Origin of the sequence: Streptomyces albicerus, from assembly GCF_008905045.1 — a bacterium.
Taxonomy (GTDB): Bacteria; Actinomycetota; Actinomycetes; order Streptomycetales; family Streptomycetaceae; genus Streptomyces; species Streptomyces albicerus.
Map to the genome: position 1 here is coordinate 1 of NZ_VWMY01000073.1, position 47618 is coordinate 47618.

Annotated in this window: 45 protein-coding genes, 1 pseudogene and 2 riboswitches; of the genes and pseudogenes, 11 read left to right on the forward strand and 35 right to left on the reverse strand. The window is 69.8% G+C overall.

Annotated elements, in window-relative coordinates; translation table 11 throughout:
- Window positions 1-132: 132 nt before the first annotated feature.
- The 10 genes from gatB to GAS53_RS44310 all read right to left on the reverse strand — a co-directional run bounded on the left by gatB (window position 133) and on the right by GAS53_RS44310 (window position 11987).
- Window positions 133-1644 (reverse strand): Asp-tRNA(Asn)/Glu-tRNA(Gln) amidotransferase subunit GatB, encoded by a 1512-nt coding sequence (gatB, locus tag GAS53_RS44265; RefSeq protein ID WP_151483445.1) that lies wholly within the window; start codon window positions 1642-1644, stop codon window positions 133-135.
- A gap of 16 nt (window positions 1645-1660) precedes the next feature.
- Window positions 1661-1903 (reverse strand): hypothetical protein, encoded by a 243-nt coding sequence (locus tag GAS53_RS44270; protein WP_151483446.1) that lies wholly within the window; start codon window positions 1901-1903, stop codon window positions 1661-1663.
- Complete coding sequence (gatA, locus tag GAS53_RS44275) at window positions 1900-3408, reverse strand: Asp-tRNA(Asn)/Glu-tRNA(Gln) amidotransferase subunit GatA (protein WP_151483447.1); 1509 nt, start codon at window positions 3406-3408, stop codon at window positions 1900-1902. The genes GAS53_RS44270 and gatA overlap by 4 nt, the downstream gene beginning before the upstream one ends.
- 5 nt (window positions 3409-3413) lie before the next feature.
- Window positions 3414-3710 (reverse strand): Asp-tRNA(Asn)/Glu-tRNA(Gln) amidotransferase subunit GatC, encoded by a 297-nt coding sequence (gene gatC / locus GAS53_RS44280; protein ID WP_037622623.1) that lies wholly within the window; start codon window positions 3708-3710, stop codon window positions 3414-3416.
- A gap of 275 nt (window positions 3711-3985) precedes the next feature.
- Window positions 3986-6283 (reverse strand): putative bifunctional diguanylate cyclase/phosphodiesterase, encoded by a 2298-nt coding sequence (locus GAS53_RS44285; protein WP_151483448.1) that lies wholly within the window; start codon window positions 6281-6283, stop codon window positions 3986-3988.
- Between the two features lie 259 nt (window positions 6284-6542).
- Complete coding sequence (gene ligA, locus GAS53_RS44290; RefSeq protein ID WP_151483449.1) at window positions 6543-8753, reverse strand: NAD-dependent DNA ligase LigA; 2211 nt, start codon at window positions 8751-8753, stop codon at window positions 6543-6545.
- 15 nt (window positions 8754-8768) lie between these two features.
- Complete coding sequence (locus GAS53_RS44295; protein WP_151483485.1) at window positions 8769-9737, reverse strand: methionine synthase; 969 nt, start codon at window positions 9735-9737, stop codon at window positions 8769-8771.
- 102 nt (window positions 9738-9839) lie between these two features.
- A complete protein-coding gene (locus GAS53_RS44300) occupies window positions 9840-10529 on the reverse strand; it encodes an SDR family oxidoreductase (RefSeq protein ID WP_151483450.1) in 690 nt (229 codons plus the stop codon).
- Window positions 10530-10606: 77 nt separating this feature from the next.
- A complete protein-coding gene (locus tag GAS53_RS44305) occupies window positions 10607-11146 on the reverse strand; it encodes an LOG family protein (RefSeq protein WP_151483451.1) in 540 nt (179 codons plus the stop codon).
- 28 nt (window positions 11147-11174) lie between these two features.
- Window positions 11175-11987, reverse strand: coding sequence for a class I SAM-dependent DNA methyltransferase (locus GAS53_RS44310; protein WP_192583554.1), 813 nt, complete (start codon window positions 11985-11987; stop codon window positions 11175-11177).
- A 129-nt stretch (window positions 11988-12116) separates the two neighbouring features.
- Here GAS53_RS44310 and GAS53_RS44315 point away from each other — a divergent pair, with 129 nt between their 5' ends.
- Both GAS53_RS44315 and GAS53_RS44320 read left to right on the forward strand, forming a co-directional pair.
- The gene (locus GAS53_RS44315; RefSeq protein WP_151483452.1) at window positions 12117-12440 is read left to right on the forward strand and encodes a DUF427 domain-containing protein; all 324 of its coding nucleotides are present in this window, start codon (window positions 12117-12119) and stop codon (window positions 12438-12440) included.
- A 108-nt stretch (window positions 12441-12548) separates the two neighbouring features.
- Window positions 12549-13331 (forward strand): alpha/beta fold hydrolase, encoded by a 783-nt coding sequence (locus GAS53_RS44320; protein ID WP_151483453.1) that lies wholly within the window; start codon window positions 12549-12551, stop codon window positions 13329-13331.
- Between the two features lie 111 nt (window positions 13332-13442).
- On the opposite strand, the gene mnmA is transcribed toward GAS53_RS44320, so the two are convergent.
- Window positions 13443-14567, reverse strand: coding sequence for a tRNA 2-thiouridine(34) synthase MnmA (gene mnmA / locus GAS53_RS44325; protein WP_151483454.1), 1125 nt, complete (start codon window positions 14565-14567; stop codon window positions 13443-13445).
- A gap of 60 nt (window positions 14568-14627) precedes the next feature.
- Here mnmA and GAS53_RS44330 point away from each other — a divergent pair, with 60 nt between their 5' ends.
- Entirely contained in the window at window positions 14628-15332 is a 705-nt protein-coding gene (locus GAS53_RS44330; RefSeq protein WP_151483455.1) for an N-acetylmuramoyl-L-alanine amidase, read from the forward strand.
- A 210-nt stretch (window positions 15333-15542) separates the two neighbouring features.
- On the opposite strand, the gene GAS53_RS44335 is transcribed toward GAS53_RS44330, so the two are convergent.
- From GAS53_RS44335 to GAS53_RS44350, 4 genes are all read right to left on the reverse strand, one after another.
- Complete coding sequence (locus GAS53_RS44335; protein WP_192583556.1) at window positions 15543-16844, reverse strand: DUF6777 domain-containing protein; 1302 nt, start codon at window positions 16842-16844, stop codon at window positions 15543-15545.
- A gap of 340 nt (window positions 16845-17184) precedes the next feature.
- Complete coding sequence (locus tag GAS53_RS44340) at window positions 17185-18354, reverse strand: cysteine desulfurase family protein (RefSeq protein WP_151483457.1); 1170 nt, start codon at window positions 18352-18354, stop codon at window positions 17185-17187.
- A gap of 111 nt (window positions 18355-18465) precedes the next feature.
- Complete coding sequence (locus GAS53_RS44345) at window positions 18466-18741, reverse strand: DUF4190 domain-containing protein (protein WP_151483458.1); 276 nt, start codon at window positions 18739-18741, stop codon at window positions 18466-18468.
- Between the two features lie 148 nt (window positions 18742-18889).
- Window positions 18890-19054, reverse strand: a complete 165-nt coding sequence (locus tag GAS53_RS44350) for a hypothetical protein (RefSeq protein WP_151483459.1) — start codon at window positions 19052-19054, stop codon at window positions 18890-18892.
- Window positions 19055-19217: 163 nt separating this feature from the next.
- Between GAS53_RS44350 and GAS53_RS44355 the strand changes: the two genes are divergently transcribed.
- Entirely contained in the window at window positions 19218-19835 is a 618-nt protein-coding gene (locus GAS53_RS44355) for a TetR family transcriptional regulator (protein ID WP_151483460.1), read from the forward strand.
- A 131-nt stretch (window positions 19836-19966) separates the two neighbouring features.
- Here GAS53_RS44355 and GAS53_RS44360 read toward each other — a convergent pair whose 3' ends face one another.
- The 11 genes from GAS53_RS44360 to GAS53_RS44415 form a co-directional block, all read right to left on the reverse strand.
- The gene (locus GAS53_RS44360) at window positions 19967-20944 is read right to left on the reverse strand and encodes a helix-turn-helix transcriptional regulator (RefSeq protein WP_151483461.1); all 978 of its coding nucleotides are present in this window, start codon (window positions 20942-20944) and stop codon (window positions 19967-19969) included.
- 134 nt (window positions 20945-21078) lie between these two features.
- On the reverse strand, window positions 21079-21939 hold the full coding sequence (locus GAS53_RS44370) for a thioesterase family protein (RefSeq protein WP_151483463.1): 861 nt from the start codon (window positions 21937-21939) through the stop codon (window positions 21079-21081).
- A gap of 99 nt (window positions 21940-22038) precedes the next feature.
- Window positions 22039-22701 (reverse strand): trimeric intracellular cation channel family protein, encoded by a 663-nt coding sequence (locus tag GAS53_RS44375; RefSeq protein WP_151483464.1) that lies wholly within the window; start codon window positions 22699-22701, stop codon window positions 22039-22041.
- Between the two features lie 91 nt (window positions 22702-22792).
- On the reverse strand, window positions 22793-24121 hold the full coding sequence (locus tag GAS53_RS44380) for an ABC transporter ATP-binding protein (RefSeq protein WP_151483465.1): 1329 nt from the start codon (window positions 24119-24121) through the stop codon (window positions 22793-22795).
- Window positions 24118-25218: an ABC transporter ATP-binding protein gene (locus GAS53_RS44385; protein ID WP_151483466.1), complete on the reverse strand. Its 1101-nt coding sequence runs from the start codon at window positions 25216-25218 to the stop codon at window positions 24118-24120. Before GAS53_RS44385 ends, GAS53_RS44380 begins: the two co-directional genes overlap by 4 nt.
- Window positions 25215-26213 (reverse strand): ABC transporter permease, encoded by a 999-nt coding sequence (locus GAS53_RS44390; protein ID WP_151483487.1) that lies wholly within the window; start codon window positions 26211-26213, stop codon window positions 25215-25217. Before GAS53_RS44390 ends, GAS53_RS44385 begins: the two co-directional genes overlap by 4 nt.
- Before the next feature lie 117 nt (window positions 26214-26330).
- Entirely contained in the window at window positions 26331-28118 is a 1788-nt protein-coding gene (locus GAS53_RS44395) for an ABC transporter substrate-binding protein (RefSeq protein WP_151483467.1), read from the reverse strand.
- Window positions 28119-28179: 61 nt separating this feature from the next.
- Entirely contained in the window at window positions 28180-29193 is a 1014-nt protein-coding gene (locus GAS53_RS44400) for an ABC transporter permease (RefSeq protein WP_151483468.1), read from the reverse strand.
- A 414-nt stretch (window positions 29194-29607) separates the two neighbouring features.
- On the reverse strand, window positions 29608-30399 hold the full coding sequence (locus GAS53_RS44405; protein ID WP_151483469.1) for an enhanced serine sensitivity protein SseB C-terminal domain-containing protein: 792 nt from the start codon (window positions 30397-30399) through the stop codon (window positions 29608-29610).
- Window positions 30400-30655: 256 nt separating this feature from the next.
- Window positions 30656-31447 (reverse strand): enhanced serine sensitivity protein SseB, encoded by a 792-nt coding sequence (locus tag GAS53_RS44410; RefSeq protein ID WP_151483470.1) that lies wholly within the window; start codon window positions 31445-31447, stop codon window positions 30656-30658.
- 102 nt (window positions 31448-31549) lie between these two features.
- Window positions 31550-32218: an AAA family ATPase gene (locus GAS53_RS44415; protein WP_225859476.1), complete on the reverse strand. Its 669-nt coding sequence runs from the start codon at window positions 32216-32218 to the stop codon at window positions 31550-31552.
- A gap of 237 nt (window positions 32219-32455) precedes the next feature.
- A riboswitch (glycine riboswitch) is annotated at window positions 32456-32570 on the forward strand.
- A riboswitch (glycine riboswitch) is annotated at window positions 32571-32687 on the forward strand.
- Window positions 32688-32721: 34 nt separating this feature from the next.
- Here GAS53_RS44415 and gcvT point away from each other — a divergent pair.
- The 5 genes from gcvT to GAS53_RS44440 all read left to right on the forward strand — a co-directional run bounded on the left by gcvT (window position 32722) and on the right by GAS53_RS44440 (window position 37788).
- A complete protein-coding gene (gene gcvT, locus GAS53_RS44420; RefSeq protein ID WP_151483471.1) occupies window positions 32722-33864 on the forward strand; it encodes a glycine cleavage system aminomethyltransferase GcvT in 1143 nt (380 codons plus the stop codon).
- Window positions 33865-34018: 154 nt separating this feature from the next.
- A complete protein-coding gene (gene gcvH, locus GAS53_RS44425; protein ID WP_151483472.1) occupies window positions 34019-34396 on the forward strand; it encodes a glycine cleavage system protein GcvH in 378 nt (125 codons plus the stop codon).
- Between the two features lie 13 nt (window positions 34397-34409).
- Window positions 34410-35687, forward strand: coding sequence for a serine hydroxymethyltransferase (glyA, locus tag GAS53_RS44430; protein WP_151483473.1), 1278 nt, complete (start codon window positions 34410-34412; stop codon window positions 35685-35687).
- Between the two features lie 81 nt (window positions 35688-35768).
- The gene (locus GAS53_RS44435) at window positions 35769-37136 is read left to right on the forward strand and encodes an L-serine ammonia-lyase (RefSeq protein ID WP_151483474.1); all 1368 of its coding nucleotides are present in this window, start codon (window positions 35769-35771) and stop codon (window positions 37134-37136) included.
- A 94-nt stretch (window positions 37137-37230) separates the two neighbouring features.
- Window positions 37231-37788 carry a glycoside hydrolase family 25 protein gene (locus GAS53_RS44440; protein ID WP_151483475.1) on the forward strand — a complete coding sequence of 186 codons (558 nt, stop codon included), beginning with the start codon at window positions 37231-37233 and terminating at the stop codon, window positions 37786-37788.
- 5 nt (window positions 37789-37793) lie between these two features.
- Here the strand turns inward: GAS53_RS44440 and GAS53_RS58605 are convergent, their stop codons facing one another.
- The 4 genes from GAS53_RS58605 to GAS53_RS44460 all read right to left on the reverse strand — a co-directional run bounded on the left by GAS53_RS58605 (window position 37794) and on the right by GAS53_RS44460 (window position 41661).
- Window positions 37794-38570, reverse strand: a complete 777-nt coding sequence (locus GAS53_RS58605; RefSeq protein ID WP_151483476.1) for an endonuclease domain-containing protein — start codon at window positions 38568-38570, stop codon at window positions 37794-37796.
- 67 nt (window positions 38571-38637) lie between these two features.
- Window positions 38638-39549 carry a MerR family transcriptional regulator gene (locus GAS53_RS44450; RefSeq protein ID WP_151483477.1) on the reverse strand — a complete coding sequence of 304 codons (912 nt, stop codon included), beginning with the start codon at window positions 39547-39549 and terminating at the stop codon, window positions 38638-38640.
- Window positions 39550-39728: 179 nt separating this feature from the next.
- A protein-coding gene (locus GAS53_RS44455) for an IS5 family transposase (RefSeq protein ID WP_151483489.1) occupies window positions 39729-40605 on the reverse strand; the annotation gives its coding sequence in 2 pieces (ribosomal slippage) (window positions 39729-40010 and window positions 40012-40605; 876 coding nt in all).
- Between the two features lie 54 nt (window positions 40606-40659).
- The gene (locus GAS53_RS44460; protein WP_151483478.1) at window positions 40660-41661 is read right to left on the reverse strand and encodes a zinc-dependent alcohol dehydrogenase family protein; all 1002 of its coding nucleotides are present in this window, start codon (window positions 41659-41661) and stop codon (window positions 40660-40662) included.
- 102 nt (window positions 41662-41763) lie between these two features.
- On the opposite strand from GAS53_RS44460, the gene GAS53_RS44465 reads away from it, so the two are divergent.
- Window positions 41764-42690 carry an AraC family transcriptional regulator gene (locus GAS53_RS44465; RefSeq protein WP_151483479.1) on the forward strand — a complete coding sequence of 309 codons (927 nt, stop codon included), beginning with the start codon at window positions 41764-41766 and terminating at the stop codon, window positions 42688-42690.
- 63 nt (window positions 42691-42753) lie between these two features.
- Here the strand turns inward: GAS53_RS44465 and GAS53_RS44470 are convergent, their stop codons facing one another.
- Both GAS53_RS44470 and GAS53_RS44475 read right to left on the reverse strand, forming a co-directional pair.
- Complete coding sequence (locus tag GAS53_RS44470; RefSeq protein WP_151483480.1) at window positions 42754-42966, reverse strand: EF-hand domain-containing protein; 213 nt, start codon at window positions 42964-42966, stop codon at window positions 42754-42756.
- 42 nt (window positions 42967-43008) lie between these two features.
- Window positions 43009-43952, reverse strand: a pseudogene (locus tag GAS53_RS44475) (helix-turn-helix domain-containing protein).
- A 65-nt stretch (window positions 43953-44017) separates the two neighbouring features.
- Here GAS53_RS44475 and GAS53_RS44480 point away from each other — a divergent pair.
- Window positions 44018-44656: a GNAT family N-acetyltransferase gene (locus GAS53_RS44480; protein ID WP_151483481.1), complete on the forward strand. Its 639-nt coding sequence runs from the start codon at window positions 44018-44020 to the stop codon at window positions 44654-44656.
- Between the two features lie 18 nt (window positions 44657-44674).
- Here the strand turns inward: GAS53_RS44480 and GAS53_RS44485 are convergent, their stop codons facing one another.
- The 3 genes from GAS53_RS44485 to GAS53_RS44495 all read right to left on the reverse strand — a co-directional run bounded on the left by GAS53_RS44485 (window position 44675) and on the right by GAS53_RS44495 (window position 47372).
- Complete coding sequence (locus GAS53_RS44485; RefSeq protein WP_151483482.1) at window positions 44675-45301, reverse strand: ADP-ribosyltransferase; 627 nt, start codon at window positions 45299-45301, stop codon at window positions 44675-44677.
- Between the two features lie 116 nt (window positions 45302-45417).
- On the reverse strand, window positions 45418-46623 hold the full coding sequence (locus GAS53_RS44490) for a YncE family protein (protein ID WP_151483483.1): 1206 nt from the start codon (window positions 46621-46623) through the stop codon (window positions 45418-45420).
- A complete protein-coding gene (locus GAS53_RS44495) occupies window positions 46623-47372 on the reverse strand; it encodes a polysaccharide deacetylase family protein (RefSeq protein ID WP_151483484.1) in 750 nt (249 codons plus the stop codon). The genes GAS53_RS44490 and GAS53_RS44495 overlap by 1 nt, the downstream gene beginning before the upstream one ends.
- Window positions 47373-47618: the final 246 nt, after the last annotated feature.

Sequence of the window (47618 nt, forward strand, 5' to 3'; positions counted from 1 at the left end):
TCCGGCGTTTGAGGACGAGGCCGAAGGCCGAAGCGGGGGTCTGGGGGCAGCGCCCCCAGGGGCAGCACGGCCGAGGGGGTGCACCTGGCAACCCAGGTGCACCCCCTCGCCGCCTCAAGCGGAGCGTGAGCGCTAGCCCTCGACGCCGAGCTTCTCCAGGATCAGCTCCTTGACGCGCGCCGCGTCGGCCTGGCCCCGCGTGGCCTTCATGACCGCGCCCACCAGAGCGCCCGCCGCCGCGACCTTGCCGCCGCGGATCTTGTCCGCGATGGCCGGGTTGCCGGCGATGGCCTCCTCGACGGCGGTCGTCAGGGCGCCCTCGTCGGAGACGACCTTCAGGCCGCGCTTCTCGACGACCTCGTCCGGGGTGCCCTCGCCCTTGAGGACGCCCTCGATGACCTGGCGGGCCAGCTTGTCGTTGAGGGAGCCCTCGCTGACCAGGGCGGTCACCCGGGCGACCTGCTCGGGTGTGATGGCCAGCGCGTCCAGGGACACACCCGACTCGTTGGCCGTACGCGCCAGTTCACCCATCCACCACTTGCGGGCGGAGGCCGCGTCGGCGCCCGCCTCGATGGTGGCGACGATCGGGTCGATGGCACCGGCGTTGAGCATCGACTGCATGTCGTGGGCGGTGACGCCCCACTCCTCGCGCAGCCGGTTGCGCCGGGCCAGCGGCTGCTCGGGCAGGCCCGCACGCAGTTCCTCGACCCACTCACGGGTCGGGGCGACCGGGACGAGGTCGGGCTCCGGGAAGTACCGGTAGTCCTCGGCCTCCTCCTTCACGCGGCCCGAGGTCGTGGACCCGGTGTCCTCGTGGAAGTGGCGGGTCTCCTGGATGATCGTGCCACCGCTGCTCAGGACCGCGGCGTGCCGCTGGATCTCGAAGCGGGCCGCGCGCTCGACGGAGCGAAGGGAGTTGACGTTCTTGGTCTCACTCCGCGTGCCGAACTTCTCCCGGCCGTGCGGGCGCAGCGACAGGTTCACGTCGCAGCGCATCTGGCCCATCTCCATGCGGGCTTCGGACACACCGAGCGCCTTGATGAGCTCGCGCAGCTCGGCGACGTACGCCTTGGCGACCTCGGGAGCGCGCTCGCCCGCACCCTCGATCGGCTTGGTGACGATCTCGATGAGGGGGATGCCGGCGCGGTTGTAGTCCAGGAGGGAGTGCGAGGCGCCGTGGATACGGCCCGTGGCGCCGCCCACGTGCGTGGACTTGCCGGTGTCCTCCTCCATGTGGGCGCGCTCGATCTCCACGCGGAAGACCTCGCCGTCCTCCAGCTGGACGTCCAGATAGCCGTTGAAGGCGATCGGCTCGTCGTACTGAGAGGTCTGGAAGTTCTTCGGCATGTCCGGATAGAAGTAGTTCTTCCGGGCGAAACGGCACCACTCGGCGATCTCGCAGTGCAGCGCGAGACCGATCTTGATCGCGGACTCGACGCCGGTCGCGTTGACGACCGGGAGCGAGCCCGGCATGCCGAGGCAGGTCGGGCAGGTCTGCGAGTTGGGCGCGGCGCCCAGCTCGGTGGAACACCCGCAGAACATCTTCGTCTTGGTGCCGAGTTCGACATGGACCTCGAGGCCCATGACGGGGTCGTACGACGCCAGCGCGTCCTCGTACGACACCAGGTCAGTCGTGACAGTCACGGTGAAACTTTCCCTCTCAGCCCAGCAGGACGTCGTCGTCGCCCAGGCGCTTGAGCTCCCGGTAGAGGATGGCGAGGCCGGTGACGATGGCGGCGGCGGACACCGCCGCGTCGATCAGCCGGAGCGTGTCGTTCTCGGAGCGGGCCTTCTTGGCCTGCTTCACGACGCTGACGGCACCGAACGCGGTGGTGGCGATGGACAGGTACGTACCGGACTTCGACTTCTTGAAGCCCTTGGCCTTGGACAGTGCCTTGCTCACAGCGACGGAGCCTCCTCGATCAGCGGGTGCCCCCAGCGTTCCACGAACGCGGCCTCGACGGCGGCTCCCACCTTGTAAAGGCGGTCGTCCTTCAGCGCGGGGGCGATGATCTGCAGGCCGACGGGCAGGTTGTCCTCCGGCGCGAGGCCGCAGGGCAGCGACATTGCGGCGTTGCCCGCGAGGTTCGTCGGGATGGTGCACAGGTCCGCGAGGTACATCGCCATCGGGTCGTCGGCACGCTCGCCGATCGCGAAGGCGGTGGTCGGGGTCGTCGGGGAGACGATCACGTCGACCTGCTCGAACGCCTTCTCGAAGTCGCGCGTGATGAGCGTACGGACCTTCTGGGCGCTGCCGTAGTACGCGTCGTAGTAGCCCGAGCTGAGGGCGTACGTGCCGAGCATGATGCGGCGCTTGACCTCGTCGCCGAAGCCCGCCTCACGGGTGAGGGCGGTGACCTCCTCGGCGGAGTGCGTGCCGTCGTCGCCGGTGCGCAGGCCGTAGCGCAGGCCGTCGAAACGGGCGAGGTTCGACGAGCACTCGGACGGCGCGATCAGGTAGTACGCCGACAGGGCCAGGTCGAAGGACGGGCAGTCCAGCTCGACGATCTCGGCACCCAGCTCCTTGAGGAGCGCGACCGACTCGTCGAAGCGCTGTACGACGCCGGCCTGGTAGCCCTCGCCGCGGAACTGCTTGACGACACCGACGCGCATGCCCGCCACGCTGCCGTTGCGGGCGGCCTCGACGACGGGCGGTACGGGCGCGTCGATGGAGGTGGAGTCGAGGGGGTCGTGTCCGGCGATGGCCTCGTGGAGGAGGGCCGCGTCCAGAACCGTACGGGCGCAGGGCCCGCCCTGATCGAGGGAGGACGAGAACGCCACCATGCCGTATCGCGAGACGCCGCCGTACGTCGGCTTCACGCCGACCGTGCCGGTGACGGCGGCGGGCTGGCGGATGGAGCCGCCGGTGTCCGTGCCGATGGCGAGGGGCGCCTGGAAGGAGGCGAGCGCGGCGGACGAACCGCCACCGGAGCCGCCGGGGATCTTGGTCAGGTCCCAGGGGTTGCCGGTGGGCCCGTACGCGCTGTTCTCGGTGCTGGACCCCATGGCGAACTCGTCCATGTTGGTCTTGCCGAGAATGACGACGTCAGCGGCCTTGAGCCGCTTGGTGACGGTCGCGTCGTACGGCGGAATCCAGCCTTCGAGGATCTTGGACCCGACGGTGGTCGGGATGCCCTCGGTGGTGAAGATGTCCTTGAGCGCGAGGGGCACACCGGCGAGCGGCCCGAGCTTCTCGCCCCGCTCCCGCTTCTCGTCGACGGCGCGGGCCTGGGCGAGCGCCCCCTCCCGGTCGACGTGGAGGAAGGCGTGCACCTTCTCGTCGACGGCCTCGATACGCGCGAGGTGGGCCTCGGTGACCTCGACGGCGGTGAGCTCGCCGGAGGCGATCCTCCCGGCGATCTCGGACGCGGTGAGCCTGATGATGTTGACGTTGCTGTTGTCCGTCATGGTTCTTAGTCCTCCCCCAGGATCTGCGGCACCTTGAAACGCTGCTGCTCCTGGGCCGGGGCGCCGGAGAGCGCCTGCTCGGGGGTGAGCGACGGACGGACCTCGTCCACGCGCATGACGTTCGTCAGCGGCAGCGGGTGGGAGGTCGGCGGTACGTCTTGGTCGGCGACCTCGCTGACGCGGGCGACCGCGCCGATGATGTCGTCGAGCTGGCCGGCGAAGTGGTCGAGCTCTTCGCCCTTCAGCTCCAGACGCGCCAGCCGGGCGAGGTGGGCGACCTCCTCGCGCGTGATGCCAGGCATGCAGCGATCCTCAGGGGTGAGTGTGTGTGGTTTGGCCCAATCCTATGGGTCGCGACGGGATCCCCGTACATCGGTTTCCCGGGCGCCGGTCGGCAGAGGGGATGCACGACGGACGGGCGGCCGCCGACGGCGAGGCCCGCCCACGGGAGGACCCGCACCCGACGGACGCGCGTCACGGGTGGTGCTGGCGGGAAACACAAGCCCGGCCGGAGGCCGGGTGCACCCCCGCCGAACCGCACACGGACGACTGGAGAACCAACCGGACGCCAGGACGCCTACTCGTCGGCGGCCGCCGCGGGCAACGCCGCCCTCGGCCGCTGCCACCCCCGGGACCCCCGGGCAAGCAGCCACGCGGTGGCCTCCTCCGCGGGCATGGCCGCAGCGACGAGCCACCCCTGCACGGCGTCACAGCCGAGATCCCGAAGCCGCTCCCACGTCTCGTCGTCCTCAACGCCCTCGGCGACGACGAGAAGCCCCAGCGAATGGGCAAGATCGACAGTGCACCGAACGATCTCGGCATCCTCGTTGTCCACAGCGAGCCGAGCCACAAAGGACCGGTCGATCTTCAACTCGCTCACCGGCAGCCGCCGCAGATGCACCAGCGACGAGTACCCGGTCCCGAAGTCGTCGAGCGACATCTTCACGCCGTGCCCGGTGAGTCCCGCCAAGGTGTCGGCCGCCCGCTGCGGATCCTCCAGCAGCACATGCTCCGTTATCTCCAGCTGCAGCGCCCCTGCAGGGACCCCGTGCCGGGCGAGCCGCGCGGCCACCGCCCCCGCGAACCCGGGCGTGTGCACATCACGCGGCGACACATTGACGGCGACCGGGACCCGCAGCCCCTGGGCCCGCCACCGTGCCACCTGCCCGAGCGCCGTCTCCAGCACGTACTCGGTCAGATGCGGCATCAGCCCGGACGACTCGGCGATCGCTATGAACTCGTCCGGCGGCACCTTCCCGCGCTCGGGATGCACCCACCGTACGAGCGCCTCGAGACCGGCCACCTGTCCGTCGAAGCGGACCTTCGGCTGGTAGTGCAGCTCCACGTCCCCGGCGTCGAGGGCCCGCCGCAGGTCCCCCAACAGGCCGAGTCGGTCAGGAGTGTTGGAGTCCCGCTTGGACTCGTACACCTCCACCCCCGTACGGTCCCGCTTCGCCTGGTACATCGCGACGTCCGCCCGCCGCAGCAGCCCCTCCGCGTCGAGCGCGTGGTCGGGGAAGACGGCGAGCCCGGCACTGGCCTCGAGCACGAGCGTCAGCCCGTCGAGGTCGAGCGGCGACCCGAGCGCGGCAACGAGATTGCGGGCGACCCGCGTCGCGGACGTCGTCGAGTCGGCGACGGGCAGCAGTACGGCGAACTCGTCCCCGCCGAGCCGCGCGGCCTCCGCCCCGCGCGGCAGTGCCACCCGCAGCCGGTCCGCTATCTGCAACAGCAGCCGGTCTCCCGCGAGGTGTCCCAGCGTGTCATTCACGGACCTGAAGCGATCGAGATCGATCAACATCAGGGCGGAACGTGCACCGATTCGCTCGGCATCGTCCAGTGCCCGCCAGGTCCGTTCGAGAAGCCACTGCCGGTTGGGCAGTCCGGTGAGCGGATCCCGCAGTTGCTCCTCGGCCCGGGCTCGGGCTATCCAGAGCGTGGAGTCGAGAGCGATGAGGGGGACGGCGAAGAGCGGCAGGAGTACGGGGAGGGCGATCGCGACGACGCAGATCAGCGGGGCGATGCCGAGCAGCGCGACGGCGACGAGCCCCTGTCTGACCAGGGCAGTACGGGCCACGGTGGGCAGTCCGGCCGTGCGCGGCGCATGGAGGTACCAGAGCAGCGCGCGGGTCACCGCGAGATACGCCCCGGCCACCAACACCACCGAGGGCGCGGTGTAAACGGTCCAAGTCTCCGGTTTCCAGGGCGTCTCGACGGACGGCACCCGGCCGAACACGGCGAGCACCAGCGCCCCGGCGCCGATGCCGAGGATGTCCACCGCGCCGTGCAGCACGCCCTGCCGCCAGCGGTGGCGACGGGCTATGCCGACGAGTACGACGACGGTGAGGCTGACCATCCCTGCGGGCACCCAGCCGTACAGCAGCAGGACGGCGAGGGTGAGGGCCGCGCCGGAGCCCGTGCCGCCCCACCAGCGGGAACGGCCGAGCGCGACCAGGTGGCCGACGATGATGCCGACCAGGACGGCCAGCGCCCAGCCGACGGAACCGGACGGAAAGAGCGCGTGATTGCCGGTGAACGCCCGGTAGAAGCCGGCGCCCAGTACGAACGCGGCCGCCGCGACGACCGCCGCGGGCAGCGCGGGCCAGGACATCTGCCGCTCGGACTCCTGGCCCGGCATCTGGGAGTGGGATCCGGGAACGGCACTGAGGCGGCCCGGACCGCGCTCGTCCGTCGCGGTGTACTGTCCGGCGGCGCGCGGTGCCCGCTCGCCCGGTCGCTCCGCCGGCCGCGCGGCCCGGAGGCCCGCACCGAGCTCCCGGCTTCGCTCCAGCAAGGGGTGCCTCCAGCGCCACACGCCGGTCACCCAGCGCGGGCGCAGCCGTGAGTCCGGGGCGGCGCTCTCGGTCGGTTCCATTCCCGTCCCTCTCACAGCCGGCGGTGCCCACGCCACGCGGCCCGATGCCCGACTAACCTTCAACGGCACCGCGTCTTAAAACCTTTCCCCAGACTCCTGAAGAGCAGGGGATGCCCCAACCGCAGCTGGGCACGGCAGGCGCACACCTCAACAGTAGGCCGCAGAAGGCTTCCACGGGCAGCGGTCGTAGACGGTTGCCCGAATGCGACCCGGCCACCCGTATGCATCTGGTATGCGCCGAACGGGTGGTCTTCAACCGCTACTCCTCGGTCGGAAGCGCGACTTCGGCCGCCGCCTCCGGTCCTTGTTCGAGCAGGACGGCGAAGCCCTCCTCGTTCAGAACCGGCACTTTAAGTTGCATTGCCTTGTCATACTTCGAACCGGGATTGTCACCCACGACAACGAAAGATGTCTTCTTCGAAACAGAACCGGTCACTTTCGCTCCCCGGCTCTGCAGTGCCTCTTTCGCTCCGTCGCGTGTGTGATGTTCCAGGGTGCCGGTGACGACGAGGGTGAGCCCTTCGAGCGGACGGGGTCCCTCGTCCTCGCCGGAGCTCTCCTCCTCCATGCGGACGCCGGCCGCCTTCCATTTGCGGAGGATCTCCTGGTGCCAGTCCACCGTGAACCACTGCTTCAGCGAGGCGGCGATGGTGGGTCCGACGCCCTCGACGGCAGCCAGCTCCTCCTCCGTGGCCTGCTGGATGCGATCGATCGAACGGAACTCACGGGCCAGGGCCTCGGCCGCGACCGGGCCCACGTGCCGGATCGACAGGCCGGTGATGATCCGGGCCAGCGGGCGCTCCTTGGCGGCCGAGATGTTCTCCAGCATCGCGAGCGCGTTCTTCTTGGGCGCGCCCTCCTGGTTGGCGAATACCGTGGCGATCTTCTCCTCGCCCGTCTTCGGGTCCCGCTTGGGCAGTCCGCTGTCCTGGTCGAGGACGTACGCCTTGATGGGCAGCAACTGCTCGATGGTGAGGTCGAAGAGGTCGCCCTCGTCCCCGAGGGGCGGCTCGGCGGGCTCCAGCGGTTTGGTGAGGGCCGCGGCGGCGACGTATCCGAAGTTCTCGATGTCCAGGGACTTGCGCCCGCCGAGGTAGAAGAGGCGCTCGCGCAACTGGGCCGGGCAGGTGCGGCCGTTGGGGCAGCGCAGGTCGATGTCGCCCTCCTTGGCGGGCGCCAGCGCCGTGCCGCACTCGGGGCACTCGGCGGGCATCACGAACTCCCGCTCGCTGCCGTCACGCAGATCGACGACCGGGCCGAGGATCTCCGGGATGACGTCACCGGCCTTGCGCAGCACCACCGTGTCGCCGATGAGAACGCCCTTGGCCTTGACCACGTCCTGGTTGTGCAGTGTCGCGAACTCGACCTCGGAGCCGGCCACGGTGACGGGCTCCACCTGCGCGTACGGCGTGACACGGCCCGTACGGCCCACGCCCACGCGGATGTTGACCAGCTTGGTGTTGACCTCCTCCGGCGCGTACTTCCACGCGATCGCCCAGCGAGGGGCGCGGGAGGTCGAGCCGAGGCGGCCCTGGAGGAGGATCTCGTCGAGCTTGACGACCACGCCGTCGATCTCGTGCTGCACGGAGTGGCGGTTTTCTCCGTAGTAGGCGATGAACTCCCGTACGCCTTCGAGGTCGTCGACCACCTTGCTGTACGGGGTCGTCGGCAGGCCCCATCCGTGCAGGAGGTCGTAGGCCTGCGAGAGGCGGCTCATGCCGTCGAAGCCCTCGAGGGCGCCGATGCCGTGAACCACCATGTGCAGCGGTCGGGTCGCGGTGATGCGCGGGTCCTTCTGGCGGAGTGAACCCGCCGCCGCGTTGCGCGGGTTGGCGAAGGGCTTGTCGCCGGCCTCCACCAGGCGGGCGTTGAGCTCTTCGAACTTCTCCATCGGGAAGTAGACCTCGCCGCGGATCTCCACGAGGTCCGGAATGCGTTCGCGGCTCTGGAGGCGGTCGGGGATCTCCGCGATCGTACGCACGTTCGGCGTGATGTCCTCGCCCGTTCGGCCGTCGCCGCGGGTCGCCGCGCGCGTGAGGCGGCCGCGCTCGTACGTGAGGTTGACCGCGAGGCCGTCGACCTTCAGCTCGCACAGGAAATGGTGGTCGGAGGTGCCGACCTCCTTGGCGACGCGGTCGGCCCAGGAGTCCAGCTCCTCGTCGTCGAAGGCGTTGTCGAGGGAGAGCATGCGCTCCCGGTGCTGGACGGCCGTGAACTCCGTCTCGTACGCACCCGAGACCTTCTGGGTCGGCGAGTCCGGCGTGCGCAGTTCGGGATACTCGTCCTCCAACGCCTCCAGGGCACGCAGGAGTTTGTCGAAGTCCGCGTCGCTGACGACCGGCGCGTCCTTCACGTAGTACCGGAAGCGGTGCTCCTCGATCTGCTCAGCGAGCTGCGCGTGCTTCTCCCGTGCCTCGGCGGGCACGGGTTGTGCAGCCGAGGCAGTCTGTGCGTCCTTGTCGCCGGCCACCGTGTTGTCCTCCCGTTACTCTGGGTTGTCCGCGAGTGATCTCGCCGCCCGGACGCAGTGGGCGAGCGCCCTGCGCGCGTACTCCGGGGAAGCGCCCGCGAGTCCACACGCGGGGGTGAGCGTGACCGCGTCCGTGAGAAGCCCCGGATTCAGCCCCAGCCTGCGCCACAGCGTCCTGACACCCATGACGCTACCGGCAGGGTCTGACAATGGGCCGTCCGTGCCCGGCACGACACCGGCGAAGAGCCTGGTGCCTCCTTCCACCGCTTCCCCGATCGCGTCGTCGTCACGCTCGGTGAGCAGCGCGAAGTCGAAGGAGACGGCGGCCGCTCCTGCCCTGCGCAGCAGCGCGAACGGGACGTCGGGGGCGCACGAGTGCACGACGACCGGGCCGCCCTCCTGTACGCCGATGACGTCGCGCAGCGTGGCCTCGATGACCTGCCGGTCCACGGCCCGGTGGGTGCGGTAGCCGCTCGCGGACTTCACCTGGCCGCGCAAGACGGCGACGAGGGACGGCTCGTCGAGCTGGAGCACGATCTCGGCGCCGGGGACGCGACGCCGTACATCGGCGAGGTGCTCGCGCAGTCCCTCGGCGAGCGAGCCGGCGAGGTCGCGGCAGGCACCGGCGTCCGAGAGCGCCACCTCGCCGTTGCGCAGCTCCAGTGCGGCCGCGAGCGTCCAGGGCCCCACCGCCTGCACCTTCAGCGGCCCCTCGTACCCCTGGGTGAACTCCTCCAGGGCGTCGAGGTCTTCGCCCAGCCAGGACCTGGCCCGCTTGGTGTCCCGCCCCGGCCGGTCCCCGATCCGCCAGCCGCTGGGCTCCACGCGCGCGTACAGCTCGACCAGCATCCCGGCGGTCCGCCCGATCATGTCCGCGCCGGGGCCACGGGCGGGCAGTTCCACAAGGAACGGCATGCCCGTCTCCGGGCCCTCGAAGGTCCCGGCCACGGTCTTGGCGGCCTCCCGGGCGTCCCCGCCCGGCATCGACCCGATGCCGGACGCGGGGCCGGGCCTGAACTCGCTGTCTTCGCTCACATCGGCAGCCTACGGAATGCCTGCGGAATGGGGATCCGGGCGTCGGGCCGGTCAGCGGCCCGGGCGTACCGTCACGTCGTTGATCTCCGCGTCCCGGGGCAGGTCGAGGGCCATGAGGATGGTCGTCGCGACGGACTCGGGGTCGATCCACTTCGAGGCGTCGTACTCCTTGCCCTCCTGCTGGTGGACCTTGGCCTGCATGGGGCTGGCGGTGCGGCCGGGGTAGACGGTGGTGACGCGGACGCCGTTCGCGTGCTCCTCGTGGCGCAGGGAGTCGGCGAGGGCCTTCAGGCCGTGCTTGGAGGCGGCGTACGCGGACCATTCGGGGCCGGCGTTGAGGCCGGAGCCGGAGTTGACGAAGATCACGTGGCCCTGGGCGACCCGGAGTTGGGGCAGGAAGTGGCGGGTCAGCTCGGCGGGCGCGATCAGGTTGACGTTGAGCTGGTGGCGCCATGTCTTGGGAGTCAGCTCGCCGACCGGGCCGAGGTCGACGACGCCGGCGATGTGCAGGAGCGAGTCCACCCGGTCGGGCAGCGTCTGGTGGGAGAACGCCCAGGAGAGCCGGTCCGGGTCCGCGAGGTCGCCGACGAGGGTCCGGGCCCCGGGGAACTCGGCTGCCAGCTCCTTCGCGCGGCCCGCGTCGCGCGCGTGCAGCACGAGATCGTCCCCGCGCGCGTGGAGGCGGCGGGCGACGGCCGCGCCGATGCCGGAACCCGCCCCGGTGATCACATGAGTAGCCATGCCGCCATGCTCGCAGCACGCGCGTATCCGATTCGCCTCCGGGGCGCCGGCCGGTGTCGGGGGCGCGCCCCTCCGGATCACTGCGTGCCTTGGCTCTCCTCCAGGTAGGCCAGCGCCCCCACCGGCTCCTCGGCGAAGAACACCAGGTCCGTGAGGGGCCGCGGCAGGAATCCCTCGTCCTCCATACGGCGGAACTGCTCCTTCAGGCCGTCGTAGAAGCCCGCGGTGTTGAGCAGGACGACCGGCTTGTCCGTGTGCCCGTGCTTCTTGAGCTCCAGGATCTCGGTGGCCTCGTCGAGCGTGCCCGTCCCGCCCACCATGATCACGACGGCGTCGGCCTTCTGCAGGAGCAGTGCCTTGCGCTCCGCGAGGTCGCGCGCGAAGAGCATCTCGTCGGCGCCCGCCCGCGCCTTGGCGGCCAGGAACTCCACGGAGACGCCGAGCAGCCGCCCTCCCGCCTCCTGCACCCCGTCGGCGACCACCTTCATGAGCCCGACGTCGGAACCGCCCCACACCAGAGTGTGCCCGCCCTTGCCGAGCAGCTCGGCGAAGTCGCGGGCGGGGCGGGTGTAGCGCTCGTCGAGGTCGGCGGCGGAGAGGAAGACGCAGATGTTCATGAGTCCACGCTACGGGTCGGCTCTGACATCACGAGCCGGACCTGACCTCGTGGGCGGGCTCCGGCATCGCGGTCACGCGCATCTTCGACTGACGGTGCGGCAGGGTCTCCCAGTCGTCCATGAAGCGGGCCGACAGGCCGTGCTTCGCGGCGAGTTCGACGAGGGTCTCCGTGCGGTAGTAGAAGTCCTCGTGCAGGACCTGGTGTTCCCTGCCCTCGGTCCGGTCGAAGGTGAAGTCGAAGAAGCCGCCGGGCGAAAGGATCCGGCCGACGTGCGCGAAGCACTCCTCGATGACGTGCGGCGGCGAGTGCGAGAACACGCTGTGCGCGTGCACCACGTCGAAGTACGCGTCGGGCAGGAACGCGAACGTCAGGTCGTCGGTGAGCGTCAGATGGGGCAACTTGGCCTGCAGGCCTTCCCGAACGAGGGTGTCCTGGGCGGCGATCAGGATGTCGGGCGAGATGTCGATCCCGTAGTACTGGCCGCTCTCCAGGTAGTCGATGAACAGCCGTCCGGCGCGCAGGTTCCCGCAGCCGATCTCCAGCATCCGGTGCTCCGGCTTCAGTCCGTGCCGCACCAGGTAGTCGAACTGCATCCGGCCGATCTGCGTCCACCGGTCGCGGGACGGGTTGTGGCCCACCGCCGCCTCGGCGCAGCGCGCGGCGTCGGAGGCCATCACGGCCCGGTAGTACGCGATGTGGTCACGGCCGTACCGGAGCCGCAGCCAGGCGTCGCGCGCGGCCCTGCGCGCGTGCGCGGGCACCCTTCTGGGGTGCCGCAGGGCGTAGCGCACCTGGTGGGTGAGGGTCTTGCGGTTGCGGGTCAGCCTCGTGGCTCCCATGAGGACCTCCGCCGGAGAGAAACCAGGGACGGACAGGGGGACGAAGAAATGGCCGAAAAGCCGGGGAAGAACACGACAGCAGCCTGCGCTGTACGGGGCAAGACCGCTACCCGAGGAGGCCGAAAAGCCGTGACCGAAGGCCACCGCATCACCATCGAGCAGGGCACCGAGCACGTCCGTGTCGTACACGGCGGGCAGGTGCTCGCGGAGAGCACGCGCCCGCTGCTGCTGCGCGAGACGGGCCTGCCCGTGCGCTACTACCTCCCCGTGGAGGACGTACGCCTCGACCTGCTGACGCCGTCCGAGACCCACACCCACTGCCCGTTCAAGGGCGACGCGTCCTACTGGTCGCTGCCGGACGCCCCCGACCTTGTCTGGACATACCCCGACCCGAAGCCGGAGGTCGCCGAGATCAAGGACCACGTGTGCTTCTACGAAGTAGAAGTCGTCTGAAGTAGAAGTCGTCTGAGGGATTTCAAGCACTTCACTCCAAGCACTGCCATTTCAGGCACTCCCCTCCCGCACCGATGAGTTCCGGGCCGCCCGGCAGTCCTCACAGGCATGGACAAGAAGACGATCTCGCGCGACGGGACACCCATCGCGTACGAAGTCAGTGGTGAGGGCCCGGCGGTCATCCTGGTGACCGGGGCCATGGCCACGGGCGCCTCCGACGCGCCCCTGGCGTCGCTCCTCTCGGACCGGTTCGGCGCGGTCGCGTACGACCGCAGGGGCCGCGGCGAGAGCGGTGACACCTTGACCTTCGAGGTGGCCCGGGAGGTCGAGGACCTCGCGGCGCTCATCGAGGCGACGGGAGACGGCAGCGCGGCGCTGTACGGCATGTCGTCCGGCGCCGCGCTGGTCCTGGAAGCGGCGGCGAGCGGGTTGCCGATCAGCAAAGTCGCCGTCTACGAACCGCCGTTCGCCGTCTACGAAGGTGGCGAGAAACAGCGCGCCGAGTACACCGAGCGCCTCACCGAGCTGCTCGCCCAGGACCGGCGCGGTGACGCGGTCGAGCTGTTCATTGCCCTGACCGGAGCACCCCCTGAGGTGATCAGGAGCATGCGGCACTCCCCCATGTGGCCGGGTATGGAGGCGGTCGCCCCGACCCTCGCGTACGACAACGCCGTCATGGGCGACGGACTGGTGCCCCGGAAGCGGCTCGCCTCCGTCCCCGTGCCCGTACTGGCGCTGGCGGGCGGCACGAGCCCCGAGTGGATGCACGAGGCCGCCCGGGCGACCGCGGAGGCGGTGCCGGACGGGACGTACCGCGTGCTGGAGGGCCAGGGCCACATGGTGGATCCGCAGGTGCTGGCACCGGCGCTGGCGGAGTTCTTCGCGGCGTAGGGCGAGACCGCATGGTGCAGACGCACGCGCGCGTGGCGGCCATCTGGGCGTGACCGCACCCTCACGCGCGTGTTCGCCGGTCGCCTGAGGCCCCCCACGGGGTTGGGGGTCTCAGGCCACCGCGGTCGCCGCGCGTGTGGTCGTCGCGATCGTCGCCGAGCCCACCACGCGCGTGTCGTCGTAGAGGACGATCGCCTGGCCGGGGGCGACACCGCGGACCGGCTCGGCGAACCGCACCCGGAGCTCGCCGTCGACGAGCTCGGCGGAGACCGTCGTCTCGCCGCCGTGGGCGCGGAGCTGGGCCGTGTAGGTGCCCGGGCCGGTCGGGGCCGCGCCGCACCAGCGGGGCTTGACGGCCGTCAGGGCGGAGACGTCCAGGGACGCCACCGGGCCGACTGTCACGGTGTTGTCCACGGGCGAGATGTCGAGCACGTACCGCGGCTTGCCGTCGGACGCCGGGGTGCCGATGCGCAGGCCCTTGCGCTGGCCGATCGTGAAGCCGTACGCGCCCTCGTGCGAGCCGACGACCGTGCCGGACTCGTCGACGATGTCGCCCTCGGCCTTGCCGAGACGCTTCGCGAGGAAGCCCTGGGTGTCGCCGTCGGCGATGAAGCAGATGTCGTGCGAGTCCGGCTTCTTGGCGACGGCCAGGCCCCGGCGCTCGGCCTCCGCGCGGATCTCGTCCTTGGTGGTGACCGTGTCGCCGAGCGGGAAGAGCGCGTGCGCGAGCTGGCGGTCGTCCAGCACGCCGAGGACGTACGACTGGTCCTTGGCCATGTCGGAGGCGCGGTGCAGCTCGCGTGTGCCGTCGTCGTTCACGATCACCTTGGCGTAGTGGCCCGTGCAGACCGCGTCGAAGCCGAGGGCGAGGGCCTTGTCCAGCAGGGCCGCGAACTTGATCTTCTCGTTGCAGCGCAGGCACGGGTTCGGGGTGCGGCCGGCCTCGTACTCGGCGACGAAGTCGTCGACCACGTCCTCGCGGAAGCGCTCGGCGAGGTCCCACACGTAGAACGGGATGCCGATGACGTCCGCGGCGCGGCGGGCGTCACGCGAGTCCTCGATGGTGCAACAGCCACGCGCGCCCGTGCGGAACGATTGCGGGTTCGCCGAGAGGGCGAGGTGGACACCGGTCACGTCGTGCCCCGCTTCCGCGGCGCGGGCGGCGGCGACGGCGGAGTCCACGCCGCCGGACATGGCGGCCAGTACACGGAGGGGGCGCTGCGAGGTCTCAGTCATAACTCTTCAAGGGTACGGGTCCTCGGGAACCGGAGCCCGCGAGTATCCGTTCACGACTACATGCACGATCAGGTGGGGGAGACGAAGAGCGACTCGGACCGGCGCATCGGACGCCGTGCGCTGCTCATCGGCGGGGCCGCGGCCGCCGTGGGCACGGCCGTGCTGGCCCGTGACGAGCTCGGGCGCCTGTGGTGGCGGCTGCCGAGCGTGGAGAAGCCGCGCGAGGAGGGCGCGGTCGACTTCCGGGGCGCGCGCTGGGTGGCGGCGTCCTCGGCGAACTGGCGGCGGGCGGACCGGCCCGAGGACTACGGCATAGACCGCGTGATCATCCACGTCACGCAGGGCAGCTTCAACAGCGCGGTGAAGGTCTTCCAGGACCCCGGCCACGGCGCCGCCGCGCACTACATCGTCCGTAAGGACGGCCACATCACACAGATGATCCGCGAGCTGGACGTGGCCTTCCACGCGGGCAACCGCGACTTCAACGAACGCAGTGTGGGCATCGAGCACGAGGGCTTCGTGGACCGGCCGCAGGACTTCACGGACGCGATGTACGAGGCGTCGGCGCGTCTGACGGCCCGGATCTGCGCCCGGTACGACATCCCGGTCGACCGGGAGCACATCATCGGCCACGTCGAGGTCCCGGGCACGGACCACACGGACCCGGGCCCGCACTGGGACTGGGACCGGTACATACCGCTGGTGAAAAAGGCGGCCGAGCGAGCGGCCCAGCAGCCGACCGGGTCGGCAACGGGCAGCGCGTGAGCGCGTAGCCGGGAGGCTCCCCCGTCACGCTCCCGTTTTCCGGACCGGGCAGGGCGGCAGCCCGGGAGCGAGGGCAGGGGCTGCAGGGCGGCAGGGCGGCAGGGCGGCACGGTGACAGGGCGGCACGGTGACAGCGTCGGTGCGCGCCCTTCACGGCGACCGCCTCAGCTCACCCCCGGCGCCGGCCCCGGGCCGGGGCAGGCCGCCGACTCAGGGAGCGGCCGCCCCCGCGCCTGTCCCCGCATCGGCCCCGGCGTCCGTGCCGGCACCCGCGTCCGCCTCGCCATCGGTTCCGGTGTCGGTGCCGCCATCCGTTCCCGCGTCGGTCCCGCCGTCCACGCCCGCATCCGTCCCGCCGATCTGCTCGCCGACCGCCTGCTCCTCGCCGACCACGAGGCTCACCGTGCTGCCGGGCTCTGCCTGGCCGTCCGCCGGGTCCTGGCTGATGACCCGGCCGACCTGTTCGGCGGGGACTCCCTGGGTGCTGACGACGGGGATCAGGCCGGCGTCACGGATCGTCTGTTCCGCGTCGGCCTGGGGCATTCCGGCCACGGAGGGTACGTTCACCGGCTCCGTCGTCGGGGCGTTCGCGATCAGCAGGGTCACCGTGGAGCCCTTGGCCGCCGTCGTACCGCCCTCTGGGTCGGTGCCGGCGGCGAATCCGGGCTCCACATCGGGATCGTCGGTGCTCTCGGTCTCCACGGCGAAGCCCGCCTCGGTCAGCACCTGGGTCGCGTCGGCCTCTGAGCTGTCCCTGACCTCGGGCACCGGGACCTGCTCGGTGGTCTCCGTCGGGCCGGGGTCGGGCAGGTCGATCGGGACCTCGTCATCGGGATCCTTCACGTCCACGACGACCAGGGTCTTCTGTTTCTCGTCCGCCTTCTCGACCCGTACGATCCGGTCCTTGTCGACCTTCCACTTCTTGTTGCCCTTGCCCTTGTTCTTGAACTTGATGTCGACGTCGCCGGGGTCGTGGTCGCTGACGGCGAGGGGATTGCCGCAGTTGCACTTCACGCGCGGCAAGCCGAAGACATCGACGAGCACGGCGGTGCCCGCCTCCAGGAGGGCGTCGTAGCGGTTCGCCTTGCCCTTCTTGTAGCCGTGGTTGACGACGAGGGTGTCGTTGGCGAGGACCACCTCGGTGAGGGACTCGACGAAGTCCTTCACCCGCTTGTCCTTGGCGCTGATGCCGAGGGCCTTGGCCCAGGCGGCCTTCTTCTTGCCGTTGCCCGCCTTCAGCAGGAAGTCCAGCAGCAGTTCCGGGTCGCAGACGTCGAGCTGGCGGCTGCCTCCGTACAGCCCCTTCTCGCTGCCCTTGCGTGACCCGCCCTTGTCGGTGAGGTTCCGCCCGAGGTTGATGCCGTCCCCGAGATCTCCGGTGAAGAAGGCGTTCTCGGCGACGTAACCGACCGCCTCCGCGGCGGCCGTACGAGCCATACACGCCAGGCCCGTCATGGACCCGAGGGTCAGGGCGAAGGCGAGGAACGCACCCGCGGTCCTCAGGCTGAACATGCGAAATCGCTTAGCGGCGCGCGCCATGTCGTGCTCCCCCGTTCGCGCCCGGACCTCGACCGGTCCGACGCCTTCAACGGTCCCAGCGCCAGGGGGGATTCACCATCCTCGTCACTCTTTCGTGAGGGCGTATTTCGGCTCCGTCCAGCGCCGCGGGCGCACTCCACCACCGGGCCGACCGCCTGCACGACGCCGCTCCGCCGCGTGGGGGAGAACCAGCCACGAACGACCCGCGGCCCACGAACCGCCCAACCGGCCGAGCCCTCAGCTCACCTCAGCCGAGCCCTCAGCCCACCTCGGCCGAGCCCTCAGCCCACCTCGGCCGAGCCCCGCGCTCACCTCAGCTGAGCCCCGCCGTCCTGGCCCGCTCCACCGCGGGACCGATCGCCTTCGCGACCGCCTCGACGTCCGTCTCCGTCGAGGTGTGGCCGAGGGAGAAGCGGAGGGTGCCGCGGGCCAGGTCCGGGTCCGTGCCGGTGGCGAGGAGGACGTGGCTGGGCTGGGCCACGCCCGCCGTGCACGCGGAGCCCGTGGAGCACTCGATGCCCTGGGCGTCGAGCAGCAGGAGCAGTGAGTCGCCCTCGCAGCCGGGGAACGTGAAGTGGGCGTTGGCCGGGAGGCGGCCCTCGCTCGACGGGTCGCCGCCGAGGATCACGTCCGGCACGGCCTTGCGTACGGCGTCGATCAGGTCGTCGCGCAGTCCGCCGATCTCGCGGGCGAACCACTCGCGCTGCTCGGCGGCGGTCCGGCCCGCCACGGCGAACGCGGCGACGGCGGGTACGTCCAGGGTGCCGGAGCGTACGTGGCGCTCCTGGCCGCCGCCGTGCAGGACGGGTACGGGGCTGTACTCGCGGCCGAGCAGCAGGGCGCCGATGCCGTACGGGCCGCCGATCTTGTGGCCCGAGACGGTCATCGCGGCGAGGCCCGACGTGCCGAAGTCGACGGGGACCTGGCCGAAGGCCTGGACGGCGTCGGCATGCAGCGGGATGTCGAACTCCCCTGCCACGTCGGCGAGTTCACGGACCGGCATGACCGTGCCGATCTCGTTGTTCGCCCACATGACGGTGGCGAGGGCGACGTCGTCGGGGTTGCGGGCGATGGCCTCGTGCAGGGACTCGGGGTGGACGCGGCCGTACTGGTCGACCGGGAGGTACTCGACCGTGGCGCCCTCGTGTTCGCCGAGCCAGTGGACCGTGTCGAGGACGGCGTGGTGTTCCACGGGGCTCGCGAGGACCCGGGTGCGGGCCGGGTCCGCGTCGCGGCGGGACCAGTACAGCCCCTTCACGGCGAGGTTGTCTGCCTCGGTGCCGCCGGAGGTGAACACCACCTCGCTGGGGCGGGCTCCGAGGGCGTCCGCCAGGGTCTCGCGGGCCTCCTCGACGGTACGCCTGGCCCTGCGGCCGGCGGCGTGCAGGGAGGAGGCGTTGCCGGTGACGGCAAACTGGGCGGTCATTGCCTCGACCGCCTCCGGGAGCATGGGGGTGGTCGCGGCGTGGTCGAGGTAGGCCATGGTGAGCTCGATTCTACGGGCCCGCCGTTCACGACCTCGGCCGGTGGTCCCAGCGGTACCGCGCCGCACCCCGGCAGCCCGTGCGCGCCGCTCCGGAGCCGCGGGCCGGCTTCAGCCGCCGAAGCTCCACGACAGGGTGCTGTCCGCCGACATGAAGGCCACGAGGACCAGCAGGTCGGCGATGCCGAGGCCGAGGCCGAGGAAGGCGCGGCCGCGGCGGGCGGTGCCTCGGTAGAGGGCCGCCGAGGCGAGGGCGATGGCGATGGGGCCGAGGAAGATGTTCAGGGCCAGCAGGCCGACGAGGCCGAGGATGAACGACGCGACGGCCATGCCGTCGGCGTCACGGACGGCACTCCGGCGCCGCGGGGCGGCAGTGGTGAGTTCCATGTGTCTGCTCCCAACAGGCAGTCATGACAGTCAGTCGTGAACGTGAGTCGTGAACGTGAGTCGTGAACGTGAGTCGTGAACGTGAGTCGTGAACGTCAGTCGTAACCGGCGGCAGTGACGGTCAGCAGTAACGGGCGGTCGTGCGTGATCAGTTGCTGGTTTCGCGTCGCCGGCCGTGGCGCTCGCGGACCGCGAAGACGGCCAGCCAGACGCCGATGACGGCGGCGGCGACGAGGGTGAAGGAGAGCGGCGCGTGGGCCACGGTGCCCAGCATGACGCCCAGCAGCAGGAGCGCTGCGACGAGGAACAGCATGAGATGCCTCTCGTGGATGTCCGGCGAGTCGCGGTGTCCGGTCCGGATGTTTCGGGGACTCCACGACTCGGTGAACGCTTGTTGTTACAGTTGTTCACTGACTTACGAGTCTAGCGCGTCGGACGGCTTCCCCATTACAGAGAACAGTTGTTAACTACATGGCATGAGTCACACCCTCGGCATCCGGCAGGCCCAGAAACAGAAGACCCGACAGGCGTTCCTGGACGCCGCGTTGGGCCTGTTGGAGGAGCAGAGCCTCAGCAGCCTGGGCCTGCGCGAGGTCACCCGGGCCGTCGGCGTCGCCCCGACCGCCTTCTACCGGCACTTCCACTCGACGGCGGATCTCGGCGTCGCCCTGGTCGAGGAGGCGCTGGGCAGCCTGCACCCGATGATCTCCGGCACCGTGTCCGCGTCCGGCGACAGCGACGAACGCATAGACCGGGCCGTCTCCCTGATCGCCCGTCATGTGCGCGAGCACCCCGCGCACATCCGCTTCATCGCCCGCGAGCGCAACGGCGGCGTACAGAAGGTCCGGGCCGCGATCGCGGAGCAGATGGACCGGTTCACCGACGAGGTGAAGGCCGAACTGGCCAAACAGCCCGAGTCGGCCGGCTGGAGCGACGACGACCTGCTGATGCTCGCCGGCCTCTACGTCGACCAGATGCTGATGACCGCCAGCACCTTCCTGGAGGCGGCCCCCGAGGACCAGGAGCAGGTGGCTCAGGTGGCCACGCGCCGGATGCGCCTGATCAGCATCGGCCGCCGCCACTGGCTGGGCTGACACTCGCGGAGACAGCGAGAGTGCGGAGGGCGCGTACGAAGCTGTCGTACGCGCCCTCCGCGCCCTTCACCACCGACTGCGAGCCGGTCAGCCCTGAGCCTGCCCGGCCTGTGGCTCCGGCACAAACCACGTCAATCGCACCGTTGACGCGTCTCCTGGTACAGCCCCGTGACGGAAGCGGCCACCCGGGCCAGTTCCTCGCGCACTTCGGGCGGTGAGAGGACCTCAAGACGGTCGCCGAAGGCGAGCAACGGCCGTGCCTCGCCCACGAGTCCGTACGCGAGCCGCGCCGTGACCCACGGGCTCACCCCGTCGTCCTCGGGCGGCTCGGTGAGCGCGCCGCCGTGCAGGCGCAGGAACAGGTCGAAGCGGTCGCGCCGCACCCGCACGGTGACGTCGATCCCGCCCGGCCGCTCCTCCACCTGACGCCGCAACACCTCCCAGGCGTCGGCGAGTTCGACCCCGGGCCTGCGTCGCACCGGCTCGTCCGTGAGGCGGGCGGAGCGCACCCGGTCGGCTCGGAAGAGCCGCGGCCCGCCACGCCGGTCGGCGACGAGGTACCAGACGCCGGCCTTGGAGACGAGCCCGTAGGGGTCCACGGTGTAGGTACGCGCCTCGGTGTCGCCGCTGTGGCGGTAGCGCAGCCGCAGCCTGCGGTCGGCGAACACCGCGTCCTGGAGCGCCTCCAGGTCCACCGCGCCCTGCGGGCCGCCCTTCCAGCGCGTGGCGTCGACGAGGATGCGGCGGCTGGTCACCTCGGCGGCGGGCCGGTACGGCTTCGGCAGCGCGGCCATCACCTTGCGCAGCGCGGAGCCGAGGGCCGCGTCGAGACCGAGTGCGGCGTGCGCGCCCCGGGCGGCCAGGATGAACAGGGCGCGCGACTCGTCGGCGGTGAGCCCCGTGACGTCCGTACGGAATCCGGCGAGCAGCTCGATCCCGCCGTGCCGCCCGCGCTCGGCGTACACCGGGACGCCGGAGGCCGACAGCGCCTCGACGTCCCGGTAGATCGTCCGTACCGACACCTCGAGCCGCTCGGCGAGTTCACGCGCGGGCACCCGGCCGCGGGTCTGGAGCAGCAACAGGATCGACAGCAGCCGGTCGGACTTCACGCGCCCAGCCTACGAAGCGGTGGCGCTCCGCTGGGTGCGGGTGCTTCGTCTGCGGGTGCTTCGTGGCTGGTCGCGCAGTTCCCCGCGCCCCTGAAGGGGCGCTGCCGAGCTGCACCTGACTTCGCCGGACGCGCTTAGCCGAGTCGCACCCTGGCCAGTTGGCGGGACTGTGCGACGAGTCGGTCCGCGCTGTCCCACACCTCGGCGTCCTCCTCCAGGAAGCCGCCGGCGAGGTTGCGGGTGGTGATCGAGACGCGCAGCGGGCCCGGCGCCGGACGGCAGCGCACGTGCACGGTCAGCTCGACGGTCGGGACCCAGCCGGACAGGCCGAGTTCGAAGGCGGTCGGCGGCAGGGCGTCCACGGCGAGCAGCAGCGAGAAGGGGTCCGGGTCCCGGCCGTCGGCGAGGCCGAACCAGGACCGCATCTCGCCCTTGCCGGACGGCGATCCGAGGGCCCAGCCCAGCGTGGAGGGGTCGAGCTTGAGCATCAGCCGGTCGGTGATGGCGGAACTCCCGGGGACGGGAGCAGGTCCGTCCTCGGGGCCGAAGCACTGGTCCATCGGCGGGATCGCGGGCGGCTTCGCGCTCGTGCGGACGTCGTCGGGCAGGTCGTCGAGGTCGCCGTACGAGGCGAGCACGCGGATCCGCTCGATCTCGCGGCCCGCGTCGTCGTACTGGAAGAGGGATGCCTGGCCGGTGGAGAGGGTGCGACCGGTGCGTACGACGTCCGTGCGGACGACCGCCGGGCCCGGGTGGGACGCGGTCAGGTAGTGCGCGGAGATCGTGAACGGGTCGGGATGCGGCAGGGCGTCCGCGAGCGCGCGGCCCAGGACGGCGAGGAGGTAGCCGCCGTTGACCGCGTTGATGATCGTCCACCCGGCGGACAGGTCGATGTCGTAGACGCCGGGTTCGCGCCGGGTGACCGCGGTGTCGTGGTCGAACTCGCTGTCGCCGATCCTGGCCCGTACCGCGTGCAGGGAAGCTGCTTCTGACATGCCTGAACGGTACAACAGGAAATTACTAAGCAGTAGCTTTTTCTGTTTCGATCACGTGAATCACGAGGAACCCCGTGGTGGAGCCGGCGGCGGAGGGTCTCACTCCGGCACCTCTACCGCCGTCGAGCGCCGGTTCCATGCCCGGGGCGCGCGCCAGTGGTACCGCATCGCGAGCAGCCGCAGCACGAAGGCCGTGACGACGGCGAGCGCGGAGGTGAAGGGGGTCAGCACGTCGTAGCGGATGCACAGGACGGCCATCGTGGCGCCGACGATGGCGGGCACCGCGTACAGGTCGCGGTCCCAGCGCAGCAGCGAGGGAACCTCGTTGGCGAGGACGTCGCGCAGCACGCCGCCGCCGACGGCGGTCGCCAGGCCGAGGGTCGCCGAGGCGGTGAGGCCCAGCCCGTACTCGTACGCCTTCGTGGTGCCCGCGACGCAGAACAGGCCGAGGCCCGCGGCGTCGAAGACGTTCACGCCGAACTGGATCCGCTCCACCTCCGGGTGGAGGAAGAACACGAGCAGGGCGGCGAACAGCGGGGTGATGAAGTACCCCAGATCCGTGAAGGCCGCGGGCGGCACCGCCCCGATGACCAGGTCCCGGAACAGCCCTCCGCCCAGCGCGGTGACCTCGGCGAGGACGGCGATGCCGAAGACGTCGAAGTTCTTGCGGACGGCCAGGAGGGCGCCGGAGATCGCGAAGACGAAGATGCCGATCAGGTCCAGCACGTGCTGGACGGAGGGGCTGAAGATTTGCTGGAGCACCCCTACATTCTCACCCAGCACCGAGCCCCTGCCTTACATTGCAAGGCAGGGGCTCGGTGCTGCTTACTTCTCTGTTGCTTACTCCTGCTGCTTACTTCTCCTTGGCGGGAGTGTCGTCCTCGGAGGCGGGCTCGGCTGCGGCGTCCTCCACCGGGGCCTCTGCGGAAGCCTCGTCGGCCGACGACTCCGTGGCGGCGTCCTCGGCCGGCGCCTCCGTGGAGGTCGTCGCCCCCTCGGCCACCCTCGCCGCCACTGCCGCCGACGTCTCCGCCGACTCCGCGAGCACCTCGTCGGCCACCAGCTCCGCCGCCTCCTTCGCGGCGGTCAGCAGCACCGTGTCCTGCGGCGCCTGGTCCTCGAAGTTCTCCGGGTGGTGGCAGGCCACCTGCTGACCCGGCTTCAGCTCGAGGAGCGGCGGCTCGGTGGTCGTGCAGATCTGCGTGGCCTTCCAGCACCGCGTGTGGAAGCGGCACCCGCTCGGCGGCGAGATCGGCGAGGGCACGTCGCCCTTGAGCAGGATGCGCTCGCTCTTGGCCGACTTGCGCCTGGGGTCCGGGATCGGCACGGCCGACATCAGCGCCTTGGTGTACGGGTGCATCGGCGCCTTGTACAGCAAGTCACGGTCGGCCAGCTCGACGATCTTGCCGAGGTACATCACGGCGATACGGTCCGAGACATGGCGTACGACGGACAGGTCGTGCGCGATGATCACGTATGTGAGGCCCAGCTCCTGCTGGAGGTCGTCCAGCAGGTTCACCACCTGCGCCTGGATCGACACGTCGAGCGCGGAGACCGGCTCGTCCGCCACGACCATCTTCGGGTTGAGCGCGAGCGCGCGGGCGATGCCGATGCGCTGGCGCTGGCCGCCGGAGAACTCGTGCGGATAGCGGTTGTAGTGCTCGGGGTTGAGGCCGACCACCGACAGCAGCCGCTGGACCTCCTTCTTGATGCCGCCTTCGGGCTCGACGCCCTGGAGCTTGAAGGGGGCCCCGACGATGGTGCCGATCGTGTGGCGCGGGTTCAGCGACGAGTACGGGTCCTGGAAGATCATCTGGACGTCACGGCGCATCGGCCGCATCGCGCTCACCCCGAGGTGGGTGATGTCCCGGCCCTCGAACTCCACGGTGCCCGCGGTCGGTTCGAGCAGCCGCGTGATCAGCCGGCCCATCGTCGACTTGCCGCAGCCCGACTCGCCCACGACGCCCAGGGTCTCGCCGGACCTGACCTCGAAGTCGATGCCGTCGACCGCCCGGACCGCGCCGACCTGCCGCTGGAGCAGGCCCTTGCGGATCGGGAAGTGCTTCTGCAGCCCGGTCACCTTCAGGAGCGTCTCGCCCGGGGCGGCGTCCTTGGTGAGAGTCGTCGCGCCGGCGCTCGGTGCAGGGGTGGTCACTGCTTTGTCCTCTGCATTCTCACTCACAGCTTCGGCGCAATCTCTTCGGTCCAGATCCGTTCCCGCTGCTCGTGCGTCATGTGGCAGGCGGCCCAGTGCTGGCTGCCGACCTCGGTCAGCTCGGGGCGGACCGTGCGGGTGACGTTGTCCTTGGGGACGTCCGCGTACGGGCAGCGCGGGTTGAAGGCACAGCCCGACGGGATGTTGATCAGCGAGGGCGGGGAGCCCTTGACCGGGATCAGCCGCTCGGTCTGCTCGCGGTCGAGACGCGGCATGGAACCCAGCAGGCCCCACGTGTACGGGTGCCGGGGCTCGTAGAAGACCTTCTCGGCCGGGCCCCGCTCGATGCAGCGGCCGCCGTACATCACCAGGATGTCGTCGGAGAGCTCGGCGACGACGCCCAGGTCGTGGGTGATGATGATGACCGCGGAGCCGAACTCCTTCTGCAGGTCCCGGATGAGGTCGAGGATCTGCGCCTGGACGGTCACGTCCAGGGCGGTCGTCGGCTCGTCCGCGATCAGCAGCTCGGGGTTGTTGACCAGCGACATCGCGATCATCGCGCGCTGGCGCATACCGCCGGAGAACTCGTGCGGGTAGCCGTCGACCCGCTTGTCCGGCTGAGGGATCCCGACCCGGTCGAGCATCTCGATGGCGCGCCTGCGGGCCACCTTCTTGTCGACCTTGTGGTGGATCCGGTACGCCTCCACGATCTGCTGGCCGATCGTGTAGTACGGGTGCAGCGCCGACAGCGGGTCCTGGAAGATCATCGCCATCTCGCGGCCGCGCAGCTTGCGTACGTGGTCGGGGTCGGCGGAGAGCAGTTCCGTGCCGTCGAGCCAGATCTCACCGGAGATCTGCGCCTTGCGCTTGCCGTACTGACCGGCGGTGTGCAGGCCCATGATGCCGAGCGAGGTCACCGACTTGCCGGAGCCGGACTCGCCCACGATGCCGAGGGTCTTGCCCTTCTCCAGCGTGAAGCTGAGCCCGTCGACGGACTTGACCAGGCCGTCGTCGGTCGGGAAGTGCACCTTCAGGTCGCGGACTTCGAGGAAGGCGGAGGGGGCGGGCGAGGCCGTGTCCACGGGCTCGGTCATGGCCGCTCCGCTCTTGCTGAGTTCGGTCATGAGAGCCTCACTCGGGGGTCGATCACGGCGTACAGCAGGTCCACCAGCAGGTTCGCGACGATCACCGCGAGCGAGGTGATCAGCGTGACGCCCAGGATGACGGGCAGGTCCTTGTCGCTGATCGCCTTGAGCACGGCGGCGCCGAGGCCGGGAAGACTGAAGGTGGTCTCGGTGAGGATCGCGCCACCGATCAGCGCACCGAGGTCCATGCCGAGCATGGTGAGGATCGGCGTCATGGTGGAGCGCATCGCGTGCTTTCCGATGACGACGGGTTCGCGCAGGCCCTTGGCGCGGGCGGTGCGGATGTAGTCCTCGCCCAGGACCTCCAGCATGGTGGCTCTGGTGATCCGGGCGTACATCGCGGCATAGAGGAAGGCCAGCGTGATCCACGGCAGGATCATGCCGCCGAGCCAGCCGGTGAAGCTCTCCTCGATGGGGACGTACTGGGCGTCGAGCCAGCCGAGGCCGTAGCTGAAGATCGCCAGCGACAGCAGACCGGTGAAGTAGATGGGGAGCGAGACGCCGCCGAGGGCGATGACCATCGCGCCGCGGTCCCAGAGGGACCCGCGCTTGAGCGCGGACAGCACACCCGCCGCGACACCGAAGATCAGCCACAGTACGGCGGCACCGAGCGCGAGAGCCAGGGTCACTGGGAAGCGGTCGGTGAGCACCGGCCAGATGGCCTGCTCATTGCGGAAGGAGTAGCCGAAGCACGGCGCCGCGCACTCCGTGACGTCACCGCCGGCCGCGTAGGTACGCCCGGCGAAGAGGCCTTTGAAGAACTCCCAGACCTGGACGAAGATCGGGTCGGCCAGACCGAGCTTCTGCCGCACGGCCTCGATGGCCGCGGGGTCGGCCTGCTTGCCCACGAACATCGTGGCCGGGTCCACGCCCGCCCAGCGGGGGACGAGGAAGAAGATGCCGAAGACCACCAGAATGATGACCACCAGCATCACTGCGGCGGCGAAGAGCCGCCTGATGAGGTATGCGAGCACTGCTCTCGGCCCGGCGGCGGTGCCGCGGGCCACCGGAGGTCGTCCGGTGGCCCGCGGGTCACGCCGCGCCGGCCTTCACCTGCCTTTCGTGCCGTATGGCGGGTGCGCCGGTCGGGATTACTTCTTCAGGCCCAGGTTCACGAAGTCGTACTGACCGCTGTAGTTGTCGGTCGTGTAGACGTTCGCGAGACGGTTGGAGCGCCAGTTGATGAACTTCTCGAAGACGAAGGGCAGGTAGTAACCGCCCTCCATGACCTTGTGGTTGATCTCCGTGGAGATCTCGGTCTTCTTCGCCTCGTCCAGCTCCGTGACGTAGTCGTCGAAGAGGCCGTCGATCGTCTTGTCCTTGATCAGGGCGAAGTTGTTGTTGCCGCTCTCAAGGATGTACTTGCCGCTCCACAGGGGCAGACCGTAGCCCTGGACGGTCGGGAAGTCCGGGCCCCAGCCCATGATGATGATGCCGTAGTTCTTCTTCTTGACGTTCTCGGGGCTACCGATGATGCCGGTGGTCTGCGCACCGTCGAACTGGTCGATCTCGACGTCGATGCCGACCTTCTTCAGCGAGGCCTGGAGGGACTCGGCGGTGGCCACCTCGACCGGCTTGTTGTTGCGGACCGCGATGGTGGTCTTGAAGCCGTTGGGCTGACCGCAGGCCTTCAGCTCTTCCTTGGCCTTGGCGGCGTTGCCGTTCTTGTTCGTCGTGGCCGACTCGTACGGGTCGTACTTCTGGCCCTCGGAGCCCGGCACGGACGGCGGCAGCATGTTGGTGCCGATGTCACCACCGGCGACCGGGCCACCACGTGCGGTCTGCAGCGACTCGTGGTCGGCGCCGTAGATCACGGCCTTGCGGCAGTGGATGTTGTCGAACGGCTTGACGCTCTGCGGGAAGACCGCGTAGCGGATGTAGCCGGAGACCGGGTTGTCCAGGTTGCCCTTGTGCTGCTTCAGGGCGGTGGTGCGGCCCTGCGGGGACAGACCGGTCTGGCCGATGTCCAGGTCGTAGTCGCCGTTGATCAGACGCTGGTCCATGTCATTGGCGTTGGTGAACAGCGTCAGCGAGATCTTGTCCGGGTACGCCTTGCGGATCGGGTCCGAGGACTGCTTCCAGTTCTCGTTGCGGACCAGGACCAGCTTCTTGTTCGGCGTGTACGACTGGAACTTGTACGGGCCGGAGGAGAAGGGCTTCAGGCCGTACTTGGACTTGGTGTCCTTGTCCTGGCGGACCGGGGCCGCCGAGGCGAGCCCGAGGATGTCCTCGAAGTCCGAGTTCGCCGCGGGCAGCTTGAAGACGATGGTCTTGTCGTCCGGGGTCTCGATCGCCTTCAGCCCCAGCTTGTCCGCGGACTTGTCCTTGTACGGGCCCGGGTACTCGCCCTTGGGGTCGAGCACGTCCTTCAGGTAGACCGGACCGCCGGACAGGACGTCCTGCGCCCACACGCGCTCGATGCCGTACTTGACGTCCTTGGAGGTGATGGGCTTGCCATCCTCCCAGGTGACACCGTCACGCAGCGTGTACGTGTAGGTCTTGCCGTCGTCGGAGATCTTCGCCGTGCTGGTGGCGAGGTCCGGAGTGACCTCGGCGCCCTTGGCTCCGGGCTCCGCCTTGCCGGTCACCAGTGTGCGGCTGTAGTACCGCATGAAGTTCCAGGCGAAGCCGTAGTAGCCGCGCGTGGTGTCCCACGAGTCGGCGTCCTGGGCGCCGGCGAACTTCAGCTCGCCGCCCTTCTTGGCGAGGGAGGCCTGCGCGACCTTGTTGTTCGCGGCGTTGAAGCCGGCCGCGCCGCTCTTCGAACCGCCGTCGTCGTCGTTGCCGCCGCCGCACGCCGCCGTGGACAGCAGCGCAGCGACCACGGCTGCGGCGGCCGCAGCTTGCTTGCGCCGCCCTGTGGTGCGTTGGGTAGTCACTCGGATCCTCCGTGTGTGTAGCGGCCCGTCGACAGATGACGGGCCCTGGGGGTACGGCAGTTCAGCGAGAACCCTTCGGGTCGAGCGCATCGCGTACGCCGTCGCCGAAGAGGTTGAAGGAGAGCACGGTGATGAAGATCGCTACGCCCGGGATCACCATGTACATGGGATCCGAGTCGTAGTAGTCGATCGCGGAGGAGAGCATCTGTCCCCATGAGGCCGTGGGGGGCTTGACGCCCACGCCCAGGAAGCTGAGCGCCGCCTCGGTGAGGATGTTCGTCGGGATCATCATCGTCGTGTACACGATGATGGGCGCGACGAGGTTGGGCAGCAGCTCCTTGAACAGGATGTAGAACCGCCCTGCCCCGAGGCTGCGCGCCGCCTCCACGTACTCGCGCTCGCGCAGGGACAGCGTCTGGCCCCGCACCACACGGCCGACATAGGGCCAGCCGAAGAAGCCGATCACCAGGATCATGACGAACAGGCGTACGCCCGTGCCCGTCAGGCCCAGCATCTCGTTCGGCATGACCGAGACCAGCGCGATGATGAAGAGCAGCTGCGGGAAGGCCAGCAGACCGTCCATCACCCGGCTGATGATCGCGTCCACCCAGCCGCCGAAGTAGCCGGCGAGCACACCGAGGATCGTGCCGAGCACCACCGCGACCAGGGCCGACAGGAAGCCGACCAGGAGCGAGACCCGGGCGCCGTAGACGATCCGGGCGAAGATGTCGCGGCCGCTGACCGGCTCGACGCCGAGCAGGTGGTCCCCGCTGATACCGCCCCAGGACCCCGTGGGGGTCGAGAAGAGCGGGTCGATCAGGTCCTCGTGGTGGGTCTCGGGGTCCTGTCCGACCAGGTTCGTGATCACGGGCGCGAGCAGCGCGATCGCGATCAGCACGAGCACGACGACGCCACCCGTCAGGGCCAGCTTGTCCCGCTTGAGACGCTCCCAGGCAATGCGGCCGAGGGAACGTCCTTGTACCGCCTTCGCCTCGGCGGAACCGGCGACGAGCGCCGCCTCCTCGGCCGCGCTCGGGGCGGCTTCGGCCGTCGGCTCGTGCAATGGTGCCGTCATCGTGGCAGGGACCCCTCTCAACCGGCGGTAGCCGGCCCACACGTGCCGCTGTAGCGGCGTGATCAGTCCGTTGTACACGGGGGCGAAACCCCCTGGACCGGGAGTCTTCAACGCCTCAGCGATCTGTTGCCAGACTTGACGGTGAATGGATGCGCAAACGTGATGCTGTCTGGGGGGTTCCGTTATCCGAACGCCGGGTAACGGGGGTCGGACGCGGGACACTTGGGGCGGAAGGGGCCTTGCATCCCATTTACCCGCGTAGATCAGGACATTCCACCCGAGGTTGATACGGGAGAGGAAGCGGGTGCTCCACGGGATGGACGCGGGCGGGCTCGATTGGTCTCAACCGCAGACTCGGATGATCTCAACCGCAGGCTCGGATGGTCTCAGTCGCGGACCCGGATGGTCTCCGTCTCAGTACGTGCCCGGGAACCCGTATCCGCCGGCCGCCGGCGCCTGGGCCGGCGCCGCGTGCGCCTCCCGGTCGTAGAACGGCCGCGCGTTGACTCGCAGCCACAGGGCCACCGGGTCGTACTCGTCGGACATCGCGACCGTCGACACCGGAAGGCCGTCCGGCACCGCGCCGATGGACTGCTGCATCATCGCCCGTACCGAGTCCACGGCGGGCGGGCTGGTGTCGTACACATCGAGCCCGATGGCGAGATACGGTGCGCCGAGCGCGGGCTGCACCCAGGCGCGGCGCAGCGAGCGGACGGCGGCGGTCCGATGCGCGTTCTGTGTGAGCAGGGCGTAGAACTGCGGGATCTCGATGCCCGGCTCGGACAGCCGGAGCGGGCCCGCGGGCTGCCGCTCGAGGCCGGTGGCGATCCGGCGCAGATCCAGCCAGGGGATGCCGACGCCGCCGCCCGGCGCGTGCGGGTTCAGCCAGAGGCCGTAGTGGTCGGGGTAGAGGGTGCGGGCGACGTCGAGTCCGTCGACCACCTCGTACGAACGGTTCCAGCCGCTGGCCGAGAGCTCCTGGGCGGAGGTCACACAGGGTGCGTAGCCGAAGCCGTCCACCTCCATGTTCCCGTACTGGGCGTCGGGCGAGCCGGCCTGGCCGTGCCAGAGCAGCATCCAGACCTGGCCGGACGACGGGGTCGCGAGGGCACGCAGGAGCGCCTCGTAGGCGTCGTAACGCCCGGGCGTCACTTGGCGCAGCATGTGCTCGACCTGCCCGGCCGCGGCCGTGCCCGACGCGCTCACCTTCTACCGCCCCTTCGCGACATCCCTGACATACGGGTTCCATTCGTCCGGGGTGCGGCGCTCACTTGAACGTGGCACGACCCCGACCGAGCCATGAAACCAGCTTAAGTGGCGATCCCGACAGCACCGTTGCGCTCCGCTGGGAAAGGTGGTGAGAGCTCGGGGCTTTCTGCCCGTGGGGAGCTGCGGGTTCGTTGTGGTTGAGCGCGCCGTTCCCCGCGCCCCTTCGGGGCGCGTCCCAGTGGGGCGGTGGTGGCTAGTGGGGGTGGTTGTAGAAAGGGCGTACCTGGGCTCGTAGCCAGTCGCCCACCGGGTCCTGGGCCACGTCCAGGAAGACGACGTTCACCGGGTGGTGGACGGGGGCCCGGCCCAGGGCTCGGGCGACGGCGTCCAGCGGGAGGGTGCGGGCGTCGTCGTGCCAGTGGGTCAGTTCGACGCCGATGAACATCACGGGGGTGCCGCCCTCGATGCTCGCCAGGCAGCGGCGGGCGCTGCGTACGACCCCGGTCGCGTCGAACTCCGCGGCGGCCGCGGACAGGAAGTCCACCGGGTCGTCCTGCCAGTCGGGCTGGAAGAGGCGTACCCGGCCGCCGCTCGCGGGGCCGTCCAGTTCGGTCCGGCCCGCCCGGCACAGCTCGGCGACGGCGGGCGGCGGCAGCGGCACGCCGACCGTGCCGTCCGGGTTCACCACGATGCCCACCTGGGGCGGCAGACCGCGCGCGAACTCGACGGCGGGCGCCACCGTGTACGACATGTGGTCGCCGACGACCTGGCGGAACTGCTGCTCCGAGCTGAAGACCGGCACGTACGCCTGTCCGCCGAGCTCCATCGTGGCCAGGTCGAGCGGGCCGCTGTGCGGGCCGCCGCCCCCGGGCAGCGGCACCCAGACGAAGCTGCGGCCCAGGACCTCCACGATCCGGAATCCCGCTGAAGGCGAGGCGGCCGCACCCAGGGACGCGGCCAGCACCTCCTCCAACTCGTTGCCGGGCCAGCCGACATGGGGGTGCGGGTGTGCCTGTGCCGGAATGTCCTGTGCCGGGAAGTCCATCTCTCTACCGCCTGCTCGAACCGCCTTTGCGGGTAATGAGATTACGCGTACGCGCCGTCAGCTGCCGAAACCTCCGTGGCCGAGGCCTCAGCCGCCGAAGCCTCAGTCGCCGAAGTCGATCCGCCGCAGCACGTCCGCCGCGGTCCGGTCGATGAGGACCGCCGAGCCGCAGCCCTCCGGCAGATCACCCTTCTCCACGGAGCGCAGCAGCCGGGCGACCGCGCCGCGGTGCCGCGCGAACGCGTACCGCGAGACGCCGCGGCCGCGCTCGCGCTGGCCGTCCAGGGCCGTGCCGGGGTCGACGTCGAGGAGCAGCAGGTGCAGCGTGCCGCCGCGGCGCCGGGCGTCCCGGGCGAGCCAGCTGCGCACCCAGGCCTGCGTACCGCAGTCGTGCACGACGACGCCCTCGCCAGAGCGCAGGGCCCGGCGCAGGCCCGCGTAGTGCGCGACGCGGACGAGGGGGCGGTAGACCGCGTACGGCAGGAAGCGGGCCAGGCGGCCGTCCCAGCGGTCGCGGGTGTCCTGGGAGTCGATGCGGCGGCCGGTCACCGCCCGGCGCATCAGGGTCGACTTGCCGCTGCCGGGCAGGCCCGTGACCACGACCAGGTCGGCCGCGCCGAAGTGGAGGCCGTGCGGGCTGCATCCCGCGCGGTCCCGCAGATCGCGGACGACGGGCGCCGGAAGCGGGCCGCACGCCTCCCTGGCCGGGACAGTGGGCTGCTTGGGCAGCGCGATACCCGCGCTCGTCGCGTACGCCGTGGTCCTGTTCACCCTGATCGTCCTCCCCATGGGGTCGGGAGACCCATCCCCGTCGAGTGTAAAGAGAAGGTAATGCGCGAGACCCCTCGTTTCTGTTCTTGTCATGCCACAGCCCCGTCACAGATCACTGTGGGTACCTGTGGACCCTGCGCGACCCCTGTGCGGCCCCTGTGCGGCTGTGTGCGGACTCCCCTGCCGTGCCGTCCCGATGCGTGCAATGATGTGCGCGCCAACTGCATACCGGCCGCTTGAATCCGCGCGGGAGAGTTCCGGGTACGTGTACACGCAGGTGTACGAGTGTCCGGGCGCCGAAGGAGCAAGTCCCTCCCTTGAATCTCTCAGGCCCCATTACCGCGCGGGCGAGGCACATCTGAAAAGCGAGCCGCTGACCAGTGGCTCCACCCAAGGTGCAAACCATTGACCACTCCCTTTACGGGTGGTCATGGCGAACCTCTCAGGTTCCGATGACAGATGGGGAGGAACGACCTCGCCGTCATGCCTTGGGAGCCCCACCGATGAGCAGTAACGCCCCCGTTGAACCGCGCCGCACGGCGCTCGATGCCCTGCATCGCTCGCTCGGCGCGACGATGACCGACTTCGCCGGCTGGGACATGCCCCTGCGGTACGGCTCCGAGCGCGACGAGCACCTCGCCGTACGCACCAGGGCCGGCCTCTTCGACCTCTCCCACATGGGCGAGATCACCGTGACCGGGCCACAGGCGGCCGCCCTGCTCGACTTCGCGCTCGTCGGCAACATCGGCGGCGTGAAGGTCGGCCGCGCCCGCTACACGATGATCTGCCGCGAGGACGGCGGCATCCTCGACGACCTGATCGTCTACCGGCTCGCCGAGACGGAGGCCGGGTCATCTCACTACATGGTCGTCGCGAACGCCTCCAATGCCCAGGTGGTCCTGGACGCCCTGACCGAGCGCGCGGCCGGATTCGACGCCGAGGTCCGCGACGACCGGGACGCGTACGCGCTGCTCGCCGTCCAGGGCCCCGAGTCCCCCGGCATCCTCAAGTCGCTCACCGACGCCGACCTGGACGGCCTCAAGTACTACGCGGGCCTGCCCGGCACGGTCGCGGGCGTCCCGGCGCTCATCGCGCGCACCGGCTACACCGGCGAGGACGGCTTCGAACTGTTCGTCGCCCCGGCCGACGCCGAGAAGCTCTGGCAGGCGCTGACCGAGGCGGGTGCCGCGGCCGGGCTCGTCCCCTGCGGGCTCTCCTGCCGGGACACCCTCCGTCTGGAGGCGGGCATGCCGCTGTACGGGCACGAGCTGAGCACCTCGCTCACTCCCTTCGACGCGGGGCTCGGCCGGGTCGTGAAGTTCGAGAAGGAGGGCGACTTCGTCGGGCGCGAGGCCCTGACCGAGGCCGCCGCCCGTGCCGAGTCGGAGCCCCCGCGCGTCCTCGTCGGCCTGATCGCCGAGGGCCGCCGCGTCCCGCGCGCCGACTACCCGGTCGTCGCCGACGGCAAGGTCGTCGGCGAGGTCACCTCCGGCGCGCCCTCCCCGACCCTCGGCAAGCCGATCGCGATGGCGTACGTCGACGCCGCGCACTCCGCGCCCGGCACGCCCGGCGTCGGTGTCGACATCCGGGGCACCCACGAGCCGTACGAGGTCGTGGCGCTGCCGTTCTACAAGCGCCAGAAGTGAACACTGGTCCGCAGGCCCCGGACGTGACGCCGGCTCGCAAGCGCCGGAAGTGACACTCGTCGGCAGGCGTCAGAAGTGACCCTGGGCACATCCGCCCAGCTCACCAGCACTCCCCATGCATCAGCACTCCCCCGCGTACAGGAGAATTCAGGCCATGAGCAACCCCCAGCAGCTGCGCTACAGCAAGGAGCACGAGTGGCTGTCGGGCGCCGAGGACGGCGTCTCGACGGTCGGCATCACGGAGCACGCGGCGAACGCGCTCGGCGATGTCGTGTACGTCCAGCTCCCGGAGGTGGGCGACACGGTGACCGCGGGCGAGACCTGCGGTGAGCTGGAGTCGACCAAGTCGGTGAGCGACCTGTACTCGCCCGTGACGGGCGAGGTCACCGAGATCAACCAGGACGTGGTGGACGACCCCGCGCTGGTGAACACCGCCCCCTTCGAGGGCGGCTGGCTGTTCAAGGTCCGGGTCGCGGAGGAGCCGAAGGACCTGCTCTCCGCGGACGAGTACACCGAATTCTCCGGCTCCTAAGGACTCCTGACACATGTCGCTTCTGAACACGCCCCTGCACGAACTCGACCCGGACGTCGCCGCCGCCCTCGACGCCGAGCTGAACCGTCAGCAGTCCACCCTCGAGATGATCGCCTCGGAGAACTTCGCCCCGGTCGCGGTCATGGAGGCCCAGGGCTCGGTCCTCACCAACAAGTACGCCGAGGGCTACCCGGGCCGCCGCTACTACGGCGGCTGCGAGCACGTCGACGTCGCCGAGCAGATCGCGATCGACCGGGTCAAGGAGCTGTTCGGCGCCGAGTACGCCAACGTGCAGCCGCACTCGGGCGCCTCCGCCAACCAGGCCGCCCTCTTCGCGCTGGCCCAGCCCGGCGACACCATCCTCGGTCTGGACCTGGCCCACGGCGGCCACCTGACCCACGGAATGCGGCTGAACTTCTCCGGCAAGCAGTTCAACGTGGTCGCCTACCACGTGGACGACTCCGGCCTGGTCGACATGGCCGAGGTCGAGCGGCTCGCCAAGGAGCACCGGCCGAAGGTGATCATCGCCGGCTGGTCGGCGTACCCGCGGCAGCTGGACTTCGCGGAGTTCCGCCGGATCGCGGACGAGGTCGAGGCCTACCTGTGGGTCGACATGGCGCACTTCGCGGGTCTGGTCGCGGCCGGTCTGCACCCGAACCCGGTCGAGCACGCGGACGTGGTCACCTCCACCACCCACAAGACGCTGGGCGGCCCGCGCGGCGGCATCATCCTGGCGAAGAAGGACTTCGCGAAGAAGCTCAACTCCTCGGTCTTCCCCGGCTTCCAGGGCGGTCCGCTGGAGCACGTGATCGCGGCCAAGGCGGTCTCCTTCAAGGTCGCCGCGAGCGAGGACTTCAAGGAGCGCCAGCGTCGTACGGTCGAGGGCGCGCGGATCCTCGCCGAGCGTCTGACGGCCGCCGACGCCCGTGAGGCCGGCGTGAACGTCCTGTCCGGCGGCACGGACGTCCACCTGATCCTGGTCGATCTGCGCGACTCCGAGCTGGACGGGCAGCAGGCCGAGGACCGCCTCCACGAGGTCGGCATCACGGTCAACCGCAATGCCGTCCCGAACGATCCGCGCCCGCCGATGGTGACGTCGGGGCTCAGGATCGGTACGCCCGCCCTCGCCACCCGCGGCTTCACCGCCGAGGACTTCGCCGAGGTCGCGGACGTCATCGCGGAGGCGCTGAAGGCGCCCGCTTCCTTCGGGGCGGCCGACGCGGAGGCGCTGAAGGCCCGGGTGAAGGCCCTGGCCGACAAGCACCCGCTGTACCCCGGTCTGAACAAGTAGTTCCTTTTGTGGGGTGTCCCGCACACTCGTAGGTGAGCGGGACACCCCACGCCCTGCACCACCCCGTATTGAGGAGTCCCCGTGGCCATCTCGGTCTTCGACCTGTTCTCGATCGGCATCGGCCCGTCCAGCTCCCACACGGTCGGCCCGATGCGTGCGGCGCGGATGTTCGCGCGCCGCCTCCGGAGCGAGGACGTGCTGGCCTCGGCGTCCTCGATACGCGCGGAGCTGTACGGCTCACTGGGCGCGACCGGGCACGGGCACGGGACGCCCAAGGCGGTGCTGCTCGGCCTGGAGGGCGCCTCGCCGCGGACGGTGGACGTGGAGGGTGCCGACGACCGGGTCGAACAGATCAAGTCGTCCGGCCGCATCGCCCTGCTCGGCGAGCACGAGATCGACTTCTCCTTCTCCGACGATCTGGTCCTGCACCGCCGCAAGACGCTGCCGTACCACGCGAACGGCATGACGCTGTGGGCGTACGACGCCTCGGGTGCCGAACTGCTGTCGAAGACGTACTACTCGGTGGGCGGCGGCTTCGTCGTCGACGAGGACGCGGTGGGCGCCGACCGCATCAAACTGGACGACACGGTCCTCAAGTACCCCTTCCGCACGGGCGACGAGCTGCTCCGGCTGACGCGCGAGACGGGCCTGTCCATCTCCGCCCTGATGCTGGAGAACGAGCGGGCCTGGCGCACAGAGGAGGAGATCCGCGAGGGGCTCCTCGCCATCTGGCGGGTGATGCAGGCGTGCGTCTCGCGCGGCATGTCCCGCGAGGGCATCCTGCCCGGCGGCCTCAGGGTCCGCCGCCGCGCCGCCGTATCGGCCCGCCAACTGCGCGCCGAGGGCGACCCGTTGGCCCACGCGATGGAGTGGATCACGCTGTACGCGATGGCGGTGAACGAGGAGAACGCGGCGGGCGGCCGCGTTGTCACGGCCCCCACGAACGGCGCGGCGGGCATCATCCCGGCGGTCCTGCACTACTACATCAACTTCGTGCCGGGCGCCGATGAGGAGGGAGTCGTACGCTTCCTGCTCGCGGCCGGCGCGATCGGCATGCTCTTCAAGGAGAACGCCTCCATCTCCGGCGCGGAGGTCGGCTGCCAGGGTGAGGTCGGCTCGGCCTGCTCGATGGCCGCCGGCGCCCTCGCCGAGGTCCTCGGCGGCAGCCCCGAACAGGTCGAGAACGCCGCCGAGATCGGCATGGAACACAACCTCGGCCTCACCTGCGACCCGGTCGGCGGCCTCGTCCAGATCCCCTGCATCGAACGCAACGGCATGGCCGCCGTCAAGGCCGTGACCGCGGCGAAGATGGCGATGCGCGGCGACGGCTCCCACAAGGTGTCCCTCGACAAGGTCATCAAGACGATGAAGGAAACGGGCGCGGACATGAGCGTCAAGTACAAGGAGACCGCTCGGGGCGGGCTGGCGGTGAACATCATCGAGTGCTGAGGGTGAGGCGGACGAAGTGAGGGAAGATCAAAGGTAGTTGCCCCCACAAGCACCACGGTGCACCGTCCCCCCACCACCGCACGGAGGAACCACCATGCTGCGCGGCATCGACGTAAGTGCCTACCAGTCGTCCTCGTACAACACCGAAGGTCTGTCCTTCGTCTTCGTCAAGGCCACGGAAGGCCGGACGTACGTCAACCCGAAACTGAGCGCGCAGACGAAGAGGGCCCGGGACGCCGGATGCGTGGTCGGCTTCTACCACTTCCTCTGGCCGGGCAACCTCACGGCCCAGGCCGAGTACTTCGTCAGCAAGGCCCCGGAGAAGGCGGGCGACATCCTGGCCGTCGACTGGGAGACGACGAGCGACGGCACCCACGCGAGCAACGCCGAGAAGGACCGCTTCATCCGCAAGGTGAAGGAACTGCGGCCGAACCATCGGGTGATTTTGTACGCGAACAGGAACTACTGGTTGAACGTCGACACCACCTCGTATGCCGGTGACGGCCTCTGGATCGCCGACTATGTGACCGCCGGCAAGCCCCGCATCCAGGCGAAGTGGCGCTTCCACCAGTACACCGACGATCCGCTGGACAAGAACGTGGCGGACTTCGAGAGCAAGGCTGCCCTGCGCGAGTGGGCGACGAGCGCCTAACGCCCTTACTCACGTAAGGGGGCGGCCAGTTCCTCGCGGAGTCGCTTCGCCGGTGGATTGTGGATGTAGCTGTTCAGCCAGTCGAAAGTACGGAGGCTGGGCGGGAGAGATTCGTACCAGGCAAGACCATAGAGGTTGCACTTCGTACAGACGAGAGCACGCACGCACTCCCCGCAGCTCCGCCTGCCCGGGCAGCACGCATGGTCATGGTCGATGTGCATGACCCCTCTCCCGCCGGCATCGGCAGTTCCGCATACCGCGCAGTTCCCTCCCTGGTACCGCAAGAGCAACTCGAGGAACTCCTTAGTCACGTTGTAGTGACTCAGCCGAACGCGTTCGGCGTTGCACGGCTTGCAATAGGGTCTTGGCGCACCTGCCGCGTTGAGCACCGAATACTCCGACACGGGCTTGTTCTCGCCGCACCCAAGGCAGGCGATGATCCCGCTTTCGACCATCGCCCTGTAGACGCCGTTATCCCGCCTTTTGCGCAGAGGAGACAACGGCCTTCCCGCCCTTCGCTGGTTGTAGTGAGCGGTGCAGAGCCCTGTGGCCCGCACCGCTCTCCCGCACCCATCGAATTGGCATGGCCTGTAACTCGCTTGTTCGGCAATGCGGCTCTTGATGGGAGCGAGATCCCTGCCACGCCGAAGCTGTGCGTAGTGGGCACTGCACAGCCGTCCCGTAAAGGTGTGCCGCTCCGATGACCGGCCGCAGGCCCATCCGCTCCCCTCGGCCACACACAATCTGCCCGACTCGACACGCCCACCCTCGATAGAACTCATGATCGGATGAACGAGCCGGGCCGATCACGAGTTACGCCCGAAAACCCGCCATCCGCTAGGCCGTGTTTTAGCTAGCGGGTGAGTCTTGGGCGGATAGTTCTTCGGCCAGTTCCATACAGCGCAGACGGGCTGGGGAGAAGTCGTAGGGCATCTTGCCGATGGCTTCGAACACGCTCATGGAGTCAGCCTCCCGCCTGCCAGAGCTGAGGTCGGCCTCGTCCTCGCCGTCATCGGCGGTGGCAGGGTGCAAAGTGTCCCAGGCGTCGAAAAGGTCATCGTCGTCCTTCCCCAGGCCGGACTCCTCGATGACGGCCTGCAGGGCGCTTTCGAAGGCGTGCCGCTCGACGGCCACCTGAGCCACCCGTGGATCATCGACGGCGACGCTGTCATCGAGTGCCTCCTCGGCGTCATCGATGCGGTCGGAATCCTCCCGCAGAGTGGGATGCGTGGCCAGGACGACGAAGCGGGTGGCCTGGACGGCCGCGCCGAGCGGGCCGAAGATCCGCTCAGTGACCAGCAGACTGTCCAGGTCCGCCTGACGCAGGGAGCCCTCGGGCAGGCTCTTGAGACGGTCGGTGACGAAGTCGGAGAGCAGGCCCATCCGGCTGCCTTCGGTGCGCATCCGCTGCACAGCGGTCCGCTGCCGCCGCAATTCCGCCTCCTGCTCGGCGAGGGTTTCCTCCAACCGCTCCAGGATGCCCGCGATACCGTCTCCGCTGTCCGCACCGGCGGAAGCCGTGCCGGTGGTAAAGGCGTCACGGATGTCGTCCAGGGCGATCCCGGCATCGGCCATCTTGCGAATCCACAGCAGTCGGATCATGTCCTCGTACCCGTAGCGGCGGCGGTCATCGCCGCCCCGCTCAGGCTCGGGGAGCAGGCCGATCTCGTGGTAATGGCGAACCGCCCGCGGCGTGGTGCCGGCGAAGGCCGCCGCGTCACCGATCTTGACCTGGCGGGGTGGCATGAAGGACGCATGCATGAGCAGGGACCTTTCCTCAAGGGACCGGGACGTAAGTCCACCGGACCACATGCCGCTACGGAAGGTGCAACCCCATACACACCGCCCCGCGCCAATGCCAGGAAACGCGCTCTTCCTCCGTAATGACCGCAGGCCCGTCCTTTCCTGCTGGGGCATCCGCACGACGGCAGGCTGAGGGTTCACAGCCACTGATGAATCGCCGCGACCTGAACCGTCGCCTCGAACCGAACCGCAAGTTTGTCGAACCGGGTCGCCACGGCCCGGTGCTGCTTGAGACGGCTGATCCCGCATTCGACCGCATGCCGGGCCTTGTAGTCCTCGCGGTCGAAGACGGGCGGACGGCCACCGCCACGGCCGCGGCGCCTGCGGTTGCGGTTGCGGACCTGATCGACCGGCTCAGGAATCGTGCACCTGATGCCACGTCTGCGCAGGTAGGCGCGATTCGCGCGTGAAGAGTACGCCTAAATCGCCTCGCACCCGCAGCGGGCGGCTTCTCGGCCGGCCGGCACCAGGCCGGGCCACCCCGATCGCGTTCAGGACCGGCTCGAACTGCGGACTGTCACCGCGCTGCCCGGCGGTGATCAGCAGCGACAACGGCTTCTGTCCCTGCTCACACGCCAGATGAATCTTCGTGGTGAACCCGCCTCGCGACCCGCCCAGTCCATGGTCTTCAGGTTCGGCGCTCACTCCGCCCGGCGGTTCCTTCTGCACAGCACCGCGCCGGCGGGCACCGGCAGCATGCTGGTGTGCCCGGCAGAAGGTGGAGTCGACATTGACCTCCCAGAAGATCAGCCCGGCCGCATCAGCCCTCGCCTGCCACAACGTCAACAGCCGGGCCCACACACCCCGACGCTGCCATCTCCGGAACAGGCCATACACCGTCTGCCACGGTCCGTACTCGAACGGCAGGTCCCGCCACGGAACTCCGGTCCGAACCCGCCACCGCACACCGTCTACCAGCCGCCGACAGCCAGGCCACCTGCGACTTATGCCCACCGCAGGCAGCAACGACTCCAGCACCGACCACTGCTCATCAGAAAGATCCCCTCGCCCCACATCTTGATCATCACCGTGCAGGGCGCGCACAGGAATCCGAACCTAAAACACGGCCTAGATCCGTACCACGATCTTGCCCGTGTGCTCATTGCTCTCCATCAGGCGGTGTGCGTCCTGGATGCGGTCGAGCCCGTCGAAGACCTCGCCGATCACCGGCCGGAAACCGCCGTCGCGCAGGCCGGCGTTGAGGAAGGCCGTGGAGCGGCGCCGACCGCCCGGCGTGGTGATCAGGGCGAAGTTCGCGTACGTGTGGACGGTGACGGGCCAGTTCCAGGGGAGCTCGGCGGGGCGCGGGTCGAGCCAGCCGTACCAGACGACCGTGCCGCCCTCGGCGAGCGCGTCGCCCAGCGGGCGGAAGGCGGGCCCGCCGATCGCGTCGAAGATCACCTCGACCCCGCGGCCGCCGGTGAGTCGTCTGGTCTCCTTGGCCACCGTCTCCGCACCCGAGCCGCCCGACACGATCACGTGCTCCGCGCCCAGGTCGAGCAGCTGTTGCCGCTTCGCCTCGGTGCGGGTCGTGGCGAGCGGGATCGCGCCGATACGGCGGGCGACCTGGATCGCGGCGGTGCCGACACCGCTGGACGCGCCAGTGATCAGCACATGGTCGCCGGGTTTCGTCCCGGCCGTTTCCAGCAGCGCCCCGTACGCGGTCGTGTACGTCAGCCAGGCGGCGGCCCCCGTGACCGCGTCCACCGACTCCGGGCGCCGTACGACCGCGGTCTCGGGCAGCACGACCCGCTCGGCGTACACACCCTGTGCACTCATCTCGATGCCGGGCCCGGTCATCACGAGGTCCCCGCCGGCGAGTTCGGTGACGCCCTCGCCGACGGCCTCGATCACGCCGGAGGCCTCGTAGCCGAGGCGGGAGGCGGGCAGGGAGGGCTGGTAGTAGTAAGTCCCGGCGCGGAACAGGGCTTCGGCGCGGTTCAGCCCCAACGCCTCGACGCGGACGAGGACTTCACCGACTCCGGGGTCGGGTACTTCGGCGTCCTCGATCTTCAGGACTTCAGGCCCGCCGAGTTCATGAAAAAGCACGGTCCGTGCGGTAGTTGGCATACCCATGACGCTAGAAGCAGGCGGCGAGACGATCCATGTCCACTGATCTCGATTTCCTGTCCGCACGTCTCGCCGGGCGAACGGGCCTCTAGAGTCAGGGACATGGACGTACTGAGTGACGCCATCGCCGCGATGCGCGCCGGGCGGCCGCACTCCTCCCGACAGGCCAAGTACGCGCCCTGGGGCTTGGAGTTCGAGCCGTCCGCCGGTGCCGGGTTCCATGTGGTGCTGCAGGGTTCGGCGTGGCTGATTCCCCGGGAGGGCCAGCCGGTGGCGCTCGGGCCCGGCGACGTGGTGTTCCTGGCCCACGGGCGCGGGCACGGGCTGGCCAGCGATCCCGGCGTACCGCTGGAGGAGGTCCGGCTGCGGGAGGACGGCACCTGGCCCGAACCCACACCCGCCGCGGAGCACTCGGGCGAGGGCCCCGCCACCGTGCTGCTGTGCGGTGCGTACCAGCTGAACCGCGCCCGGGCGCACCCCCTTCTCTCCGAGCTGCCGGAAGTCGTCCACCTCCCCGCCCGGATCGGCGCGCACCGCTCCCTGCGCACGGCCGTCGAACTCCTCGGTACGGAACTGGAGGACCCGCAGCCCGGCTCGGACACGATCCTCACGTCCCTCCTGGACACACTCCTGCTCTACATGCTGCGCGCCTGGTGGCAGCGCGAGCGCCACGGCTCCGGTCATCCCACGGGCTGGTCCGCTGCCCTCGCCGACCCGGCCGTGACGGCCGCCCTCCACGCCATCCACGAGGACCCGTCCCGCCCCTGGACGGTCGAACAGCTCGCCCTCGGCGCGGGACAGTCCCGCGCGACCTTCGCCCGCCACTTCACCGCCCTGGTGGGCCGTCCCCCGCTCGCCTACCTCACCTGGTGGCGCATGACGACCGCCGGCCGCCTCCTCCGCGAGTCCGACACGCCTCTCCGCCTGGTCGCCCAGCACACCGGCTACACCTCGGAGTTCGCCTTCGCCAAGGCCTTCAAGCGGGAGTACGGGGTGGCGCCGGGGCAGTACCGGAAACAGGCGTCCTGAGCGCGGGCCGCCCGGACATGGCGAAGGGGTGTCCGGCACGGCCGGACACCCCTTCCGCTCCGCCTACTTGTCCAGGTGGGACCAGAACTCGTCGAACGAGAGCAGTTTGTCGCCGTTGAGGTCCTGCGCGGCGATGACCGCCTCGGCGACCGACTCGGTGACGTTCCAGTCGCCGCCCTGGGCCAGGGCCTTCTTGAACTCGGCGGCGGTGATGTAGCCGTCCCCGTCCACGTCGATGCGCTCGAACGCCTTGCGTGCTTCCTCGATGTCCGCCACCGGGTCCGCCCCTTCTCATGTGCAGTACTGACTGGGGTCAGATTAACTGCCGAGGTGAGCGCGGAGTGCGGCGACCACCCACCCGAACTCCCCCGTGTGCGGCGGCTTGGGTTCCCGGCCCCTGATGATCGACGCCAGCTCTCGGTAGCGGGCGGCCTCCGTCCAGGAGCCCGCCTCAAGCCGTTCCAGGGCGGCGACCCGATCCTGGTCGCCCAGGAGATCGTCCAGGACCGCGGCTGCCTCGGGTGCGTCCGGCGCGATGCCCTGTTCGCGAGCCCGGCCCACCGCCTCGACCACGCGCCCGGCGAACCCGAGCGAGGCGCCCTCCGAGGTGTCCGGGCCTCGACCGCGGGCGTTGAACTCGATCACCTCGCGCATCCGCACCCGGAAGTCCGGGTCCTGCATCAGCTCGGCCAGCTCCACCCACGCGTCGACCTGTTCGGTCGTGGGATCGTCCGGCAGGTCGATCGCGGTGTGCCGCATACGGTTGCGGATCGCGAGGTCCGCCGCGTCGAGGCCGCCGAACACCTCGTCGACGAAGTCCTCGATGATCCGCCTCCGCTCGGCGGCCGACAGTCGCGCCAGTTCGGGGGTCTGGGGGTATCCCCCAGAAAGCACAGCATGAGGGTCATCTCCTCCGCGGTCGAGCCGCGTCGCGCCACGGTCGACAGCACCGCCCGGGTCACCTTCAGCGCCCGGATCTGCGCATCCAGGGCCGTCACATACGTGGCCGCCACCTCCGCGACCGTCGTCTCGCCCGCCACCACCTGGCGTACGTGGTCCAGGCCGAGGCCCAGTTCCCGCAGCGTACGGATGACTTCGAGGCGGGCCACGGACGCGGCGTCGTACAGCCGGTAGCCGCCCGCCGAGCGGGTCACGGGCGGCAGGGCGCCCGCGTCCGACCAGTAGCGGATGGTGCGCACCGGCAGTCCGGTGCTCCGGGAGAGCTGCCCGATGGTGAGCAGCCCGGTGCCGTCGTCGATCATGTCGTGGAGTCTGGGCCTTCCAGTGGGTGGAGACTCAAGGGCGAGCGAGGGGAAGGGGCGGCGCGGTGGCCGGCACTCTGCGGGACATTCTGGACGCGGCGGCTCGAGGAGTCTTCCCGCCGGCGGACGGCGGCATCACCGTCGTGCCGCAGCACTCTCATCGCGATGCCGGCGTCATCGCCTTCACCGCGCACTCCGTGGTCTTCACCGACGAGGAGGAAGGGTGGGTACGCGGGGCGCTGGCCCGGCTCGACTGCGATCCCCTCGCGGCGACCATGAATCCGCGGTTCCTGGCGGCGTTCATGGAGCGTACGGGGCGTACGACGGACACGGTCGACCTGCTGACGGTCGCCACGCCTCTGTCCGGTCCGCCGTCGATCGGCGTGACGGAACTCGACGATCCCGACCATCCCCGGGTCGCCCGCGCCCGCAAGCGGCGTGACGACGTGCGGGTGTGGGCCGTCGACGGGGGCGTACTCGTCCTGGGGCGCGGGGTCGCGGGGCGGCTCGAGGCCGCGATCGAGGTGGACGAGGGGGTACGGCACCGGGGGCTGGGGCGTGCGCTCGCCTCGGCGGCGCGACGGCTGAGCGGGGGCGAACCGGTCTGGGCGCAGCAGGCCGCCGGGAACGCCCGCAGCGTACGGGTGTTCCAGGCGGCCGGGTTCCGCCCGGTCGGGGCGGAGGCGCTACTCGTCGCTCACTGACTCGGTCGGCTCACCGGGTCAGTGCCAGGGCTCGTAGTACGGGTTGCTCTCGCAGTCGCTCATGATCTCGGTCTTGGTCTTCTTGTCGACCGGGCAGACGCCGATGATGTACTGCCGCGCGATACCGCCCGGGAAGGCGACCTCGACCTGGTCGGCCCACTTGTGGGTGTCGCCGATGGTCTTGTTGACGTCCACGCCTCCGGGAGCGTCGATGTAGTAGTTGTAGCCGCTCTTCCACCACGTCTTGTAGAGGTCGTGGTCGTAGCTCGTGGAGACGTACGGCGAGGGCTGGTTGACGAGGACGTACTGCTCGATGTCGTACTGCCCGTTCACGACGTCCTTGGGATGGAAGCCCTGCTCGAAGACGACGGACGGGCCACGGCCGTCGCTGCGGTAGAGCGTGCCGCAGGTCTTGCGCCAGACCGGCTCGGGCGTGATGCGGTCGACCTCCACGCGGCGGTCCACGGCGGCGTGGACGGGGTCGGCGAACTTGGGACAGGTGGGGGCGGCCTTCGCGGCGAAGGGTGCCTTTGTGGCGGAGAGGGCCTTCGTCTCGGCGGGGAGCGTCGCGGCGGACGTCGCGAAGACGGCCGAGAGGGACAGGACGACGGCAGCGGCCCGCCGCCGCAGGCGAGTTGTGATCATGGGGAGCACGATCTCGGTTCTGCGGGGACGGGCCGTGGATCTTCACTCGTATGGCGGCGTGTCCGCCGACGGGCGTTGCCGCAGGTGTCTCAACTTCTTCGGTTGCCTCGGTTGTCTCAGCGGAAGATGCCGGTGTGGCCGAGCGAGTAGCGGCCCGGCTGCGGGTACACCGCGAGGCCGTGCGGGCCGTTGCCGACCGGGATGCGGGCGAGTTGGACACCGGTGCGGGTGTCGATGGCGTACACCTCGGAGTCGTAGCGGCCGGAGAGCCAGAGGACCTTGCCGTCGGCCGAGACCCCGCCCATGTCGGGGCTGCCGCCGTCCGGGAGGCGCCACTTCTTGGTGAGCCGGTCCTGGGTGAAGTCGAAGACGGAGATGGTGCCCTCGCCCCGGTTGGAGACGTACATCTCGCGGGAGTCGCGGCTGACGTACAGGCCGTGGCAGCCCTTGCCGGTGGGCAGGAGCTTCGGCTTGTCGAACTTGTCGCCGTCCAGGACCCACATGCCGTCGGCCATCATGTCGGCGATGTAGAACTTCTTGCCGTCCGGGGAGATCTTCACGTCCTGCGGCATGGCGCCCTCGAAGGGCAGTTTCTGCTGGCCGACGACCTTCATCTTCTCCGTGTCGACCTTCAGCAGTTCGCCGCTGAACTCGCAGGAGACGATGAAGTACCGGCCGTCGAGCGAGAAGTCGGCGTGGTTGACGCCGTAGCAGGTGACGGGTTCCGTCTTGAGCCGCTTCATCGTGTGCGGGTCGCGGAAGACCAGTTCGCGGTCGAGGGACGCCATGACGACGGCGTACTTGCCGTTCGGCGTGAAGTAGAGGTTGTACGGGTCGTGGACCTCGACCTCCTTGCCCGCCTTGCCGGTCTTCGGGTCGATGGGGGTGAGGGTGTGGCCGCGGTTGTTGTTGACCCAGAGGGTCTTCATGTCCCAGGAGGGGACGACGTGCTGGGGCTGGACGCCGACCGGGATCGTCTCGATGACCTCGTAAGTCTTCGGGTCGATGACCGTGACCGTGTCGGACTCGGTGTTGGGGACGTAGACGCGGGACGGGAAGTCCTTGACGACCGGGGAGAGCTTGTTCGGGCGGTCGGCGGCGTAGACGTCGGTCTTGTCGAGGACGGGCGGCATACCGGGCAGCCCCTTGACGACGGGTTTCTCCGGCTTGGCGGGCTTGGCGGGTTTGACCGCGCCCAGTGCTCTGTTCTCCCCCTCCTCGGACTCGGTGCCGCAGCCGGCGAGGGCGAGAGCCGCGAGTACGGCGACCGCGGTCAGGGCGCGCTTGGTGAGGTTCCGGTGTTTCTTGTGGGGCGTCAGCATCAGGTCAGCAACTCCGTGGTGGTCACCGCGCGCAGGCCGCGGCGGTCGAGTTCGTGCAGGAGGGCGGGGAGCGCGGCGACCGTGTCCGCGTACCCGAAGTGCAGGCTCACCACGGATCCGTTGCGGATCTCGGTGGTGACCTTGCGGGTGATGGCGGGGGCGCCGGGTGAGGTGAAGTCGAGCGAGTCGACGTCGTACGAGAGGACGTGCGGGTAGCCGGCGCGGCGGGCCAGTGTTTCCACGAGGGGGGATGCGCGGGCGGCGCGGGAGGGTCGGAACCAGCTGCCGATCGAGCCGGTGAGGCTGCGGAGCCGCTCGGCGCACTCGGTGATCTCCGCGTACGCCTGCGCCTCCGGCATCGAGTTGATGTCGAGGTGGTGCTGGGTGTGGTTGCCGAGGTCGTGGCCGCCGTCGAGGATGCGGCGGGCCAGGGCGGGGTGGGCGTCCAGCCACGTCCCGACGGCCAGCACGGTGATGTGGGCGCCGTGTCTCTCGGCTTCGTCGAGGAGGGCACGGGCGGTCGTGGGGTCGCCCTGGCCGTGGAAGGTGAGGGCGATGCGGGGGTGGGTGCGGGGGCCGTGGGTGATCTGGGTCGGGTGGTGGGGGAAGGCGCGGGGCGCCTGCGGCGGGCTGCCGGGTGGGGCGGCCGGGGCCGTGACTGCGCGGGTCGCCCCACAGCCGGCGAGGGTGCCTGCGGCGGTGAGGGCGGCGGCTGTTCTGAGGGCGGCGCGACGGTCGGTCGTGGTCACCGCACCATTTAAGGGCGAGTTGGGGCGAAAAGTAGCGATTGAACCGATTGGCGTGCAGGTACGGGTCGCTCCGCGGGGTGCGCGTAAGTACGCCTGAGGGCTCGGGGGGTGGGGGGTGGTTGGGCGGCTGCGGGTTGTTCGTGGCCGGCGTCGCTGGGTTCGCCCCCGCCGCCCCTACCCGTCCCATCCTTCTGGGGCTCCGCCCCAGACCCCGCTCCTCAAACGCCGGAGAGGCTGAGATACCCA

Excerpts from the sequence above, each read along its gene's own strand:
- GAS53_RS44300 (WP_151483450.1), bottom strand. The coding sequence starts at position 10,529 with ATGGCTACTCATGTGATCACCGGGGCGGGTTCCGGCATCGGCGCGGCC.
- GAS53_RS44400 (WP_151483468.1), bottom strand. The coding sequence starts at position 29,193 with ATGACGGCACCATTGCACGAGCCGACGGCCGAAGCCGCCCCGAGCGCG.
- GAS53_RS44485 (WP_151483482.1), bottom strand. The coding sequence starts at position 45,301 with ATGATCACAACTCGCCTGCGGCGGCGGGCCGCTGCCGTCGTCCTGTCC.
- gatC (WP_037622623.1), bottom strand. The coding sequence starts at position 3,710 with ATGCCTGGCATCACGCGCGAGGAGGTCGCCCACCTCGCCCGGCTGGCG.
- gcvT (WP_151483471.1), top strand. The coding sequence starts at position 32,722 with ATGAGCAGTAACGCCCCCGTTGAACCGCGCCGCACGGCGCTCGATGCC.
- GAS53_RS44350 (WP_151483459.1), bottom strand. The coding sequence starts at position 19,054 with ATGCTGTTCCTCGTCGCAGCGCTCCTGCTGCTGGGCGTCATGCTGGGC.
- GAS53_RS44320 (WP_151483453.1), top strand. The coding sequence starts at position 12,549 with ATGGACAAGAAGACGATCTCGCGCGACGGGACACCCATCGCGTACGAA.
- GAS53_RS44490 (WP_151483483.1), bottom strand. The coding sequence starts at position 46,623 with ATGCTGACGCCCCACAAGAAACACCGGAACCTCACCAAGCGCGCCCTG.
- GAS53_RS44345 (WP_151483458.1), bottom strand. The coding sequence starts at position 18,741 with ATGGAACTCACCACTGCCGCCCCGCGGCGCCGGAGTGCCGTCCGTGAC.
- GAS53_RS44295 (WP_151483485.1), bottom strand. The coding sequence starts at position 9,737 with ATGCCGGGCGGGGACGCCCGGGAGGCCGCCAAGACCGTGGCCGGGACC.
- GAS53_RS44285 (WP_151483448.1), bottom strand. The coding sequence starts at position 6,283 with ATGGAACCGACCGAGAGCGCCGCCCCGGACTCACGGCTGCGCCCGCGC.
- GAS53_RS44355 (WP_151483460.1), top strand. The coding sequence starts at position 19,218 with ATGAGTCACACCCTCGGCATCCGGCAGGCCCAGAAACAGAAGACCCGA.
- gcvH (WP_151483472.1), top strand. The coding sequence starts at position 34,019 with ATGAGCAACCCCCAGCAGCTGCGCTACAGCAAGGAGCACGAGTGGCTG.
- GAS53_RS44460 (WP_151483478.1), bottom strand. The coding sequence starts at position 41,661 with ATGCCAACTACCGCACGGACCGTGCTTTTTCATGAACTCGGCGGGCCT.
- GAS53_RS44370 (WP_151483463.1), bottom strand. The coding sequence starts at position 21,939 with ATGTCAGAAGCAGCTTCCCTGCACGCGGTACGGGCCAGGATCGGCGAC.
- GAS53_RS44410 (WP_151483470.1), bottom strand. The coding sequence starts at position 31,447 with ATGGACTTCCCGGCACAGGACATTCCGGCACAGGCACACCCGCACCCC.
- GAS53_RS58605 (WP_151483476.1), bottom strand. The coding sequence starts at position 38,570 with ATGAGTTCTATCGAGGGTGGGCGTGTCGAGTCGGGCAGATTGTGTGTG.
- GAS53_RS44465 (WP_151483479.1), top strand. The coding sequence starts at position 41,764 with ATGGACGTACTGAGTGACGCCATCGCCGCGATGCGCGCCGGGCGGCCG.
- GAS53_RS44340 (WP_151483457.1), bottom strand. The coding sequence starts at position 18,354 with ATGGCCTACCTCGACCACGCCGCGACCACCCCCATGCTCCCGGAGGCG.
- GAS53_RS44450 (WP_151483477.1), bottom strand. The coding sequence starts at position 39,549 with ATGCATGCGTCCTTCATGCCACCCCGCCAGGTCAAGATCGGTGACGCG.
- glyA (WP_151483473.1), top strand. The coding sequence starts at position 34,410 with ATGTCGCTTCTGAACACGCCCCTGCACGAACTCGACCCGGACGTCGCC.
- mnmA (WP_151483454.1), bottom strand. The coding sequence starts at position 14,567 with ATGACTGAGACCTCGCAGCGCCCCCTCCGTGTACTGGCCGCCATGTCC.
- GAS53_RS44385 (WP_151483466.1), bottom strand. The coding sequence starts at position 25,218 with ATGACCGAACTCAGCAAGAGCGGAGCGGCCATGACCGAGCCCGTGGAC.
- GAS53_RS44330 (WP_151483455.1), top strand. The coding sequence starts at position 14,628 with ATGCACGATCAGGTGGGGGAGACGAAGAGCGACTCGGACCGGCGCATC.
- GAS53_RS44310 (WP_192583554.1), bottom strand. The coding sequence starts at position 11,987 with ATGGGAGCCACGAGGCTGACCCGCAACCGCAAGACCCTCACCCACCAG.
- GAS53_RS44335 (WP_192583556.1), bottom strand. The coding sequence starts at position 16,844 with ATGTTCAGCCTGAGGACCGCGGGTGCGTTCCTCGCCTTCGCCCTGACC.
- GAS53_RS44440 (WP_151483475.1), top strand. The coding sequence starts at position 37,231 with ATGCTGCGCGGCATCGACGTAAGTGCCTACCAGTCGTCCTCGTACAAC.
- gatA (WP_151483447.1), bottom strand. The coding sequence starts at position 3,408 with ATGACGGACAACAGCAACGTCAACATCATCAGGCTCACCGCGTCCGAG.
- GAS53_RS44305 (WP_151483451.1), bottom strand. The coding sequence starts at position 11,146 with ATGAACATCTGCGTCTTCCTCTCCGCCGCCGACCTCGACGAGCGCTAC.